The 56,767-nt window shown below is 72.4% G+C and carries 50 protein-coding genes (2 of these 50 cut by a window edge); 23 read left to right on the top strand and 27 right to left on the bottom strand.

The genetic code is table 11. The features are described 5' to 3' along the window. The 5 genes in view from J8M50_RS23440 to J8M50_RS23420 are tightly spaced (at most 5 nt apart) and all read right to left on the bottom strand, a layout consistent with a single transcriptional unit that may run on beyond the window. Positions 1 to 498: the beginning of a beta-ketoacyl-[acyl-carrier-protein] synthase family protein gene (locus J8M50_RS23440; protein ID WP_010355799.1), read on the bottom strand. Its footprint begins 825 nt before the window's first position; the window shows 498 of its 1,323 coding nt (coding positions 1–498); it begins with the start codon at positions 496 to 498; the stop codon falls past the left edge of the window. After that, positions 495 to 722: an acyl carrier protein gene (locus J8M50_RS23435; protein WP_010355797.1), complete on the bottom strand. Its 228-nt coding sequence runs from the start codon at positions 720 to 722 to the stop codon at positions 495 to 497. The genes J8M50_RS23440 and J8M50_RS23435 overlap by 4 nt, the downstream gene beginning before the upstream one ends. Further along, entirely contained in the window at positions 719 to 2,056 is a 1,338-nt protein-coding gene (locus J8M50_RS23430; RefSeq protein ID WP_040837158.1) for a cytochrome P450, read from the bottom strand. Before J8M50_RS23430 ends, J8M50_RS23435 begins: the two co-directional genes overlap by 4 nt. Before the next feature lie 5 nt (positions 2,057 to 2,061). Beyond that, positions 2,062 to 3,594: a drimenyl diphosphate synthase gene (locus tag J8M50_RS23425; protein ID WP_010355795.1), complete on the bottom strand. Its 1,533-nt coding sequence runs from the start codon at positions 3,592 to 3,594 to the stop codon at positions 2,062 to 2,064. Beyond that, a complete protein-coding gene (locus J8M50_RS23420; RefSeq protein ID WP_050987289.1) occupies positions 3,591 to 4,124 on the bottom strand; it encodes an NUDIX domain-containing protein in 534 nt (177 codons plus the stop codon). The genes J8M50_RS23425 and J8M50_RS23420 overlap by 4 nt, the downstream gene beginning before the upstream one ends. A gap of 57 nt (positions 4,125 to 4,181) precedes the next feature. Here J8M50_RS23420 and J8M50_RS23415 point away from each other — a divergent pair, with 57 nt between their 5' ends. The 4 genes from J8M50_RS23415 to J8M50_RS23400 all read left to right on the top strand — a co-directional run bounded on the left by J8M50_RS23415 (position 4,182) and on the right by J8M50_RS23400 (position 8,265). Then, on the top strand, positions 4,182 to 5,435 hold the full coding sequence (locus J8M50_RS23415) for a cytochrome P450 (protein ID WP_010355793.1): 1,254 nt from the start codon (positions 4,182 to 4,184) through the stop codon (positions 5,433 to 5,435). Positions 5,436 to 5,446: 11 nt separating this feature from the next. Next, the gene (locus tag J8M50_RS23410; protein WP_010355792.1) at positions 5,447 to 5,845 is read left to right on the top strand and encodes a hypothetical protein; all 399 of its coding nucleotides are present in this window, start codon (positions 5,447 to 5,449) and stop codon (positions 5,843 to 5,845) included. Positions 5,846 to 5,923: 78 nt separating this feature from the next. Further along, the gene (locus tag J8M50_RS23405; RefSeq protein ID WP_010355791.1) at positions 5,924 to 7,033 is read left to right on the top strand and encodes a PLP-dependent cysteine synthase family protein; all 1,110 of its coding nucleotides are present in this window, start codon (positions 5,924 to 5,926) and stop codon (positions 7,031 to 7,033) included. Next, complete coding sequence (locus J8M50_RS23400; RefSeq protein WP_010355790.1) at positions 7,030 to 8,265, top strand: MFS transporter; 1,236 nt, start codon at positions 7,030 to 7,032, stop codon at positions 8,263 to 8,265. Before J8M50_RS23405 ends, J8M50_RS23400 begins: the two co-directional genes overlap by 4 nt. Here J8M50_RS23400 and J8M50_RS23395 read toward each other — a convergent pair. Continuing rightward, positions 8,255 to 9,118, bottom strand: coding sequence for a LysR family transcriptional regulator (locus tag J8M50_RS23395; protein WP_223786251.1), 864 nt, complete (start codon positions 9,116 to 9,118; stop codon positions 8,255 to 8,257). The genes J8M50_RS23400 and J8M50_RS23395 overlap by 11 nt on opposite strands. 68 nt (positions 9,119 to 9,186) lie before the next feature. On the opposite strand from J8M50_RS23395, the gene J8M50_RS23390 reads away from it, so the two are divergent. Next, positions 9,187 to 10,104: an EamA family transporter gene (locus tag J8M50_RS23390; RefSeq protein WP_010355788.1), complete on the top strand. Its 918-nt coding sequence runs from the start codon at positions 9,187 to 9,189 to the stop codon at positions 10,102 to 10,104. Here J8M50_RS23390 and J8M50_RS23385 read toward each other — a convergent pair. Together J8M50_RS23385 and J8M50_RS23380 are read right to left on the bottom strand one after the other, a co-directional pair. Continuing rightward, positions 10,010 to 10,579, bottom strand: coding sequence for a DedA family protein (locus J8M50_RS23385; protein WP_010355787.1), 570 nt, complete (start codon positions 10,577 to 10,579; stop codon positions 10,010 to 10,012). The two genes, J8M50_RS23390 and J8M50_RS23385, sit on opposite strands and share 95 nt — an antisense overlap. Beyond that, entirely contained in the window at positions 10,576 to 11,208 is a 633-nt protein-coding gene (locus J8M50_RS23380; protein WP_010355786.1) for a class I SAM-dependent methyltransferase, read from the bottom strand. The genes J8M50_RS23385 and J8M50_RS23380 overlap by 4 nt, the downstream gene beginning before the upstream one ends. 109 nt (positions 11,209 to 11,317) lie before the next feature. On the opposite strand from J8M50_RS23380, the gene J8M50_RS23375 reads away from it, so the two are divergent. Continuing rightward, entirely contained in the window at positions 11,318 to 12,430 is a 1,113-nt protein-coding gene (locus J8M50_RS23375) for a sensor histidine kinase (RefSeq protein ID WP_370516638.1), read from the top strand. Then, positions 12,427 to 13,077: a response regulator gene (locus J8M50_RS23370; RefSeq protein WP_010355783.1), complete on the top strand. Its 651-nt coding sequence runs from the start codon at positions 12,427 to 12,429 to the stop codon at positions 13,075 to 13,077. Before J8M50_RS23375 ends, J8M50_RS23370 begins: the two co-directional genes overlap by 4 nt. Before the next feature lie 218 nt (positions 13,078 to 13,295). Here J8M50_RS23370 and tnpA read toward each other — a convergent pair whose 3' ends face one another. After that, complete coding sequence (gene tnpA, locus J8M50_RS23365) at positions 13,296 to 13,724, bottom strand: IS200/IS605 family transposase (protein WP_075661963.1); 429 nt, start codon at positions 13,722 to 13,724, stop codon at positions 13,296 to 13,298. A gap of 29 nt (positions 13,725 to 13,753) precedes the next feature. On the opposite strand from tnpA, the gene J8M50_RS23360 reads away from it, so the two are divergent. Further along, the gene (locus J8M50_RS23360; RefSeq protein WP_029184139.1) at positions 13,754 to 14,992 is read left to right on the top strand and encodes an RNA-guided endonuclease InsQ/TnpB family protein; all 1,239 of its coding nucleotides are present in this window, start codon (positions 13,754 to 13,756) and stop codon (positions 14,990 to 14,992) included. A 16-nt stretch (positions 14,993 to 15,008) separates the two neighbouring features. On the opposite strand, the gene J8M50_RS23355 is transcribed toward J8M50_RS23360, so the two are convergent. Genes J8M50_RS23355 through J8M50_RS23340 form a run of 4 tightly spaced genes read right to left on the bottom strand, consistent with a single transcriptional unit; the run spans position 15,009 to position 21,096 of the window. Then, positions 15,009 to 18,086 (bottom strand): family 78 glycoside hydrolase catalytic domain, encoded by a 3,078-nt coding sequence (locus J8M50_RS23355; protein WP_010355780.1) that lies wholly within the window; start codon positions 18,084 to 18,086, stop codon positions 15,009 to 15,011. A 39-nt stretch (positions 18,087 to 18,125) separates the two neighbouring features. Further along, a complete protein-coding gene (locus J8M50_RS23350; protein WP_010355778.1) occupies positions 18,126 to 19,376 on the bottom strand; it encodes an ABC transporter substrate-binding protein in 1,251 nt (416 codons plus the stop codon). A 23-nt stretch (positions 19,377 to 19,399) separates the two neighbouring features. After that, complete coding sequence (locus tag J8M50_RS23345) at positions 19,400 to 20,221, bottom strand: carbohydrate ABC transporter permease (protein ID WP_010355777.1); 822 nt, start codon at positions 20,219 to 20,221, stop codon at positions 19,400 to 19,402. Further along, complete coding sequence (locus J8M50_RS23340) at positions 20,218 to 21,096, bottom strand: carbohydrate ABC transporter permease (protein ID WP_010355776.1); 879 nt, start codon at positions 21,094 to 21,096, stop codon at positions 20,218 to 20,220. The genes J8M50_RS23345 and J8M50_RS23340 overlap by 4 nt, the downstream gene beginning before the upstream one ends. A 186-nt stretch (positions 21,097 to 21,282) precedes the next feature. Here J8M50_RS23340 and J8M50_RS23335 point away from each other — a divergent pair, with 186 nt between their 5' ends. Next, positions 21,283 to 22,329, top strand: a complete 1,047-nt coding sequence (locus tag J8M50_RS23335; RefSeq protein WP_010355775.1) for a LacI family DNA-binding transcriptional regulator — start codon at positions 21,283 to 21,285, stop codon at positions 22,327 to 22,329. 122 nt (positions 22,330 to 22,451) lie between these two features. Further along, positions 22,452 to 23,078 (top strand): NAD(P)-dependent oxidoreductase, encoded by a 627-nt coding sequence (locus tag J8M50_RS23330; protein WP_010355773.1) that lies wholly within the window; start codon positions 22,452 to 22,454, stop codon positions 23,076 to 23,078. 6 nt (positions 23,079 to 23,084) lie between these two features. On the opposite strand, the gene J8M50_RS23325 is transcribed toward J8M50_RS23330, so the two are convergent. The 11 genes from J8M50_RS23325 to J8M50_RS23275 form a co-directional block, all read right to left on the bottom strand. After that, positions 23,085 to 23,666, bottom strand: a complete 582-nt coding sequence (locus J8M50_RS23325; RefSeq protein WP_010355772.1) for a TetR/AcrR family transcriptional regulator — start codon at positions 23,664 to 23,666, stop codon at positions 23,085 to 23,087. A 70-nt stretch (positions 23,667 to 23,736) separates the two neighbouring features. Then, positions 23,737 to 24,537, bottom strand: coding sequence for an SDR family NAD(P)-dependent oxidoreductase (locus J8M50_RS23320; protein WP_075661961.1), 801 nt, complete (start codon positions 24,535 to 24,537; stop codon positions 23,737 to 23,739). Between the two features lie 522 nt (positions 24,538 to 25,059). Next, entirely contained in the window at positions 25,060 to 32,085 is a 7,026-nt protein-coding gene (locus tag J8M50_RS23315; protein ID WP_010360547.1) for a type I polyketide synthase, read from the bottom strand. A gap of 134 nt (positions 32,086 to 32,219) precedes the next feature. Then, on the bottom strand, positions 32,220 to 33,212 hold the full coding sequence (locus J8M50_RS23310; protein WP_010360546.1) for a class I SAM-dependent methyltransferase: 993 nt from the start codon (positions 33,210 to 33,212) through the stop codon (positions 32,220 to 32,222). Next, the gene (locus tag J8M50_RS23305) at positions 33,209 to 34,267 is read right to left on the bottom strand and encodes a pyridoxal phosphate-dependent aminotransferase (RefSeq protein ID WP_010360545.1); all 1,059 of its coding nucleotides are present in this window, start codon (positions 34,265 to 34,267) and stop codon (positions 33,209 to 33,211) included. Before J8M50_RS23305 ends, J8M50_RS23310 begins: the two co-directional genes overlap by 4 nt. Beyond that, on the bottom strand, positions 34,264 to 35,811 hold the full coding sequence (gene hutH / locus J8M50_RS23300) for a histidine ammonia-lyase (RefSeq protein ID WP_010360544.1): 1,548 nt from the start codon (positions 35,809 to 35,811) through the stop codon (positions 34,264 to 34,266). The genes J8M50_RS23305 and hutH overlap by 4 nt, the downstream gene beginning before the upstream one ends. Positions 35,812 to 36,200: 389 nt before the next feature. After that, positions 36,201 to 37,208, bottom strand: a complete 1,008-nt coding sequence (gene dmpG, locus J8M50_RS23295; protein ID WP_010360543.1) for a 4-hydroxy-2-oxovalerate aldolase — start codon at positions 37,206 to 37,208, stop codon at positions 36,201 to 36,203. Then, entirely contained in the window at positions 37,205 to 38,128 is a 924-nt protein-coding gene (locus J8M50_RS23290; RefSeq protein WP_010360542.1) for an acetaldehyde dehydrogenase (acetylating), read from the bottom strand. Before J8M50_RS23290 ends, dmpG begins: the two co-directional genes overlap by 4 nt. Continuing rightward, the gene (locus J8M50_RS23285; RefSeq protein WP_010360540.1) at positions 38,125 to 38,904 is read right to left on the bottom strand and encodes a 2-keto-4-pentenoate hydratase; all 780 of its coding nucleotides are present in this window, start codon (positions 38,902 to 38,904) and stop codon (positions 38,125 to 38,127) included. The genes J8M50_RS23290 and J8M50_RS23285 overlap by 4 nt, the downstream gene beginning before the upstream one ends. A 5-nt stretch (positions 38,905 to 38,909) precedes the next feature. Then, positions 38,910 to 39,848 (bottom strand): 3-carboxyethylcatechol 2,3-dioxygenase, encoded by a 939-nt coding sequence (locus J8M50_RS23280; RefSeq protein ID WP_010360538.1) that lies wholly within the window; start codon positions 39,846 to 39,848, stop codon positions 38,910 to 38,912. Positions 39,849 to 39,877: 29 nt separating this feature from the next. Continuing rightward, the gene (locus J8M50_RS23275; RefSeq protein WP_010360537.1) at positions 39,878 to 40,846 is read right to left on the bottom strand and encodes a zinc-binding dehydrogenase; all 969 of its coding nucleotides are present in this window, start codon (positions 40,844 to 40,846) and stop codon (positions 39,878 to 39,880) included. Between the two features lie 111 nt (positions 40,847 to 40,957). Between J8M50_RS23275 and J8M50_RS23270 the strand changes: the two genes are divergently transcribed. Then, a complete protein-coding gene (locus J8M50_RS23270; RefSeq protein WP_063870996.1) occupies positions 40,958 to 41,518 on the top strand; it encodes a helix-turn-helix domain-containing protein in 561 nt (186 codons plus the stop codon). 104 nt (positions 41,519 to 41,622) lie between these two features. Then, the gene (locus J8M50_RS23265) at positions 41,623 to 43,404 is read left to right on the top strand and encodes an eCIS core domain-containing protein (RefSeq protein ID WP_010355982.1); all 1,782 of its coding nucleotides are present in this window, start codon (positions 41,623 to 41,625) and stop codon (positions 43,402 to 43,404) included. 12 nt (positions 43,405 to 43,416) lie between these two features. Here the strand turns inward: J8M50_RS23265 and J8M50_RS23260 are convergent, their stop codons facing one another. Then, on the bottom strand, positions 43,417 to 44,205 hold the full coding sequence (locus tag J8M50_RS23260) for an IclR family transcriptional regulator (protein ID WP_010355983.1): 789 nt from the start codon (positions 44,203 to 44,205) through the stop codon (positions 43,417 to 43,419). 264 nt (positions 44,206 to 44,469) lie between these two features. Between J8M50_RS23260 and J8M50_RS23255 the strand changes: the two genes are divergently transcribed. The 11 genes from J8M50_RS23255 (at position 44,470) to J8M50_RS23205 (ending at position 55,250) form a co-directional block, all read left to right on the top strand. Then, entirely contained in the window at positions 44,470 to 45,783 is a 1,314-nt protein-coding gene (locus J8M50_RS23255) for an aromatic ring-hydroxylating dioxygenase subunit alpha (protein WP_010355984.1), read from the top strand. After that, positions 45,780 to 46,121 (top strand): bifunctional 3-phenylpropionate/cinnamic acid dioxygenase ferredoxin subunit, encoded by a 342-nt coding sequence (locus J8M50_RS23250; RefSeq protein ID WP_010355985.1) that lies wholly within the window; start codon positions 45,780 to 45,782, stop codon positions 46,119 to 46,121. Before J8M50_RS23255 ends, J8M50_RS23250 begins: the two co-directional genes overlap by 4 nt. Then, positions 46,118 to 47,287 (top strand): NAD(P)/FAD-dependent oxidoreductase, encoded by a 1,170-nt coding sequence (locus J8M50_RS23245; RefSeq protein ID WP_029184165.1) that lies wholly within the window; start codon positions 46,118 to 46,120, stop codon positions 47,285 to 47,287. The genes J8M50_RS23250 and J8M50_RS23245 overlap by 4 nt, the downstream gene beginning before the upstream one ends. A gap of 217 nt (positions 47,288 to 47,504) precedes the next feature. Continuing rightward, positions 47,505 to 48,074 carry a 3-phenylpropionate/cinnamic acid dioxygenase subunit beta gene (locus J8M50_RS23240; RefSeq protein ID WP_010355987.1) on the top strand — a complete coding sequence of 190 codons (570 nt, stop codon included), beginning with the start codon at positions 47,505 to 47,507 and terminating at the stop codon, positions 48,072 to 48,074. Between the two features lie 13 nt (positions 48,075 to 48,087). Then, positions 48,088 to 48,954: an alpha/beta fold hydrolase gene (locus J8M50_RS23235; protein ID WP_029184166.1), complete on the top strand. Its 867-nt coding sequence runs from the start codon at positions 48,088 to 48,090 to the stop codon at positions 48,952 to 48,954. A 3-nt stretch (positions 48,955 to 48,957) separates the two neighbouring features. Continuing rightward, positions 48,958 to 49,797 carry a 3-(cis-5,6-dihydroxycyclohexa-1,3-dien-1-yl)propanoate dehydrogenase gene (gene hcaB / locus J8M50_RS23230; protein WP_010355989.1) on the top strand — a complete coding sequence of 280 codons (840 nt, stop codon included), beginning with the start codon at positions 48,958 to 48,960 and terminating at the stop codon, positions 49,795 to 49,797. 114 nt (positions 49,798 to 49,911) lie between these two features. Further along, positions 49,912 to 51,489: an acyl-CoA synthetase gene (locus tag J8M50_RS23225; protein ID WP_010355990.1), complete on the top strand. Its 1,578-nt coding sequence runs from the start codon at positions 49,912 to 49,914 to the stop codon at positions 51,487 to 51,489. Next, positions 51,486 to 51,788: a GNAT family protein gene (locus tag J8M50_RS23220; protein WP_010355991.1), complete on the top strand. Its 303-nt coding sequence runs from the start codon at positions 51,486 to 51,488 to the stop codon at positions 51,786 to 51,788. The genes J8M50_RS23225 and J8M50_RS23220 overlap by 4 nt, the downstream gene beginning before the upstream one ends. A 149-nt stretch (positions 51,789 to 51,937) precedes the next feature. Further along, a complete protein-coding gene (locus tag J8M50_RS23215; RefSeq protein WP_010355992.1) occupies positions 51,938 to 54,157 on the top strand; it encodes an AbeC-like domain-containing protein in 2,220 nt (739 codons plus the stop codon). A gap of 10 nt (positions 54,158 to 54,167) precedes the next feature. Beyond that, positions 54,168 to 54,557, top strand: coding sequence for a hypothetical protein (locus J8M50_RS23210; RefSeq protein WP_010355993.1), 390 nt, complete (start codon positions 54,168 to 54,170; stop codon positions 54,555 to 54,557). 129 nt (positions 54,558 to 54,686) lie between these two features. Beyond that, the gene (locus J8M50_RS23205) at positions 54,687 to 55,250 is read left to right on the top strand and encodes a hypothetical protein (protein WP_010355994.1); all 564 of its coding nucleotides are present in this window, start codon (positions 54,687 to 54,689) and stop codon (positions 55,248 to 55,250) included. On the opposite strand, the gene J8M50_RS23200 is transcribed toward J8M50_RS23205, so the two are convergent. Both J8M50_RS23200 and J8M50_RS23195 read right to left on the bottom strand, forming a co-directional pair. Beyond that, entirely contained in the window at positions 55,247 to 55,741 is a 495-nt protein-coding gene (locus tag J8M50_RS23200; RefSeq protein ID WP_010355995.1) for a hypothetical protein, read from the bottom strand. The genes J8M50_RS23205 and J8M50_RS23200 overlap by 4 nt on opposite strands. Before the next feature lie 40 nt (positions 55,742 to 55,781). After that, on the bottom strand, positions 55,782 to 56,767 hold the 3' portion of the coding sequence (locus tag J8M50_RS23195) for a cryptochrome/photolyase family protein (protein ID WP_010355996.1). Its footprint extends 340 nt past the window's final position; only the last 986 of its 1,326 coding nucleotides appear in the window; its start codon lies beyond the right edge, outside the window; the stop codon is at positions 55,782 to 55,784.

Below are 56,767 nucleotides of genomic sequence, written 5' to 3'. Positions count from 1 at the left end.
GGCGAACGGCGACACCCGGTCCGCGCCTGCCGTGCGCAGCGTCTCGTGGTGGCTGTCGTAGGCGGTGACGCAGCCGGCGCCGGTGCCGACGAGGACGGCGGTGCGGTCGGGGTCGAGGGTGAACTCGGGGGTCTGGAGGGCGGTATGGCTCGGGGCGGCGCTCAACCCGGCGTCCGGGATGGCGATATGGCCCGGGGCCGCGCTCAACCCCGCACCCCGGACGGCAATATGCCCCGAGGCGGCGCTCAACCCCGCATCCCGAACCGCCTCGACAACCGCAAGGTGCGCGAACTGCGCGCTGCGGTCGAGCCGTCGGAAGCGTGCGGCACCCAGCCGCTCCGGCGCGAAAGGGGGAGCCGGACAGGTGAGGTACTCACGCCCGTCGACCTGTGTGAGCGTCGCGGCCGACAGCCCTTTCAGGACCCGTTCCCAGGTCGCGTCCGTCCCGTCCCCGGCCGGGGTGAACAGGCCGATGCCGGTGATCGCGAGGGCACTCACCGGGCCGCCTTCGCCGCACCGGCGAGCGCCAGCAGGTCCCCGATGGTCACGGTCTCCTGAAGCTCCCCGTCGGACACCTCCAGCCCATGCCCCTCGCGCAGCACCTCCGCGAGTTCGGCGAGCCCCAGCGAATCGAGCCCCACCTCTTCCCGGAGGGTGTCCTCATGAAGCTCGGCATCCGTGCCGAGGGCGGCGAGAACGGTCTTGAGTTCGTCGAGAGTCATGCGGTCACGTGGCTTTCTGTACGAGGGGTGAGGGTGACCCGGGAGTCCGTGAGGGTCAGCGAGAACGCGGCCACCGGCTTCGGCGGCACGGCGGCGCTCGCGCGCAGTTCCCAGCGGGCGGCGACGGAGGCGAGCACGATGGCCATCTCGGTCCAGGCGAAGGACTCGCCCAGGCACCCGTGCGCACCGAGCCCGAAGGGCAGGAAGGCGGGGCAGGCCCCTTCCGCGAAGGCGGCCCAGCGGTCGGGCCGGAACGCGGCGGGCTCGGGGAAGTGCCGGGGATCCCGCTGGAGGGCGTAGTAGGAGAACATCACCATCGTCCCGGCGGGAACGGCGATCCCGTCGCCGAGCAGGGTGTCCCGGGTGGCGGTACGGGAGATGAGGTAACCCGGCGGGTAGAGCCGCAGAACCTCGGTGAGAATCCGCCGGGTCAGCGGCAGATGGGGCAGATCGGCGGCGGTCGCCGGACGCCCCGCCAGCCTGCCGTCCACCTCCGCGTGGAGCGCGGCGCGGACCTCGGGATGGGCGGACAGTTCGTGGACGGCCCAGGTCAGGGTGCGGGAGACGGACTCGACGGCCGCGATGAGGAACGTCATGATCTCGTCGTGCACCTGCTGGTCCGGCAGCGGCTCCCCGGTGTCCGGGTCCCGGGCGGCCAGCAGGGCGCCGAGCAGATCGTCCTCGGGCGCGTCCCGGCGGCGGGCGACGAGGGACGTGACGAGCGCGGTCAGGTCCGACATCCCGCGCCGGAAACGCCGGTTGAGCGGCAGCGGGAGCCGGGCGAGGAGCCCGGTGGGGTCGGTGCCGTGGGTGCCGGCCCAGGCCATCAGGTCGGGCAGCGCGGCGACGACCAGGTCGAGTTCGCGTCCGGTGACGCCCGCACCGAGCAGGCAGCGGACGACGGTCTCGGTGGCGAGGTGGGTGAACTCCCGGTCCACGTCGAGCTGTTGGCCCGGCCGCCAGCGGGCGAGGCGCTGCTCGGTGAGGGCGCTCATGGCGTCGGCGTACCCGGGCATCCGGGACTGGGCGAGCACCGGCAGCATGATCTTGCGCTGCCGCCGGTGGAAGGGTCCGTCGGTGGCGAGGAGGCCGTTGCCGATGATGCGTTTCATCACCCGGAAGTGCGGGCTGAGGCCGAAGTCCCCGGCCCGCCGGGTGAGGAGTTCGCGCACGGGCCGGTGGTCGTTCAGCACGAGCACCCGCTGGCGTCCGAGCCGGATCCAGACCGCCGGCCCGTGGTCGCGCAGCTCTTCGAGGTACCCGAGGCGGTCGCGCAGCAGCCACGGCGCGTGCCCGGCCAGCGGCAGCCCGCCGGGAGCGGGAGAAACGTTCATGTCGGTCACCGTTCGAGGGCGTGGCCGAGGCCGAGCAGCACGCACACGTCGGCGAGCGCCGGGGTGTCGTACAGCAGGGGCCGGGGCCCGGCCTGGTCGGGTACGGAGGTGAAGCCGCCGTCGGGGCGCTGGCGGGCCACGAGGAAGTCGACGGCCCGGCCCAGGGCAGCTGAACGATTCGGCAGGTGGGCCAGCGCGATCGCCGCGTAGGCGGTGCTGATGGGGTCGCTCGGGTCCGCCTCGCGGTGCCCGAACCCGCCGTCGGCACGCTGTCCGGCGGTGAGGTGGCCGAGCGTCGAGCGGCGCAGCGCGTCGGCTCCCGCCCCGGTGCCGGGGTCTGCCGCGCGGCAGGCGAGGACGGTCCGGAAGGCCGCGTTGGTGGTGTTGCGGCTCCAGCTGCTCTCGGGCGGCAGGGTGAGCCGGTCGGGGTGGGCGAGGTGGTGCAGGGCGCCGGTGACGGCGTGGCGGCAACGGGGGCTGGGGGCCAGGGCGTTGACGGCGGCGGCGGTCATGGCCCGCTCGGAGGCGACGCCGTGGGCGAAGGTGGGGAACCCGCCGTCGTCGTTGCGCTGGGCGAGGAGGAAGTCCTCGGCCCGGCGGACGGTGCGCGCGTGCCGGGTGGGGGCGGTGGCGCGGAGGAACTCCAGGCAGTACGCGGTGTCGTCGGTGTCGCTCTGCCGTACGCCCCGGGTGAAGCCGAAGCCGCCGTCGTCGTGCTGGAGGGCGGCGAGCGCGTCGGCGGCGCCGGGGAGCGCGGGGTGGCGGGCCTGTCCGGCGGCGATGAGGGCGAGTCCGGCGAGGGCGGTGGTGAAGACGTCCATGCCGGTGATGAAGGGCAGTCCGCCGTCGGGGCGCAGGTGGCGCAGGGTGTCTTCGGTGCCGCGTACGGCTGCCGCGCGCCGGGTGGGGTGGTGGCGCAGGGCGAGGAGCGCGAGGAGGCGGGCGAGGTGGTTGCCCTCCCAGATCCGTCCGCCGTGGACGGTCTCTTCGAGGGTGGCCCACTCGGTGTCGCCGACCTGGTCGGGGCGTTTCCGGCCGTGGGCGGCGATCGCCTTGAGGGCGGTCATCTGGCGGACCAGCCAGGACTGTTCACCGGGGGCCGCGTACGCCTCCCAGGGAATCCGAGGGTAGGGGGCGGCGCCGAGGGCGGCGAGCAGAGTGTGGAACATGAGGCGTTTGCGGCCGGCCGTGAAGTGGGCGAAGCGGTCCAGTTCGGCGTCCGCCGCGTGGGCCGCCGTGACGCCGTCGTCCAGGGCGGCGCGGGCGACGGCGGTCTGGAGGGGGTCGGGCGGGGCGGTGTCCAGAGTGTGCTTGAGGTAGCGGGCGAGGCGGTCGTGGGCGGGGTGGCCGGGGAGGAGGTCCGCGACGAGGGCCAGCAGGAGGGCGGATTCCAGGACGCGGCTCTCGACGGGGGCGGGGAGTAATCCGTCGGCGCCGAAGAGGTTCCCGACCCGCAGGGCGAGGCGGTCACGGCAGCGGCGCTGCCGCGTGGTCGCGGGCAGGGGGGAGAGGGCGGCCGGGATGCCGGCGGTGATCATGTGTTCCTTCGGTCGGGGCCGGCTGTCACGAGCCCGGCGATACGTTCCAGCGCCGCGAGCCCCGTGGGGTTGAAGGGCTGCGGGGGCCGGGTGAGCAGGTCGGTGAGCGGTATCAGCGCGTGCCAGGCGATCTCCCCCTCCAGGGCGGCGAGTTGAGCGTCGGCGGGCAGGCGCCCGTGGTGGACGGCGAGCCAGCAGGGCCCGTCGGGCGAGTCGTGCCGTTCACGCCACACCTCGTACGGGTCGGCGGTGACCGCGAACTCCTCGGCCAGCTCCCGTACGGCGGCGGCGAGGTAGCTCTCCCCGGCGCGCACCGAGCCGCCCACGAGGACGTCGTGGTGGCCGGGCAGGATCCGGGCCGTGGCGGGGCGCCGGTAGACGAGGACGCGGCCGTGGCCGTCGTCCACGACGGTGGCCGCGATCCGGTGCAGCAGGCCGTCGGGCGCGAGGTGTCCGCGCGTCCCGGTGGCGAGGGGGCGGTCCGCGCCGTCGACCAGGTCAACTAGCTCACGGGCAACAGGATTTGTCACTCGGCGTATCGAATAGGATGCGTTGAGTAATGTCAAAGGCGGCCCCCGGAGCGTCCCGTGTCCGACAGCACTCTCATCGACCTCCTCCGCTCCGCGCAGCGCGCCGGGCCGGTGACCGGCCTCGAACTCGACGGGCAGCAGGTCGTGCTGGTCACCGGCGCCGAGCAGGTCCGCGCGCTGCTCGTGGACGGGTCGGCGCGGTTCACCAAGCGCTCGCACCGGGCGCGCGCCCTGCTCGGCGACGGCCTGATCTCCGCCTCGGGCGAGCCGTGGAAGCGCCAACGCCGCCGCCTCCAGGGCTACTTCACCGGCGTGGGGCTGCGCGCGTGCGCCCCGCACATCCGGGCTGCGGCCCGGCGGACGGCCGCCAGGTGGGCGGACCTGGCGGCCCGGGACGACGCGACCACGGACGTCGGCGAGGACATGCGGTTCTTCGCCCTGGACGCGATCTGGCGCGTCCTGACCGGCCGGGAACTCGACGAGGCGACCTCCCGCAGACTGGCCACGATCGACGACGTGGTCGCCGCCCTCCCGACCATGGGCACCGACCCGGACACGGACGCCCAACTCGCCCAGCAACTCGCCGGTATCGAGGAGGTCGCCCGCGAGGTCATCGCGGCGGCCCGCGAGACCCCCGGCGCCGCCCGGGGCATCCTGCACGACCTCCTCGACCCCGCCCTCGCCGACGCGTCCGGCCCCTACCCCGAGGACCTGGTCCGCGACGAACTGGTCACCCTGGTCGTCGCCGGGTACGAGACCACGGCGACCGCCCTGACCTGGCTGCACCTCCTCCTGGACGCCCACCCGCAGTGGCGCGCCTGGGCGCTGGCCGGCGGCGCGCCGGGCACCCCGCAGCGCCACCGTGCCCTCCAGGCGCTGATCTCGGAGACGCTGCGCCTGTACCCGCCGGTGTGGCTCCTCCCCCGGCACGCGGAGACGGGCGGCCCGCTCGGTGCGTACGCCGTCGAGCCCGGCACCCGCGTCCTGGCCTGCCCGTACCTCACCCAGCGCGACGCGGACCGCGTCCCCGATCCGGACGCCTTCGACCCGACGCGTTTCACGGGCGGCGAGCGGCCCGCGCACGACACGCACCTCCCGTTCGGGCTGGGCCCCCGGGTCTGTCTGGGCCGGCAGTTCGCGCTGCTGGAGATGGAGACGCTGCTGGCGGCGCTCCTCCCCCATCACGTCCCTGACTTCGGGGTTCCTGTCTCCGGCGCCGTCTTCGCGGCCACCCTCCGTCCGCGCGGTCCCCTCACGGCGGTGATCCGCTCGGCCGATACTGACAGGATCTTTACGCGCACTGACGGTTAAGGTTCGTGTCCATGCGGGCCGCATCGATCAGCCGGGACACCCGCTCCGCCTTACGGGCCGGAGCGGTGCTGGCGCTTGCGCTGATCACGCTCCTGCACGTCCTGTGCTGCGCCCACGGCCCCACGGCGGCCGAGCCGTTACGCACGGACACCCTCACCGTCGCGTCGTCCGTCGCGTGCGATCCCCACCGCACCGGCCACGGACCCCACGGCTCCTCGCACTGCGTGGACGCGGACGAACCGACCGTCCAGCCGACCCGCGACCACCCGACCGGCCCGCTCGCCCCGGTCACGGCCGTACCCGCCGTCCTCCACCCGGTGGCGACCCCCCTCCCGCACCTCTCCGGCGCGCCTCCCCCGCCCCTCCCGCCCGGCAACGACCGGGCCCGGCTCGGCGTGTGGCGGACCTGATCGGACCGGCGTCCGATCACGATCCGTCTCTTCCCCCGACCCACGGCCGGCAGTGCCCGGCCGCAGGAGAAGCACGCCATGACACATACCCCCCACGCTCCGGTGTCCCAGTTGCTGGCCGACGCCAAGCACCCCCTCAACACGCCCGCCGGACTGGTCGGCGACACGCCCGTCCTGTGGATCGGCGAGCCCTTCACGGCCGCCGGACGCGGCTTCTGGGCCAAGCTGGAGGGCCACAACCCCGGCGGCATCAAGGACCGCACCGCCCTGTACATGGTCCGCGCGGCCCGCGAACGCGGCCAGCTGCGGCCCGGCGCCCGCATCGTCGAGTCGACGTCAGGCACCCTCGGCCTCGGCCTGGTCCTGGCCGGCGCGACGTACGGCCACCCCGTCACCGTCGTCACCGACCCCGGCATGGAACCCCTCATGACCGGGCTCCTCACGGCGTACGGCGCCGAGGTCGACCTCGTCACCACCCCGCACCCGGAGGGCGGCTGGCAGGAGGCGCGGCGGCGCCGGGTCGAGGAGCACCTCGCGCGGGACCCGGAAGCCTGGTGCCCCGACCAGTACAACAACCCCGACAACGTGGCCGCGTACGCCCCGCTCGCCACCGAACTCGTCGCCCAGCTCGGCCGGATCGACACGCTGGTCGTCTCCGTCGGCACCGGCGGGCACTCCGCCGGGATCGCGTCCGTGCTGCGCGGCTGGTTCCCGCGCCTGAAGGTCGTCGGCGTCGACACGACCGGTTCGACGATCTTCGGGCAGCCCGCCGGGACGCGGCTGATGCGGGGGCTCGGCTCCAGCATCTACCCGCGCAACGTGGCGTACGACCTGTTCGACGAGGTCCACTGGGTCGCCGCCCCCGAGTCGGTGTGGGCGGCCCGCCACCTCGCCCGCAGCCACTACGCCACCGGCGGCTGGAGCGTCGGCGCGGTCGCGCTGGTCGCGCGCTGGCTGGCGCGGACGCTGCCCGCCGAGAACCGGATCGCCGCCGTCTTCCCGGACGGGCCGCAGCGGTACGTCGGGACGGTGTTCGACGACGAGTACTGCCGGAGCCACGACCTGATCGGGCGTTTGCCCGCCGACGACCCGGACGAGATCGCCGCGAGCCACGAGCGGACGGTCACCCGCTGGACCCGCTGCACGCACGTCGTCGACCCCCTCGCGGTGACCGGGGCGACCCGGTGAGGGGTCTGTGGCGGCAGACCCGCTCCTTCCCGCCGGCCGTCCGGCTGTTGATGGTCAACCAGTTCGCGATCAATCTCGCGTTCTACATGCTCATGCCCTACCTCGCCGCGCATCTCTCGGACGGGCTCGGGCTCGCCGCCTGGGCCGTCGGGCTGGTCCTCGGGGTGCGGAACTTCTCGCAGCAGGGGATGTTCCTGATCGGCGGGACGATCGCCGACCGGTTCGGGTACAAGGCGCCGATCATGGCGGGGTGTCTGCTGCGGACCGTCGGGTTCGGGCTGCTCGGCTGGGTGGACAGCCTGCCCGCGCTGATCGCCGCGTCGGCCGCGACCGGGTTCGCGGGGGCACTGTTCAACCCGGCGGTGCGCGCGTATCTCGCCGCCGAGTCGGGTGAGCGGCGCGTGGACGCGTTCGCGACGTTCAACGTGTACTACCAGGCGGGGATGTTGCTCGGTCCGCTGGTCGGACTCGCGCTGCTGGCCGCCGACTTCAAGCTGGTGTGTGCTCTCGCGGCGGCTATTTTCGCGGGGTTGAGCCTGCTCCAGTGGCGGGCGCTGCCCGTCCGTCGCGGGGTCGCTTCCCAGAGCGGCGAAAGTGTGCTCGCGCAGTGGCGGACGGTCGTCGCCAACCGGCCGTTCCTGCTGTTCTCCGCCGCGATGATCGGCTCGTACGTGCTGACGTTCCAGGTGTATCTGGCGTTGCCGCTCGCCGCCGAGGACGCGCTCGGGGAGCGGGGGACGGCGGTCACCAGCGGGCTGTTCGTGGTGTCCGCCGCCGTCGCCGTGGTGGGCCAACTGCGGCTCACCGGCTGGGCGAAGGGGCGGTGGCGTCCCGACGAGGCGCTCGTGCGGGGGCTCGCGGCGATGGGGGTGGCGTTCCTGCCGCTGGCGCTGCTCCCGCGCGGGTCGTCGTACGCCGTGCTCGTCGGGCTGGTGCTGGCCGTGGTGCTGCTCGCGGTGGGGTCGGCGGTCGTCTACCCCTTCGAGATGGACACGGTCGTCGCGCTCTCCGGGGAGCGGCTCGTGGCCACGCACTACGGGCTGTACAACACCGTCTCCGGGCTGGGCATCACCCTCGGCAACCTCGTCACGGGGGCGCTGTGGGACTTCGCCCGGCGGCACGACGCCCTGTGGCTGACGTGGGTGACGCTCACCGTGACGGGTCTGGCGTGCGCGGCCTCGGTCGCCGCGCTGGCCCGGGGCGGGCGGCTGCTGAAACCGGTCACGGTGTGACGCGGTAGAGCGCCGTCAGCAGCTCCACCACCTGCTGGGTGGCGGGATGCGGGTCGTCCCGCCACCAGGCGAGGCGTACGGCGATCGGCTCGGCGTCGCGTACCGGGGGGTACGCGACGCCGGGTCTCGGGTACTGGTGGGCCGTGGACTCGGCGGTCATGCCGATGCTGCGGCCCCCGGCGATCGCGGTCAGCCAGTCGTCGACGTCGTGCGTCTCCTCCACCGCCGGGCGCGCGCCGGGCGGCCACAGGTCCGGGGTCGTCGTCCCGGTCCTGCGGTCCACCACCAGCGTGTGTCCGGCTGCGGCGAGGTCCGCGAGGCGTACGGCGTCGTACGAGGCGAGGGGGTCGTCGGCGGGTACGGCGGCAACGCGGCGCTCCAGGCCGACGATCACCGAGTCGAGGCGGCGGTCCGTCAACGGGCGGCGTACGACGGCCAGTTCGCAGGTGCCCTCGGCGAGGCCGCCGGTCGCGGAGTTGTGGCGGATCAGGTGCAGGTCCGTGGCCGGGTGGGTCTCGGCCCAGCGGCGCTGGAAGAGCGGTGTGCACCTGCCGAGCGCCGACCAGGCGTAGCCGATACGCAGGCCGGCGTGGCCGGAGGCCGCCTCGTGGACCAGGGCGTCGACCTCGGCGAGGACGCGGCGGGCGTGCGCGAGGGCGCGGGTGCCCGCTGCCGTCGGGGTGACCTCGCGCGACGTACGCCTCAACAGCCGTACGCCCAGCGCCCGTTCGAGGGAGGCGAGGGCTCGGGAGACCGCTGCCTGGGAGACGCCTAGGGTGATCGCGGCGTCGGTGAAGGTGCCCTCGTCGACGATGGCGACGAGGCAGCGCAGGTGCCGTAGCTCCACATCCATGCGTGCAGCGTATAGATCTCGCGGTGGACGCATTGTGCGTATCCGGGCAGGCCAACGAGGCTTGTGTCATGTCCGTCACCAAGGATCGGTCCTTCGTCGCCGGGGTCGCCACGATGGTCGGGAGCGGTCTGTCGAATCAGACCGGTGCCGCGATCGGGTCCCTCGCGTTTCCCGTCATCGGCCCGGTGGGGGTCGTCGCGGTCCGGCAGTACGTCGCGGCGGCCGTCCTCGGTGCCGTCGCGCGGCCGGGGCTGCGGAGTCTGACCTGGTTCCAGTGGCGGCCCGTTCTCGCGCTCGCCGTGGTGTTCGGGACGATGAACCTCTCCCTCTACACCGCCATCGACCGCGTCGGCCTCGGGCTCGCGGTGACGCTGGAGTTCCTCGGCCCCCTCGCCATCGCCCTCGCGGGGGCGCGGCGGCGGATCGACGCGGGGTGCGCGGTCGTCGCGGCGGCGGGGGCGGTGACGCTGATGCGGCCCCGGCCGTCGACGGACTACCTCGGCATCGGGCTCGGGGTGCTCGCCGCGTGCTGCTGGGCCTCGTACATCCTGCTCAACCGGGCCGTCGGGGAACGGGTCCCCGGCGCCCGGGGGTCGGCCGCCGCCGCATTGGTCTCCGCCGTGCTGTTCCTGCCGGTCGGGGTGGTCGTCGCGCTGCGGCAGCCGCCGACGGTGAGCGCGCTGGGGTGCGCGGTCGCCGCCGGGGTGCTGTCCTCCGCCGTGCCCTATCTCGCCGACCTGATCACCCTGCGGCGGGTGCCCGCGCAGGCGTTCGGCCTGTTCATGAGCGTCAATCCGCTGCTCGCGGCCGTCGTGGGCCGGGTGGGGCTCGGGCAGCGGCTCGGGTGGCCGGAGTGGGCGGCCATCGGCGCCGTCGTGGGCGCCAACGCCGTCAGCATGATGACGCGGTCCGGCGCCGCCGCCACACCAGCGTCACGCCCAGCACGGTCAGCACCACGAGGGCCAGCGCGGGCCCGCCGAGGGTGAGCAGCCGTACGAGGGACTCCGCAGCCGCGTAGCCGACCCCGGCCTCGGCACCCGCCCACACGCACGCGGCGACCGCGCTGTACGGAGCGATCCGGCGGTACGGGAGGCCGGTCGCGCCCGCGAGGTACGGGGTGATCGTACGGAGCACCGGGAGGAACCGGCACAGGAGTACGGCCCTGCCGCCGAAGCGGGTCATCAGGGACTCGGCGCGGCGGCGGGCGGTCTGCGGGACGTTGCTCATCCGGGGGCCGAGGAAACGGCCCGTGCGGTGGGCGAGGAAGTCGCCGGTGACGACCGCGCCGGCCGCGACGGCGATGACGACGGGGAGGCTGAGGTGGCCGGTGCGGGACAGGGCACCGGCCGTCAGCATCAGGGTGAGGGTGGGGACGAACGCGCCGATCACCAGGACCGATTCGGCGAGGACGGCCAGGGCGAGCAGGGGGTAGGCCAGGGAGGGGGCGAGGTCGAGGTTCACCGCAGCGTCCCGTCCGTGCCCAGCGGGCTCCTGAGGTGCCACGCGTACGCCGGGGGCAGGTTCGCCCATACCGTCCAGCGGCCCACCGCGTACCGGCGCTGGTAGGCCGCCATCACCTCGTCCACCTCCGCGTGGCGGCGGGCCTCCGCGCGGGAGGCCGTGAGGGTGCGGACCCTGCGGGTGCCCAGGTAGGCGAAGTACGTCAACGTGCCGCCGGGGTGCAGGAGTTCGAGGAGGCGGGCCATGATCTTCTCGACGTCCCCCGGGGCGAAGTTGGTCAGGGGGAGGCCGGAGACGATGACGTCGTAGCGGGCGTCGGTGGCCAGGTCCTCGACGCGCTGCTCGTGGACGGTCGCCCGGGAGGCGAGGTCGCGGAGGCGGGCGGCGAAGCGGGGGTTGGCCTCGACGATGTCCAGGGTGCTGCCGCGCGGGAGGTCGGGGAGCAGGACCCGGGTCACCGCTCCGGTGCCCGCGCCGACCTCCAGGACCGCGAGGGGGCTCGGCGCCTGGGCGCGGACCGGTTCGGTCAGGGCGCGGGCGAGGGCCTTGCCGCTGGGGGCGATCGCTCCGGTGGTGCGCAGGTCGCGGGCCGCTTCACGGAGGAAGGCCCAGCGGTCGTGGTCGTTCATGGAATCGACGCTAGGAATCGGCGGCGGTCTTCGAATCGGTCGTTGTGCGACGCTCACCCCCGACTTTCGTAGGGGGTGCGGTGGGGCGGGCGCGCCTAGGATGGGCGGCGTGAGCGGGACAGGGAGCCGCAGGTGGACCACCGTCGGGCGGGTCGTCCTGGTGATCGGGTGCGCGGTGACGTCGCCGATCGGCACGGACCGGGCGTTCGTGATCCCGGTGACCGTGGCCGGGCTGGTGTGCGGAGCGGTGCTGCTCGTGCCCCGGCTGCGGTGGCCCGTCGCGCCGGTCGTCGTCTCGCTGGCCACGGCGTGGTGGGGGCTGCCGCTGATGCCGCTGCTGGTGGTCGCCGTGTTCGGGGTGGCCGTGGATCTGCGGTGGCGGGCGGCGCTGGGGTGCGTGGCGGTGGCGCTCGCCGGGAACCTGCTCAGTTACCGGGAGACCGCGCTGTGGACGAGCGCGACGTACGCCTCCGTGGTGCTGCTGCCCGGCCTCGCCGTCGTCGGCGGGCTGTGGCTCGGCAACCGGCGGCGGCTCCTCGACGCCCTCACCGCCGACCTCGGGCATCTGCGGGTCGCGGCGCGGCTCCGCGAGGACGCCGCCCGCGCGGCCGAACGGTCCCGGATCGCCGCCGAGATGCACGACGTCCTCGCCCACCGGCTCAGCCTCATCGCCCTGCACACCGGGGTCCTCACCACGAAGGGCGACCTGCCCGCGCCGGTGACCGAACGTCTCGCGCTGCTGCGGGAGACCTCCGTGGAGGCGCTCACCGATCTGCGCGAGGTGCTGGGCGCGCTGCGCGACACCGAGTCGCACGCGCTGCGGCCCCCGGTGCGGGACGTACGGGAGCTGGTCGAGGAGGCGCGGGGCGCCGGGCAGCAGGTCGTGCTCGTCTCCGACGGGACGCCCTCGCTGGCGCCGACCACGCACCGGCTGGCCGCGTACCGGCTCGTGCAGGAGGCGCTGACCAACGCCCGCAAGCACGCCGACGGGGCGCCCGTCACCGTACGCGTCTCCTACGACCCGCCGGACACGCTCGTCGAGGTCACCAACCCATCCGGCACCTCCCGTACGGACGCGGACGGTTCCGGCTACGGGCTGGTCGGCCTGCGTGAGCGGGTCGGCGCGCTCGGCGGCGAGTTCAGCGCCGGGCCCGCGGGCGCGGGCGTCTGGCGGCTCGCCGCGCGTCTCCCCCACCCCTCCGCCACCCCGGGACAGCCATGATCCGCGCCATGATCGTCGACGACGACGCCCTGGTCCGCCTCGGTCTCACCGACCTCCTGACCGGCGACCCCGGCATCACGGTCACCGCCCAGGCGGCCGACGGCCTCCAGGCGATCTCCCTGGCCACGGCCCACACCATCGACGTCGCCCTCGTCGACGTACGCATGCCGCGCATGGACGGCATCACCGCCACGACCCGCCTGCGCGCGCTCCCCCACGCCCCGAAGGTCATCATCCTGACCACCTTCGACCTCGACGAGTACGTCTACGACGCGCTCGCCGCCGGCGCGGACGGGTTCCTCCTCAAGGACACGGACCCGGCGGAGATCCTGCGGGCGGTGCACCTCGTCGCGGCGGGCTCGGCGATGCTGCACCCTGCGGCGGCGCGGAAGTTGATCGACCGCTACCACGCGAGCAGCGGCCCCCGCACGTCCGCCGCCCGCTCCCTGGTCGAACGCCTCACACCCCGCGAGCGCGATGTACTCGCGCTGCTGGCCGAGGGGGAGACCAACGCGGACATCGCCGGGCGGCTGAACATGCGGGAGAGCACGGTGAAGGCGCACGTCAGCCGGATTCTCACGGGGCTGGAGGTGACGAACCGGGTGCAGGCGGCGTTGGTGGCGCGGGATGCGGGACTGAGCGGTTGACGGACGGTTCGACGCGGTCGGGGTCCGCCGGGAAGCCGTGAGCGCCGGACACGGCCTCCCGGTGGACCGGTTCAGCGAGACTCTTGCGAGGAACCCCAGGCGTTGACGCCTGGGAGGAATCGCATCGTGTGGTGGCGGCGCGGAGCGTCGTAGTGTCCCGGGGTTCGGGTGCGGAGCGCCTGCGGGGCTGTCCGGCGGAGCCGGAGAGTGTCCCTGTCTCAGTCGGGGCGTTTCTGGTTCTCGATGTACTCCTCGACCACGGAGAGCGGTGCTCCGCCGGCGGAGGCGGCGAAGTAGGAGGGGGACCAGAAGTGGTCGCCCGACAGGAAACGGTGGATGTGATCGGGGAACTCCTGGCGCAGGCGGCGGGCCGAGACGCCCTTGAGTGAGCCGACCAGCCGGGAGAGGGCGATCTTGGGCGGGTAGTGCACCAGCAGGTGCACATGGTCCGGCTCACCGTTGAACTCGGTGAGTTCGGCGTCGAAGTCGGCGCAGACGTCCCGCATGACTTCTTCGCAGCGGGCGAGGAGGTCGTCGGTGAAGACTCCGCAGCGGTACTTCGGGGTGAAGACCAAGTGCGCGTGCAGGGTGTGAACGACGCTGCGTCCCCTGCGTATATCGGGGTTTGGTTCCCATCTCGGTGACACAGGTCAATGTTAGGCGCTAGCCTGGCCGGGTGAAAATGGTGGTGCAGGTGAAGCTGCTGCCGACGCCTGTGCAGGCGTCGGCACTTGAGGCCACCTTGCGTGCCTGCAACGAGGCGGCGACCTGGGCGTCCGAAGTGTCGTTCGTCAAGGACGTGAAGCGGAACTTCCCGCTGCGTGAGCACACCTACGCCGAGATCAAGCAGCGATGGGGGCTGGGCGCGCAGGCGGCCCAGCACGTCATCAAGAAGACCTGTGACGCCTACACCACCCTGAAGTCGAACCTGAGGGCCGGGAACCTGGGCAAGCCGTGGTCCAAGCGCTACCGGCGGGCGGTGGAGAAGCCGGTCGTCTTCCGCCCGGAGGGTGCGCAGCCCTATGACGACCGGATGCTGTCCTGGCAGATCCCGGACCGCACCGTTTCCATCTGGACCCTGTCGGGACGGGTGAAGGGCGTGGCGTTCACTGCTTCCCCGGAACACTTGGCCCGCCTGGCCCTGTACCGCAAGGGCGAGTCCGACCTGCTGTACCGGGACGGCATGTGGTTTCTGAACGCCACCTGTGAGATCCCCGAAGCCGTGCCGAACACCGCACCGGACGGCTTCCTCGGCATCGATCTGGGCATCGTGAACATCGCCACCACCTCGGACGGCCAGATCATGGCCGGGCGCGCCCTGAACCGGGGACGGCTGCGCGAGCGCACGCTGCGCACCAAGCTGCGGAAGAAGAACACCCCGTCCGCCAAGCGCCGGCTGAAGAAACGCGGGCGCAAGGAAGCGCGGCGGGCCAGGGACATCAACCACAAGATCGCGAAACATGTGGTGGCCGAGGCAGAACGCACCGGTCGCGGGATCGCCCTCGAAGAACTGACGGGCATCCGTGAACGGGTACGGCTTCGCAAGCCCCAACGGGCCACCCACTCCAGCTGGAGCTTCGCTCAGCTGGGGCAGTTCATCGCGTACAAAGCCCGTCGGGCGGGCGTGCCGGTGGTGTACGTCGATCCGGCGTACACCTCCCGCACCTGCGCCGAATGCGGCCACATCGACAAGGCGAACCGCGTCTCCCAGGCCTGGTTCGTATGCCGGTCCTGCGGATTCGTTGATCACGCGGATCGGAACAGCTCCCGCAACATCCGCCATCGGGCGGAAGAGTTGTGGCGACGCGGGGCGCAGTCAACCGCCCCAGACCCGCCCCCGAAACCGGGGCGCGGGACAGGACGCAAGCGCAGCACCACAACCAGTGGCGCCCGCTCTGCAAGCCCGTCGCTCTAGCGACGGGTCGTTGACGTCAGCGCAGGCGGGTGGTCACCCGGTAGCGGCCCGAGGTGAGGCGGTAGGAGGAGGTGCCGTTCTTGTGGGTGAGGAAGTGGGCGCCGTCCGCTTCGGAGAGGGGGGTGCGGCCTTCTTGGACTGCGTTGGGGGACAGTGCGGGGAGGTGGAGGGTGGCTTCCGTGTTGGGCGGGACCGCCGCCTCGTACGTGAGGGTGTCGCCCGTCGTCGTCCATGCGCTGTGGATCTCGCCGTACGGGGAGTCGTGGGTGGCCGCCACGTGGGTGATGCGGCCGGTGGGGTCGAGGTGGGGGGCGAGGGTGAAGCGGCGGAAGCCGGGGTGCGCCGGGTCGCGGGCTATGCCGGCCATGTACGCGTACATCCACTCCACGATCGCCCCGTACGCGTAGTGGTTGAAGGAGTTCATGGAGACGGGGCCGAAGCCGTCGGTGCGGGAGTAGGAGTTCCAGCGCTCCCAGACCGTGGTGGCGCCGCCTCGGACCGAGAACAGCCAGGAGGGCAGGGCGTCTTGGTGGAGGAGGGCGTAGGCGAGGTCGGAGCGGCCCTCGTCGCTGAGGACGGGGGCGAGGACGTTCACGCCCAAGAAGCCTACGGAGAGGGTGTTCTCGGCGTAGCGGACGCGGGCGCTGTCGGGGTGGGCGGCCTTGTACGCGGCGTCGTTGCGGATGTTGTCCGCCAAGTGGCCGACGAGGGTGCGGCGTTGGGCCTCGGTCTCGTAGAAGCCGAGTTTCAGCACCCACAGGAGCGCGCTCTGGGTGTTGTCCTCGGTCTTCTGGTTGGGGTCGGCGCCGGGTTCGATGGGGGACGCCGGTCCGAGACTGGACTTGACGACGACTGAACTGCCCTCGCCCGCAAGGTACTTGGTGATGAACGCCTGCCGGATGCGGGCGAACAGGTCGGCGTACGTGCGGCCTTCGGCGGCGCGGCCGATCGCGGGGGCCATCTGGGCCATGAGGTGGGCGACGTAGCCGTAGTAGACGTCGCTCATGAGCTGGGCGCTGGTCTTCTGGGGGGCGAGCCAGTCGCCGGTGAGGGAGCCCTGTCCGGCGTAGGTGTCGCCGGTCTGCTGCCGGATCCAGTCCAGGTAGCGGACCATGGCCGGCCAGTTGTCGCGGACGATCGTGTCGTCGCCGGTCATCTGCCAGACCGTCCAGGGCAGGACGACCCCGCAGTCGGCCCAACCGCTGCCGCCGCCGGGGAAGTTGTAGCGCCCGCCGGGGGCGACGCCGGTGAACTGGAGCTTGTCCTCGCCGTAGAGGGCGGCGGAGTCGACGACGGTGTCCTGGAACTGGGTGAGGAAGGCGCCCGCGTCGGCGTTGTAGAGCCCGGTGGTGGCGAAGACCTGGGTGTCGCCGGTCCAGCCGAGGCGTTCGTCGCGCTGGGGGCAGTCGGTGGGGACCCAGAGGTAGTTGCCACGCTGTCCCCAACGGACGTTGCTGATCAGCTGGTTGGTGTCGGCGTCGTCGGTGGTGATCGTGCCGGTCTCGCGGATCGCGGAGGTGGCGACCTTCCCGGTGAGCCCGGTGAGGGTGACCGTGTCGGAGGCGGTGACGGACACGTACCGGAAGCCGTAGAAGGTGAGCGAGTCCTGATGGGTCTCCCCGCTGCGCTCGCCCTTGAGGACGTACGTGCTGGTGGCCTTCGCGCTGCGGAGGTTGGCGCGGTAGACGGAGCCCTCGGGGCCGTCGGCGCCCGCGCTGTCGTCGTTGAGCATCTCCGCGAACCGGAACTCGACGCGGGCGCCCGCCGGTCCGCGCAGGGTGTAGCGGGCGACGCCGACCATGTTCTGGCCGAGGTCGTACACGGCGGTCTCGCCGGCGCCGATCGTGACGTGCGCGGTGGCGGCTCGGGCGGGGTCGGTGACCGTGCGGGCGGGGTCGACGACGATACGGCCCTTGCCCTCGCCGGTCACCCCGGTGTACACGGTGACCGACTGGGGACGGCGGTCCCAACGGGGCATCAGGCGCGCCGAGTCGGCGGGGTAGGCGAGCAACCGGGCGCCGGGGTACCGGGTTTCGTACGGGACCTGCTCGACGTCCCCCCAACCGCCCACAGGGTAGCCGGACTTGGTCCAGCCCGGCAGTTCCTGGCGGGCGTCGTAGGTCTCGCCGTCGTAGATGTCGTCGGCGCGCCAGGGGCCGGTGTCGGTGGCCTTCCAACCGGGGCCGGTGACAACGGACTCGGTGGTGCCGTCGGTGTAGCGGACGAGGAGTTTCGCCTTGAGGGCGAGGGGGTTGCCGTCCTTCGACCAGTAGGTGCTGCCGTCGGAGATGCGGCCGTTGTACCAGCCGTTGCCGAGGACGGCGGCGAGGGTCACCGTCCGCTCACCGGCGACGAGTCGGGTGACGTCGTAGGTCAGGTAGCTGGCGCGGACGTCGTAGTTGGTCCAGCCCGGGGGCAGGAGTTCACGGGTGGGGGTGCCGTCCTGGAGGACGGTGAGGGGGCGGCCGTTGACGTAGGCGTCGTAGACGCCGAGGGCGGCGACGTACAGGCGGGCCTCGCGGACCTTCGCTTTCAGGGGGACCTCGGTGCGCAGGAGGGGGGCGCCCGCGCTGTGGGGGGTCTTGCCCTTCATGCCGATCCACTGGGCGCCGTCCCAGCCGGTGACGCCGTCGGTGGACAGGAGGCCGGTCTCGAAGAAGGCGACGGGGGCGGTGCCGACGGTGCGGCCCTGGGTGTCCCAGACGGTGACGGTCCAGTGGTAGCGGGTCGAGGGGCGCAGGGCGGGGCCCGCGTAGCGGACGGCGACCGAGTCGGCCGAGGTGACGCGTCCGCTGTTCCAGACGTCGGCGCGGGTCGCGGTGAGGCGGTCGGGGGAGGTCGCGACGAGGATCTGGTAGGCGCCCTGGGCTCTGCCCCGGGCGGTGGAGCGGGTGCGCCAGCCGAAGCGGGGGGCGGTGGCGTCGGTGCCGAGGGGGTCGACGCGGTGTTCGACGGTGAGGCCGGTCACCTCGCCGTCCCGGGTGCGAGGGGCTGCCGCAGCGGGTGTCGCCGGTATCGCGCCGACGGCGACCGCTCCTGCGGTGGCGGCGAGGACGGTCCGGCGAGGGAGGCCCTGGTCGGGTCCATGGTTCACACCGTTTTCCTTACGTCGTAGGTGGGGGGGGTGGGGTGGTCAGCGGGCTGCCCGGTAGTCGTCGTCCATCTCCTTGAGGAGCTCGGCGGGGGTGGACTGGCCGCTGAAGATCTCCTGGAGGCCGCTGAGCATCGTCTGCTGGACCTTGGCGTCGGGCCAGAGCTGGTCCATGAAGGGGACGGTGCGGCCGGCGCCGATGAACGTGGAGAGTTCGGCGAGCGCGGGGTCGGCTTTACTGCCGGTGCCGGGGAGGGTGGGGAGGCTGCCCTGTTTGGCAGTGAAGAGGTTCATGCCCTCGGGGGACATGACGAAGTCGACGAACTTGAGGGCGAGTTGCTCGTGTTTCGTCTTGGCGTTCACGCCGTACCCGGCCCCTGCGGCGGCGGGGACGAGGGTCTGCTTCGGGTCGTCGGTGGCGGGGAGCGCCGTGAAGGTGAAGGTGCCCTGCGGGTTCTTGCCCTTGAGGAGGGCGATCACCCAGTTGCCCTGGACGAGGCCCAACGTCTTTCCGGTGGCGGCAAGTTGCTGGCTGGCCTCGTAGCTGGTGCCGAGGGGGTTCTTCTGGAAGCAGCCCGTCTTGCGCATCGTGAGGTACTTGTCGACGGCGGTGGTCCACTGCGAGGTCGCGAAGGTGGCCTGCCCCGCCTGCATCTTCCGGTCGAAGGCGCGGTCGGGGCCGTAGACGGTGGTGGCGACCAGGGCGTACTGGACGAGTTGGGTGACCCAGTTGTCCTGGAGGCCGAGCGCGAAGGCGGGGGTGCCCTTGGCCTGGGCGGCGCGACAGAACGCGAGGAGGCCGGTCCAGGTGTCGGGCGGGGTCAACCCGGCTCTGTCCAGGGCCTGTTGGTTGTAGATGGCGCCGATGCCGTTCTGGCCGAAGATCGCCGTGTACGTCTTGCCGTCGTCCTGGGCGACGCTCTTGATCGGGGCCGGCAGCTTGCCCGCCCAGGGCCGGTCGGAGAGGTCGCGGAGGTAGCCCGGCCGGGCGAGGACGTGGGTCGCGGCCGGGTTGCCGTTGCCGGGCCACACCGACATCACGTCGGGCGCGGTGCCCGAGGAGAGCTGGGTGCGGATCTGCTGCTGGTACTGGTCGGCGCCGCTGGTGGTGAAGCGGACGTCGACGCCGGGGTTGGCCTTCTCGAACGCCGCGACGACGTCCTCGACCGAGCCCTGGTCGACGGAGGCGAGGGTCAGGGTCCGCGCGCCTCCGCCCGAGCCGCCCGCGTTGGTGCCGCCGCTGCACGCGGTGAGCAGGATCAGGAGCGCTGCGGGCACAGCGTGTTTCTTCATGGCGTTTCTCCCTCGGAGAGGTCTCATCCCCGCAGCCCTCCGGCGAAGCCGTTGATGATGCTGCGCTGGAGGACGAAGTACACGGCGAGGACCGGCAGGACGCTGATCACCAGGGCCGCGAAGACGAGGTTCCAGTCGGTGACGTACTGGCCGACGAACCCGGCGATCGCGACCGGCATGGTCTGCCGGGAGCTGCCGCTGAGGTACAGCAGGGGGGTGAAGAAGTCGTTCCAGACCGCGACCGTGTTGAGGACCAGCGCGGTGACCGTGACGGGTTTGAGCATCGGCAGGACGACGTACCGGAAGCCCTTGAGCGGGGTGCAGCCGTCGATCAGCGCGGCGTCCTCGAAGTCCCGGGGCAGGGCGCGCAGGAACCCGGTGTAGAGGAAGACGGTGAACGGCACCTGGAGCCCCGCGTAGTAGAGGACCAGCGCCCACGGCGTGCCCAGCAGACCGAGGTCCCGCATCGTCTGGTACAGCGGCAGCGCGCCCAGCTGGAAGGGGAGGACGAGGCCGAGGAGGACCAGCAGATACGTGCCGCGCGACCAGCGGGCGGTGACGCGGGCCAGCGGGTAGGCGGCGAGCGAGGAGACGGCGAGGACGATCGCGACGCTGCACGCGGTGACGAGGACGCTGTTGCCCAACGCGCCGCCGAGCGCGCCCTGTTGCCAGGCCTGGCGGAAGTTGTCCAGCGTCGGGGAGGACGTCGGGGCGAGCGGCGAGGAGGTGTCGGAGGCGGGGCGTACGGCCAGGTTGACGAGGACGTAGATCGGGAACGCGACGAACAGCGCGGCGGCCGTCATGGCGAGTTCGAGGACGAGGGTGCGGGGCCGGTAGCGGGTCATGACGCGGACCTCTCGTTCCGGGCCAGGAGCGCGTACTGACCGGTGGAGACGACCGCCACGACGATCGTGAGGACGACGGCGAGGGCGATGCTGTAGCCGAACTCGCCGAGGGTGAAGGCGTCCTTGTAGATCAGCGTCGAGATGGTGTCGGTGGCGTGGCCGGGTCCGCCGCCGGTCAGCGCGTAGACCTGGTCGAAGAGCTTGATGCCGCCGATGACCGAGAGCATCAGGTTGATGGTGAGGGCGGGGGCGAGCAGCGGCCGGGTGACGGACCAGAACCGCCGGACCGGGCCCGCGCCGTCGAGCTGTGCGGCCTCGTGGATCTCCTGCGGTACGGACTGGAGTCCGGCGAGGAAGATGACCATCGAGTAGCCCGCGAACTGCCAGACGACGACGCCGACGACGGACCACAGGGCGAGGTCGGGGTCACCGAGCCAGTCCTGGCCCCCGCCGAGCGCGCTGTTGACCGCGCCGTCGGGGCCGAGGAGGTTGCGCCACAGGTAGGCGGTGACGATCGGGGTGATGACCGCCGGCGCGAACAGCAGGACGCGCAGGAGGTTGCGGGACTTGATCGCCGAGTTGACGCCGAGGGCGAGCAGCAGGCCCAGGCCGTTCTGGACGACGGTGACGGAGACGGCGATCAGGAGGGTGTGGCGGACGGCGGCGAGCGCGTCGGGGTCGTCGAGCATGTCCGCGAAGTTTCCGAGGCCGACGAAGGAGAAGCTCGGGTCGAGGCCGTCCCAGTCGGTGAAGGCGTAGTAGACGCCCCGGGCGCCGGGGACCAGCACGACGAAGGCGAACAGGAGCAGAGCGGGGAGGGCGAACCACCAGGGCGGGGTGGTTCTGGGGCGGGCTGTTCTGGGGCGGGTGGTCACGGCCCACCTCTTCCATGGAACGTTTCAATGAGCGGTTCGGCTCGGGGGCGGCTCGGTGCGGGTAGTGGAGTGGGTAACGTTTCCCAAGGGGTGTTGCCAGACCCTAAGGACCGAGGTGGGGGACGTCAAGACACTGCGCAGTACACTTCCGGGCAACGTTTCCCACTCCGACCGGAGGCCCCCGGGATGACCCCGTCCACGCCGCCCACCCCGCCGCGCCGCGTCACGATCGTCGACGTCGCACGGCACGCCCAGGTGTCGACGACGGCGGTGTCCAAGGTGCTGCGCAACGCGTACGGCGCGAGCCCCGAGATGCGGGCGCGGGTCCGGCGCGCCATCGAGGAGTTGGGGTATCGGCCGCTCGCCGCCGCGCGGGGGCTGCGGGGGCGGACGTACACGATCGGGGTCATGCTGCCCGACATCCGCAACCCCTTCTTCCCCGAGATCCTCGACGGGATCACCGGGCGCCTCGCGGACACCGACTACCAGGTGTTCCTGGGCCCCGGCTGCAACGACGAGGAGGCGGAGCGGCGGGTCACGGAGGCGATGGTCGACCGGGGCATGGACGGGCTGGTCCTCATCGCACCCGCCTCCTCGCGGACCCACCTCGAACAGCTCGCGTCCACCGTGCCGACGGTCGTCGTCGGGCGGCACGGGCACTCCGCCGCGTACGACACCGTCGTGGACGACGACGTCGCGGGCGCCGGGCTCGTCGTCGAGCATCTCGTGGGGCTCGGGCACCGCCGCATCGCCCATATCGAGCACCACGACACCGACCCGACGCGGCTCGCGGAGATGCCCAACTCGCAGCGGGCGGACGGGTATCGGCGGGCGATGCGGGACCGGGGGCTGGTGGACGACGTGGTGTCGACGAGCTACACACACCGGGGCGGGTACGAGGGGGCGCGGCAACTGCTGGCCCGACCTGAACGTCCCACGGCGATCTTCGCGGGCGCGGACATCGTCGCGATGGGCGCCCTGGAGGCCCTCGCCGAGGCCGGTCTCACCGCCCCCGGCGACATCTCGCTCGCCGGGTACGACAACACGGTGTTCGCGTCCCTCGCGCCCATCTCCCTGACCAGCGTCGACCAGGCCGGACGGGAGATCGGGGACAACGCGGCGCGGCTGCTGCTGGAGCGGATCGAGGACCGGGGGAAGGCTCCGGCGCAGGTGAAGCTGTCGCCGACGCTGGTGGTGCGGGGCAGTACGGGGGTTCCCTCGGCGGGCCGCTGAGACTTGATAAGCGGACAACAGTCCGGTACGTTTTCCGAGTACCGGACAATAGTCCGTTTACGTCCCGTGTCGCGTCCCCTCAGCGGTGAACCCGGGACTCCCCCTCACGGAAGGCCCCCGCCATGAACCTGCTCGTCCTCGGCGCCACCGGACCCACCGGCCGCCACCTCGTCGACCTCGCGCTCAAGAACGGCGACCAGGTCACCGCCCTGGCCCGCAGGCCGGAGGCGCTCGATGAACTCGCCGGTCGGATCACGGTGGTCGCGGGCGACGCGACCTCTCAGAGCGACGTCGCGAAAGCCATGGTCGGGCAGGACGTCGTCGTATCGGCCCTCGGCCGGAGCAGGTCCATCCGCGCCGACGGGCTGTTCACCCGCGCCACCGCCGCCGTGCTCGGCGCGGCCCACGAGACGGGGGTCACCCGGCTCGTGTGGCTGTCGTCGTTCGGCGTCGGCGCCACCTACCGGGCGGCGAGCACCACGCAGAAGGCCATCTACAGCACCCTCCTGCGCAACATCTACGCCGACAAGGACGCCGCCGAGCGGGCGCTGCGCTCCAGCGGGCTGAACTGGACGCTGGTCTACCCGACGATGCTCACCGACGGGCCCGCCAAGGGGACGTACCTCGCCGGCGAGCGCCTGCCGATGAAGGGCAATCCGACGATCAGCCGCGCGGACGTCGCCGACTTCCTGCACAAGGCGGCCCACTCCCCCGAGTGGATCCACCGCGACGCCGTCGTCACCGACTGACGGGTGTCACCGACTGACGGGCGCCCCCGTGCGCAGGCCGTCCATCACGACGTCCAGGAGCACGGCCGCCTGGGTCCGCCAGTCGCCGCCGGAGTCGAGCTGCCAGATCCCGGCGATGAGCAGGATGAAGTCGGCGAACGTCACGCCCGGTCTGATCGTGCCGGCCTCGTGGTTCGCCGTCAGCAGCGTGCCGACCGTCTCGGCCACGACCGCGTACCCCGGCTGGGCCTGGGCGTCCGCCGAGCCGACGATCCGGCTCATCGTGTCCGACAGGCCCGTCTTGGCGACGGCGAAGCGGGCGAGCTGGTCCAGCCACTCGCGCAACGCCTGGTCCGGGGGGAGGGTGGCGAGGAGGTGGGTCGCGGCGTCGGTGAGGAGGTGCACCTCGTGGCGGTAGACCTCCAGGACGAGGGCCTCGCGGTTGGGGAAGTTGCGGTAGAACGTGCCCTGTCCGACGCCGGCCTTCCTCGCGATCCGGCTCAGCGGGACGTCCGGCTCACGGGACAGCTCCGCGAGTGCGACCTCCAGGATCCGCTCCCGGTTGCGCTGCGCGTCCGCGCGGTGCGGGCCGTCGCTCCTGGGGTCCACGTCCCCCTCCTTCCCAGCTCGCGCCCGTGTTCCGGACACGCATCCGTTTAGGGTGCCACCTTAACGCCGGTCACGCGGGGTCCGTCGCCGCGACCAGGGCCGCGAGGTCGTCCTCGTACGTCAGGTAGCGGCCCGTCAGCGCGTCCGCCTCGCCGCCGATCAGGCGCAGGAGGTTGCCGAGCGCGTCGGGGAGCGCGGCGTAGCGGCCCGCCCTGCGCTGTGCCGCGAGCCAGGAGTCGACCCGGCGTTGCCAGGGGTTCTCGGTCTCCTCCGTGGGGGCGGCTCCGATGCCGACGTCCAGGAGGCCGGGGTGGTAGGCGAACGCGGCGATGTCGTGCGGGAGGAGTTCGATCGCCAGGTTCTCGGTGAGCTTGTTGACCGCCGCCTTCGACACCGAGTACGCGCTGACGTACGGCCAGCGGGTGTGCCCGGCGTGACTGGAGATCGTGACGACCCGGCCCCGGCCGCGCTCGATCATGCCGGGGATGACCGCGCGGCAGGCCGCGAGTGTGCCGCCGAGGTTGACGTCCATCACGCGCTGCCACAGCGCCGGGTCGCTCTCCCAGACGGGGCCCGTGGGGCCGGGGACACCGGCGTTGTTGACCAGCACGTCGATGCCGCCCAGCCGGTCGGTGGCGAGCTTCACCGCTGCGGCGAGCTCGGCGTCGTTGGTGACATCGGCGACGGCGGTGACGACGCGGGGCCCCTGCTCAAGCCCCGCTGCGGCAACGCCCTGCGACTCCGGGGTCCGCGTGGTGAGCACAAGGTCACCCCCGGCGGCGTGCACAGCCTCGGCAACGGCCCGCCCCAGGCCGCCGGCCGCGCCGGTGACAAGGACCCGTAGACCGGTCAGATCGGGGCTTTGCGACATCAGAACCTCCAGCACAAGCAAGTACGTTTCCGATAATCCGACCATGATCGGATCTGGTGGGGGTGGGTGGGGTGGCCTGGGGGGATGGGGGCGGCGGGGTGGATCGGGTCCGGCACGGGCGGTCCGGCACGGGCGGTCCGGCACGGGCGGTCCGGCACGGGCGGTCCGGCACGGGCGGTCCGGCACGGGCGGTCCGGCACGGGCGGTCCGGCACGGGCGGTCCGGCACGGGCGGTCCGGCACGGGCGGTCCGGCACGGGCGGTCCGGCACGGGCGGTCCGGCACGGGCGGTCCGGCACGGGCGGTCCGGCACGGGCGGTCCGGCACGGGCGGTCCGGCACGGGCGGTCCGGCACGGGCGGTCCGGCACGGGCGGTCCGGCACGGGCGGTCCGGCACGGGCGGTCCGGGCTGACCGCCCTTCCGCCCCCATCCCGCGCCGTCCCGGCCCACCACGTCCCCCGGCGTCCCCCGGCGTCCCGTTCCCATCCGCGCCGCCGGCCCGCCCCCCCCCAGCCCGCCGCTCTACACCTCAGCCTCCATCGCAGCCGTCAGCTCGCCGTCCAGGTGTTCCGCCAGCCCCCTCAGCGCCGAGTGGTCGAACACCAGCGTCGCCGGGAGGCGTAGGGCCGTCAGGGTGCTCAGCCTGTTGCGGAGTTCCACCGCTGTCAGGGAGTCGAGGCCAAACTCGTGCAGGCTGCGGTCCAGTGAGATCGCCTCCGCGTCCGCGTGGCCCAGCAACTCCGCCGCGATCGCTCGGACTTCGGTCAGCAACTGGGCCGCTCGCTCAGTTGGGGGCAGGTCCCGGAGGGCTACCGTCGGTGCGGTGGCCGGCCTCGCGGGCGCCAGCCCTCGCAGCAGGCCCGGCGCACCCCGCGTACGCAGCTTCGCGAGGTCGAACTTCGCCAGGGTCAGCGCCGCCTCGTCCTGGCGCAGTGCCTCGTCGAACAGGGCCAGGGCGAACGGCGTCGGCAGGGGCAGCGTGCCGTCCGGGAAGTCCCGGTCGCGGACCGCCGACGTCATGCCGGAGATCTCCTCCCAGAAGCTCCACGCCTGGGACTGGACCGGCAGCCCCTCGGCCCTGCGGTGTTCCGCGAAGGCGTCCAGGAACGCGTTGGCGGCGGCGTAGTTGCCCTGCCCCGGGCTGCCGAGGACCCCGGCGACCGAGGAGAACAGGACGAACGCGGCGAGGTCGGCGTCCTTGGTCAGCTCGTGGAGGTTGAGGACGCCGTCGACCTTGGGCCGCAGCACCTCTTCGACCTGGTCGGCGGTCATCCCGGTGACGACCCCGTCCGCGAGGACCCCGGCCGCGTGGACGATGCCGACGAGGGGGTGCGAGGCGGGTACGAGGCTCAGCGCACCGGCGAGCGCCTCCCGGTCGGCGGCGTCGCAAGCGGCCACGACGGCCGACGCCCCCAAGCCGCGCAGCTCCTCGACGAGGGCCTCCCCTCCCCCGCTACGGCTGGTCAGCAGCAGACTCCGTACCCCGTACTCGCTCACCAGATGCCGCGCGAGCAACGACCCGAGCGTCCCGGTCCCCCCGGTGATGAGGACGGTCCCCGCCGCCAGCGAAGGCCGCTCCCCCCGACCCGGCGCGACCCGCGCCAACTCCGGCCGCTGCAACCGCCCCGCATCGACCCGCACATGCGGCTCCCCAGCACCCACCGCATCCCCGATCCGCGCCGAGGACCGGGCGTCCCCGTCCGTCTCCACCACCACGAACCGCCCCGGATGCTCCGCCTGAGCCGACCGCACCAGCCCCCGAGCCGCCGCATGGGCGAGATCCCCGCTCTGGGTCACGACGGCGAGGGGAGCGTCCTGCTCCCCCTCCAGCCACTGCTGAAGCCGGGCCAGCGTGTCCAGCACGGCCTTCCGCACATCACCGGCCGGCGGCGCGAAAACGACCGGCTCGACGCCCGACTCCCCGACGGGCCCGGCGAGTTCGGCCCACCGCATCCGGTACACGGAGTCGGTGGGAACAGCCCCGGTCAGCTCCCGCAGCGCGACGGCCCGCATCCCGAGGGTCCCCCGGAACATCGGCTCCCCCGCGACGGTGAAGATGCTCACGCCGACGTCCGACGCCCCGCTCGGCACCAGGTGGACGTACGCCTCGGTCTCCTGCCGCTCCCCCGCCCACACATCACGCCAGACGAACGGCAACCGCACCTCCCCTTCGGCCGAGTCATCGGTGAACACGAGGGCGTGCAGAGCGGCGTCACCGAGAACGGGATGCAGCCCGACCCCGCCGAGCCCACCCGGCGACTCTTCCGGCAACCGGAGTTCCGCGAAGAGTTCCGCACCCCGCCGCCACACACGCCGTACCCCGCGGAAGGCGGGCCCGTACTCGTACCCCAGCGAGGTGAGCGCCGAGTAGTCCACGTGGACCTTCACCGCATCGGACGGCACCAGATCAGCGACCCCGGAAGGCTCAACTCCCCCTGCGCACAGGGTCCCTTGCGCATGCCGCCGCCACCGCGCACCCGCCTGGTCCGGCCGCGAGTACACCTCGACCGTACGCCGCTCGCCGTCCACGACGACCTGAAGCTCGGTCACTCCCTGCCGCGACAGCACCAGCGGCGCCTCGATGATCAGCTCGTCAATACCACCGCCTCCGGCCCGCAGCGCGAGGTCCAGCAGAGCGGTCCCCGGCAACAGGCACGTCCCGTTCACCGCGTGATCCGCCAGCCACGGCAGATCGACCGGCGAGATCCGGCTGGTCGCCACCGACTCCCCGCTGCGCGCGGACTCGACGACCGCCCCGAGCAACGGATGCCCGCTCCTCGTACGCGCCGCCCCACCGGTCGTCAGCCAGAACCGGCGCCGCCGGAACGGAGTGGTCGGCAACGGCAGGGCGACCGCCCGCCCGGCAGGGGGCGTGAGCCGCACTCCGTCCACGCCACGGACGTACAACTCCGCGGCGGAGGACAGGAACCGCGCAGGGCCGCCGTCGTCGCGCCGCAGGGTCCCGGTGACCACGGCGTTCACGCCGACGCCGTCCAGCGTCTCTTCGACGGCGGAGGTCAGCACGGGATGCCCGCTGGACTCGACGAAGACCCGGAACCCGTCCTCGGCGAGCCGCTCGACGGCAGGCTGGAACCGCACGGGTTCACGGAGGTTGCGGTACCAGTACTCGGCGTCCAGGGCACCGGAGCCGACCCACTCCAGGTCGACCGTGGAGTACATCGGCACCGAAGGCGTACCCGCCCGCACCGACCCCAACTGTTCCAGCAACTCTTCCCGCAGATCCTCCATCCGGGGCGAGTGCGAGGCGTACCCGATGCGCACGCGCCGCGCCCGCACCCCGTCGAGCGCGCACTCGGCGAGCAGCCCCTTGAGCGCGATCTCGTCCCCGGCGACGGCGGTCGCGGACGGCCCGTTGAGCCCGGCCACCCACAACTGGTCCGGCCACCGCTCCACCAGCCAGTCCACCTGCTCGCGCGGCGCCGGCACGGCGACCATCCCGGTGCCGCCGCCGAGCCCGGCGATGGCCTGCCCCCGCACGGCGACGACCCGCGCGGCCTCCTCCAGGTCGAGCGCCCCGGCGACGTACGCGGCGGCCACCTCCCCCACGGAGTGCCCGAGGACGGCATCGGGCTCGACCCCGTGGGCCCGCCACAGCGCGGCGAGCGACACCGTCACCGCGAACAGCGCGGGCTGCACGACGTCCACCCGGTCCAGCCGCTCGGGGTCGGCGAGCACCTCGGTGAGCGACCAGTCGACGTACGGCGCGAGGGCCCGCTCGCAGGCGAGGATCGACTCCGCGAACACGGACTCGCCCATGAGCCCGGCGGCCATGCCGACCCACTGGGAGCCGTGTCCGGGGAACACGAACACGACTTTCCCGTCCACGTCGGCCGTCCCGCTGACGACGTTCGCGGCGGACTTCCCGTAGGCCAACGCCCGTATGCCGGAGGCGAGTTCACCTCCGACGACGACGGCCCGGTGGGAGAAGCGACTGCGCCCGGCGAGGGCGTGCGCGAGGTCCCCCGGCGACGCGGTCTCGACGACCGGCAGCAGCCGGGCGGCCCAGTCCCGGAGGCGTTCGGGCGACTTGCCGGACAGGGTGAGGGCGACGACCTCCGACTCCGGGACGGCCTGCGGCGCGGGTTCCTGCGGCGGCTCCTCCAGGATCATGTGCGCGTTGGTGCCGCTGATCCCGAACGACGACACGGCGGCCCGTGCGGGCCGCCCCCGCTCCGGCCACGGCATGCTCTCGGTCAGCAGCCGCACGTCCCCCGCCGCCCAGTCGACATGCGGTGTCGGCGCGTCCACGTGCAGCGTCTTCGGCAGGGTCCGGTGCCGCATGGCCTGGACGACCTTGATAACTCCGCCGACCCCGGCGGCGGCCTGCGTGTGCCCGACGTTGGACTTGAGCGAGCCCAGCCACAGCGGCGCGCTGCGCCCCTGCCCGTACGTCGCGAGCAGCGCCCCGGCCTCGATGGGGTCCCCGAGGCGCGTCCCGGTGCCGTGCGCCTCGACGGCGTCGACGTCGTCCGGTCCGAGCCCGGCGTCCTGGAGGGCGAGCCGGATCACCTCGCGCTGGGCGGTGCCGCTGGGCGCGGTGAGCCCGTTGGAGGCGCCGTCCTGGTTGACGGCGGAGCCCCGGATCACGGCGAGCACGGGATGCCCGGCGCGGCGCGCGCTGGAGAGCCGCTCCAGTACGGCCATCCCGGCGCCCTCGGCCCACCCGGTGCCGTCGGCCCCGGCGGCGAACGGCTTGCACCGCCCGTCCTCGGCCAGCGCCCCCTGCTTGCTGAACTCCAGGAAGCCTTGCGGCGTTCCCATCACGGCGACCCCGCCGGCGAGCGCGAGGTCGCACTCCCCGCGCCGGATCGCCTGGGCGGCGAGGTGCATCGCGACCAGCGAGGACGAGCAGGCGGTGTCGACGGTGAGGGCGGGGCCGCGCAGCCCCAGCGTGTAGGCGATCCGCCCGGAGGCGACCCCGCCCTGCACGCCGGTGGCGAGGTAGCCCTCCAGCTCCCGGGGCACCCGCTCCATGTCGCTGATGTAGTCGTGGAGCATCAGCCCGGCGTACACGCCGACCCGTTCGCCCCGCAGTGCCGTCGGATCGACCCCGGCGCGCTCCAGCGCCTCCCAGGCGGTCTCCAGGAGCAGCCGGTGCTGCGGGTCGGTGGCAAGGGCCTCGCGCGGGGAGATCCCGAAGAACTCGGCGTCGAACTCGGCCGCGTCGTGCAGGAATCCGCCGCGCCGGGTGGCGGAGGTGGCGAAGAGCCGCTCCAGGTCCCAGCCCCGGTCGTCGGGGAAGCCGGAGATCGCGTCGGCCTCGTCGGCGACGAGCCGCCACAGCTCGTCGGGGGTGGTGACGCCGCCGGGGTAGCGGCAGGCGAGCCCGACGAGGACGACCGGATCGTCATCGGCCGCCGCGTGTACGGCAGTCGGGGCCAGGGTCTCGGTGGAGCCGGTGAGTTCACCGCGTACGTAGGCGGCGATGGCCCGTACCGAGGGGTGGTCGAAGACGAGGGTGGTGGGCAGGCGCAGGCCGACGGCGGCGGCGACCCGGTCACGCAGGCGGACGGCATCGGCGGAGGTGAGGCCGTACTCGCGCAGGGCGCGGTCGGGTTCGATGCCGACGGGGTCGCCCAGGACGTGGGTGACCTCGCGGGTGATGACGTCGACGAGGGAGGTGCCGGTCAGGTCCGCCTTTTCGGGGAGGCGTTCGGGGGCGGCGGACCGGACGGCGGTGACGAGGGTGGCACCGGGGTGCCCGAGGGCGACGTCGAGGGCGTCGAGGACGCGGCGGTCGGTGAGCCCGTCCGCGAGGACCAGGGTCGTCCCGGCGACGGTGACGGTGGTGCCGGTGACGGTGACCGCCAGGTCGTACTGGTCGCCGGTGACGCGCCGGGCTCCGTGCCCCTCGACCAGGTGCCCGGCGATGAGGTCGGCGAGCCGTCCGCCGGTCACGGTGACCTCGCGGCCGGCGAGGGACGGCAGCGGTTCGGTGCCCGACAGGGACGTCAACTCGCCGCCGGTACCGACGAGTTGGAGCCCTTCGTGGACGCCGGAGACGCCGAGGAGGCGGCCCGGCAGGTCGGGCAGCAGTCTGCGGATCACCTTCCCGGTGGCGGTCTTGGGCAGTTCGCGTACCGCCCGCACCTCCACCGGCACCTTGAAGTAGGCGAGTTCGCGGCGGCAGCGGGCGAACAGGTCGGCGCAGTCCACGCCGTCGGGCCCCGGTACCACCAGTGCGACCGGGACCTGCCCGAACTCCTCGTCCGGGACGCCGATGGCGGCGGCCTCGCGGACGCCGGGGACCTTGAAGAGGACGGCCTCGATCTCGGTGGGGTGGACGTTCTCGCCGCCCCGGATGATGACGTTGTTGCGGCGGCCGGTGATGTAGAGGTAGCCGTCGTCGTCGCGGCGGGCGAGGTCGCCGGTGTGGTACCAGCCGCCCTTGAGGGCCTCGGCGGTCGCGTCGGGCCGGTTGTGGTAACCCAGCATGACGTTGGGGGACTTGACCCAGATCTCGCCCTCGGCGCCGGTCGGCACGTCGGTGCCGGTCTCGGGGTCGACGACGCGCAGGTCGAGTCCGGGCAGCGGCAGCCCGCAGGAGCCGGGGCGCGGTTCGCCGCCCGGCCGCATGGTGGCCATCGGGCCGCTGGTCTCGGTGCAGCCGTAGTTGTCGGTGAGCCGCACGCCGAAGGCGGCCTCGAACGACGCGGCGAGCTGCGGGGTGGTGACCGCGCCGGCCACGAAGCAGACGCGCAGCGCGGGGAGTTGGAGCCCTTCGGTGCCGGCCGCGTGGACGAGGTTGTGGTACATGGTGGGCACGCCGACGAGGAAGCTGTAGGGGCGGGCGCGCAGTTCGTCGAGGACCTCGGCGGCGGAGAAGCCGGGCACCAGGTGCGCGGAGGCGCCGACGGCGGTCACGGCCATCACGCACAGGTTGTGGCCGAGGGAGTGGAACAGCGGCAGCGGCCACAGCATCGTGTCGTCCGGGGACAGTTCGATGATCGGCGTGTAGCAGGTGGTGACGTTCCACAGGACGGCGCGCAGCGTCGACAGGACGCCCTTGGGGAGGCCGGTGGTGCCGGAGGTGTAGAGCAGGAACGCGGGTTCGTCGAGGCCGAGGTCGTCGCGGGGCCCGGTGGCGGGGTCGCGGGTGACGAGGTCCTCGTACGACTCGTCGACGACGATCACGTGCCGCTCGCCCGGCGGCAGGGCCGTGCGGACCTGGGCGGCGTGGGCGGTGTCGGTGATGACGGCGAGGGCGTCGCTGTCGGTGAGGACGTGGGTGAGTTCGGCGTCGGAGGAGTGCGGGTTGACGGGGACGCCGACGCAGCCCGCCCGGTTGACGCCGAGGTAGCTCTCCACGATCTCCACGCGGTTGCCGAGGAGGATCGCGACCCGGGAGCCCCTGGGCAGGCCGAGCGCGGCGAGGTGGCCGCCGAGGCGCGCGGTGCGCAGGTCGAGGTCCGCGAAGGTGAGCGACGTACGGGTGTCGGAGAACGCGACCTTCGTACCGCGCGACTCGGCGTGTCCGCGCAGCAGTTCGGGCAGCGGTCGGACCAGGTCGCTGGGTGTCGCGGGCATCTGTGTCTCTTCTCGCGGTGCGGTCATGGTGTGGGTTCCCCTCGCTGTTTCGGCCACCACGATGTCATCGCCGGACCGACCGGGCCCGGCCGTGTCGACGGCGGCCGGGCCATGTCCATCGTGGGGCCCCGGGCTCAGGACCTCGGCGTCAGGTGGAAGATGCAGCTGTGGGGGATGTCCAGTCCGGTGCGGTCGTCGAGGTGCCACGGGGAGCGGGCGAAGGCGTCCTCCCACTCGGCGGTGTCGGGGATGTACTGGTCCATCAGGGCGTGGGTGTACTCGAAGCCGAGGGAGAAGACGGGCGCGGCGGGGTCGTTGCTGAGGTCGGAGCGGTAGGTGTCGCTGAGCAGCAGGCGCCGTACGTCGGGGAACGCCTCGCGCAGCCGGCCGAGGGAGGCGACGCAGTCCTCCAGGGGCCACAGGTCGTGGCCGAGGAAGAAGGAGAAGACGAGGTCGACGCCGGGGTGGCGGCCCTTCTCCAGGCGGGAGATGTCGCCGTGGACGATCTCGACGCGGTCGGAGAGTCCGGCGTCGGCGACGGCCTTGGTGGCGACCTCGATCGCGCCCGCGTCGATGTCGATGCCGACGAACCGCTTGCCGGGGTGGCGCAGGGCGAGCTGGATGATCCGGCGTCCGCTGCCGCAGCCGAGGTCGGCGGCGCAGGTGAAGTCGAGTCCTGCGGTGACGCTCTCGAAGACGGGGTCGACGTGGAAGTGGCCGTAGTCGCGGCCGGCGCGGGCGATGGCGGCGCCGTCGCGCAGCCGCATGGCGTCCTTGCCGCGTCCGGTGCGGGCGAGGTCGTCGGCCTGGGCGAGGATCGGGGCGTATCCCTTGACGAGCCACACGAAGTAGCCCTTGTTCTCCCAGAGTTCGGTGAAGCGGGGGCCGGGGACGAGGGTGACGCCGTCGCCGACGGTGGCGACCGCGTCGGCGCTCTCCAGGGCGTCCACGATGAGCCGCAGCGCGCGCGGGCTCAGGTCGTGTTCGCGGGCGAAGGCGTCGAGGGCGCAGGTGCGGTGCTCGTCGAGGACGTCGAGGAGGCCGAGTTCGGCGGCGGCGGTGACGGCGGAGGCGAGGACGGTGCCGTTGAACGCCTGGCGCATGGAGAGGGGGGCTGCGGTGGTCATCGGATGGCCTCCTGGGTGAGAGCGGCTTCGAGGCGGCGGACGAAGGTGAGGATCTCGGCGGGGGTGCCGACGGAGACGCGGATCCAGCCGGGCATGCCGAGGTCGGTGGTGTCGCGGACGAAGGTGTCGTCGGCGAGGAGCTGCCGGGTCACCTCGGGAGCGGTGCCCGGCAGGTGGAGGGTGACGAAGTTGGTCTGCGAGGGCAGGTGGGCGACGCCGAGGCGGTCCAGGCAGGCGCACAGGGTCATGCGAGCGGTGGCCGTACGGGTCCTGGTCTGCTCCAGGAACGCCTGGTCGGCCAGCGCCGCGCGGGCGGCGGCCTGGGCGAGCCGGTTGACGTGGAACGGCATCGCGTCCTGGACGGCGGCGGTGCGGGCGACGACGCCGGGGTCGCCGAGGAGGGCACCGACGCGCAGGGAGGCCAGGCCGTACGCCTTGGAGAAGGTCCGCAGGACGCTGACGTTGCCCTGTTCGCGGGCCCAGGGCAGGGCGGAGGTGAAGGAGTCGTCGGCGAACTCGGCGTACGCCTCGTCGAAGATCACGTGCGAGCCGGTGGCGCGGGCGGCGTCGCACAGGTCGTGCACGGCTCCCGCGTCCAGGACGGAGCCGGTGGGGTTGTGCGGGTTGCAGACGAAGACGAGGGCCGGGGCCTTCTTCATCTCCGCGATCAGGGCGGCCGGGTCGACGCGGTAGCGGTCGAGGGGCGTGCTGGTGACCGTGAGACCGATCGCCTCCAGGGACTTGGGGTAGCCCTGGAAGGTGGCCTCGGTGACGACGGCGCGCCCCAGGTCGCGCAGGGCGAGGGCCACCATGAGGACGACCTCGTCGAGGCCGTTGCCGACGACGATCCGGTCCGTGGCGGTGCGGTGGTGCGCGGCGAGGGCGTCGATGAGCGCGGTGTGGCTGGGGTCGGGGTAGCGGTTGACGCGCAGGAGTTCGGCGCGGGCCGCCTCCACGGCCCGGGGGCTCGCGCCCCACGGGTTCTCGCTGCGGTGCAGCAGGAGCGGGGCGGCCGTCGCGGTGTGGGCGGCGGGGGCCCGGGTCTGCGGGCTCACGCCAGCGCTCCCGCGACGGACTCGACGGCGGTGACGACGGCGCCGGAGGCGACCAGGGCGACGGCGTCCTCGATCTCCGGCGCCAGATAGCGGTCCGGTCCTGGGCCGGGTACGCCGCGGTCCCTGAGCAGCGTGACGACCGCCCCCGTCGCGGGGGACGGTTTCAGCGGGGCGCGCAGGTCCAGGGCGCGGGCGGCGGTGAGGATCTCCACGGCGACGACCCGGGTGAGGCCGTCGACGGCGCGGCGCAGCTTGCGGGCGGCGCCCCAGCCCATGGAGACGTGGTCCTCGACCATCGCGCTGGTCGGGATGGAGTCGACGGACGCGGGCGCCGCGAGCCGCTTCAGCTCGGAGACGATCGCGGCCTGCGTGTACTGGGCGATCATGTAGCCGCTGTCGACGCCGGGGTCGTCGGCGAGGAAGCCGGGCAGTCCGCTGCTGCGGGCGACGTCCAGGAACCGGTCCGTACGGCGTTCGCTGATCGAGGCGGCGTCCGCGATCGCGATGGCGAGGAAGTCGAGGACGTAACCGACGGGCGCGCCGTGGAAGTTGCCGTTGGAGCTGACGCGTCCGTCGTCGAGGACGGCCGGGCTGTCGACGGCGGCGGCGAGTTCCCGGCCGGCGACGGTCGCGGCGTGTTCGACGGTGTCGCGGACCGCGCCGTGGACCTGCGGGGTGCAGCGCAGGGAGTAGGCGTCCTGGACGCGGGTGCAGCCGGAGGCGGGGTCCCGGTGGGAGGCGAGGACGCCGGAGCCGTCGAGGAGGGCGACGATGTTGGCGCCCGCGAGGGACTGGCCCGGGTGGGGGCGCAGGGACAGCAGTTCGGGGGCGAAGGCGCGGTCGGTGCCGAGGAGTGCCTCGACGGACATGGCGGCGGCGATGTCCATCGTCTTCAGCAGGCGGTCCAGGTCGGTGAGAGCGAGGACGAGGTGGGCGAGCATGCCCTCGACGCCGTTGAGGAGGGACACGCCCTCCTTCTCGCGCAGGTCGACCGGGGTGAGTCCGGCGGCGGCGAGCGCGTCGGCGGCCGGCATGAGGGTGCCGGAGGCGTCGCGGACCTCGCCCTCGCCCATCAGGGCCAGCGCGCACTGGGCGAGCGGGGCGAGGTCGCCGGAGCAGCCGAGGGAGCCGTACTCGCGGATCACCGGGGTGATGCCGGCCGACAAGGCGGCGGCGAGGAGTTCGGCGGTGCCGGGGCGGATGCCGGTGTAGCCGGTGGCGAGCGTGGACAGGCGCAGCAGCATCGTGCCGCGGACGATCTCACGCTCGACCTCGGGGCCGGTGCCCGCCGCGTGCGAGCGGACCAGCGACTTCTGGAGCTGGGCGCGTTGCGCGGGCGGGATGCGCTCGGTGGCCAGGCCCCCGAAGCCGGTGGAGACGCCGTACACCGCGTCCGGTCCGACGAGGATCTCCTCGACCCGGGCGCGGCCCTTCTCCAGGGCCGACAGGGCGTCGTCGCCGAGGCGGACGCTCGCGCCCTCGCGGGCCACGGCGACGACGTCCGCGAAGGAGACCGGGCCGGTCCCGACGGTGACGGTCCTCATCGGGCCACCGCCCGCTCCGGTCGGGGTGAGGCCCACTCAGGGTGTCCGTTCACGACGTTCCTTCCTGTCGAACCGGTGTTGTGGGGGGACACCGCCGATGGGGGGCACGCGGGAGGGCCGCGTGTCGGCGGTGGTGGGCCCTGCCGCGCCGCGCGGGGGCGGGCGGGCCTGGTACTGGAGCCGGGCTACGGCTTCTCGCCCGTGGCGGGGGTCGACGACGTGGTGTGCGCGTCGGACATCACGTTCCGCATCAGATCTCCCGCCGCCTTTGGTCGGAGAACTCGTTACCGGGCTGCTCCCAGCAAAGACCTTGAACATTTGGCGGTCACGCGGTCGTGCCGCACTGTGGCACGGCGGTGGCGGAGCGTGGGCGCGTACGGGGTGGCCGATCAGCCCCGGGACAGGTCCAGGGCGATGTCCACGATCATGTCCTCCTGGCCGCCGACCAGGCCCCGCCGGCCGACCTCCAGGAGCAGGGTCCGGGCGTCGACCCCGTAGCGTCCGGCGGCGTTCTCCGCGTGCCGCAGGAAGGACGAGTAGGCGCCCGCGTAGCCGAGGGTGAGGGTCTCGCGGTCGACCTGGACCGGGCGGTCGCGCAGGGGCCGTACGAGGTCGTCGGCGGCGTCCTGGAGGGCGAACAGGTCGCAACCGTGCTTCCAGTCCTGCAAGTTGGCGACCGCCACGAACGCCTCGATGGGGCAGTTCCCGGCGCCCGCGCCCTGTCCGGCGAGGGAGGCGTCGACCCGGGTCACGCCCTCCTCGACGGCGACGATGCTGTTGGCGACGGAGAGGGAGAGGTTCTCGTGGGCGTGGATGCCGATCTGAGTGCTCTCGTCGAGTACGTCGCGGTAGGCGCGGACCCGGTCGCGGACGCCGTCCAGGGTGAGCCGGCCGCCGGAGTCGGTGACGTAGACGCACTGGGCGCCGTAGGACTCCATGAGCTTTGCCTGCGCGGCGAGTTGGGGCGCCTCGGCCATGTGGCTCATCATCAGGAACCCGGAGACGTCCATGCCCAGCTCGCGCGCCTTCGCGATGTGCTGGGCGGCGATGTCGGCCTCGGTGCAGTGCGTGGCGACGCGCACCGAGCGCACCCCGAGGGCGTGGGCCTGTTCGAGTTCGGCGATGGTGCCGATGCCGGGGAGGAGGAGCGTGGTGAGGACAGCGTTGTCGATCGCGTCGGCGGCGGCCTCGATCCACTCCCAGTCGGTGTGGCTGCCGGGCCCGTAGGTGAGGGAGCCGCCCGCGAGCCCGTCCCCGTGGGCGACCTCGATCGCGTCGACCCCGGCCGCGTCGAGGGCGCCCGCGATGCGGGCCACGTCGGCGGGCTCGATGCGGTGGCGGATGGCGTGCATGCCGTCCCGCAGGGTGACGTCCTGGATGTACAGCTCGGTGCTCATCGGCCGGCCTTCGCTATCGTCTCGGCGACGCGCAGGGCGGCCGACGTCATGATGTCCAGGTTCCCGGCGTACGCGGGCAGGTAGTGGGCGGCGCCCTCGACTTCGAGGAACACCGAGACGCGGGTGGTGACGGGCCCGGCGTCCTCGGGGAGGAGGGTGTGGACGGGTTCGTCGGGCGCGACCGGGGTGAACTGCACCTCCTGCTTGAGCCGGTAGCCGGGCACGTACTGCGCGACGCGCTCGGCCATCTCCTTCACGGACGCCCGGATCGCGTCGTGGTCGGCGTCGCCGGTCAGGCACAGCACCGTGTCCCGCATGATCATGGGCGGCTCGGCGGGGTTGAGGACGATGACCGCCTTGCCGCGCGCGGCCCCGCCGACCGTCTCGATCGCGCGCGAGGTCGTCTCGGTGAACTCGTCGATGTTGGCGCGGGTGCCGGGCCCGGCGGACTTCGACGCGATGGACGCGACGATCTCGCCGTAGTGGACCGGGGTCACGGCGGCCACGGCGGCGACCATCGGGATGGTGGCCTGTCCGCCGCAGGTGACCATGTTGACGTTGGCCGCGTCGAGTTGGTCCTCCAGGTTGACCGGGGGCACCACGAACGGGCCGATGGCGGCGGGCGTCAGGTCGATGAGTTTCTTGCCGTACGGCGCGAGCTTCTCCGCGTTGGCGAGGTGCGCCTTCGCCGATGTCGCGTCGAACACGATCTCGATCTCGTCGAACCCCGGCATCGCGATCAGCCCGTCCACGCCCTCGTGCGTGGTGGGCACCTTGAGGCGGGCGGCGCGGGCGAGGCCGTCGGAGGCCGGGTCGATGCCGACCATGGCGGCGACTTCCAGACTGTCCGACAGCCGCAGGATCTTGATCATCAGGTCGGTGCCGATGTTGCCCGAGCCGATGATGGCGACCTTGGTCATACGTCCCTCTTCTCCGAGAACACGGCCGACACCTCGCCCAACTCCCCCACCTCCGCGCGGATCCGGGTCCCCGGCGGCGCCGGCACCATCGGCCCGAGCGCCCCCGACAGCACGACCTGCCCGGCCCGCAGCGGCTCCCCGAACTCCAGCGCCGTACGCGCCAGCCACGCCAGCGCGTTCAGCGGGTCGCCCAGACACGCGGCGCCCGACCCCTCGGAGACGAGGACGTCGTCGGCGTACAGCCGCATCGGCGCGTCCCGGGGCTCGAACTCGTCGAGCGTGAGCCGGTGTTCGGCCAGCACGTACAGTCCGCTGGACGCGTTGTCGGCGACCGTGTCCGCGAGGGAGATGTCCCAGTCGGCGATCCGGCTGTCGACGATCTCCAGCGCGGCGACCGCGTAGGAGACGGCGTCGCGGACCCGCGCGGCGTCGGTGACGTCCGCCTTGAGGACGAACGCGATCTCCGCCTCCGCCTTGGGCTGGAGGAGCCGCTCCGAGGGCACCTCGGCCAGCGCGGAGACGTCCATGTCGGCGAAGAGGACACCGAAGTCGGGCTGGTCCACGCCCAGTTGGGCCTGGACGGCGGGCGAGGTCAGCCCGATCTTGCGCCCGACGACCACCGCACCCTCGGCGAGCCGCCGCCGGGTCAGCTCCTGCTGCACGGCGTACGCGGCGCCGAGGTCACCCGTGCCGATGAGGTCCCGCACGGGGGCGACGGGCCGGGCCTCCACCGTGGCTCTCGCCAGTCGTTCCGCAGCTTCCTGGACCGCAGTCACACCGCTCACCTTCCTTGCGCCGTCGCGACGGCGAACCCGGCGATCCACTCGGGGACCGGCTCGTAGAAACGGGACGTCATGTCGTAGCCCCCGGTCGCGGCGAGCGAGGCGAACGCCGCGATCCAGGCCCGCACCTCGTGCGCGGACCCCCCGCCCTCGGCAGCCATCCCGGCCACCGTCCAGGCGTCGAACGCGCTCAACTCCCCCTTCTCCAGGTGATCGAGGAGCCGGTTGTCCCACTCCGGGTTGATCGGCACCATCGCCGACGACCCGGCCGCGTAGTCCCGGCCCGCCTGCACGACGCGCTGCTCGCCCCGCTCGCGCTGTTCCGGTGTCGGGGGGCGGCCCTCGATGAGGGCGTCGGCGACGCGGGGCGGGGCGCCGTCGAGGACGGGGACCGGCGGGTCGTGGGAGAGGCCGCCGGACGCGAGGAACAGGACCCGCCGGTCGAGACCGGCCGCCGCCTCGCCGATCGCCGTGCCCAGGGCGCGGATACGGCTGACCGGGCCGAGGGGGGTGGCGACGCCGTTCACGAAGACCGGGACGACGGGGACGCGGTCGATACCATCGAAGAGGACTTCGAGGGGCTGGGCGAAACCGTGGTCGACGGTCATGCGGGCGGAGACGGTGAGGTCGATGCCCCGGTCCAGGACGCCCTGGGCGAGGGCCTTCGCTGCGGCCGTGTCGACCGAGAGGGGGCCCGCCTGGGTGCCGAAGTCGCCCACCGCGTGGGCCTCGGTGGCCAGGCAGAAGGGGGGCATCTCCTTGTAGAAGAAGCCGTTGTAGTGGTCGGGTGCGTAGAGCACGACGAGGTCGGGGGCGAAGTCCCGGATGAAGCGCCGTGCTTCCTCCACGGCCGTCTCGACGCGGACGAGGACGTCGGGGGACGGGTCGTTCTTCCCGATGAGCGGCGAGTGGGACAACCCCACGGCGGCAGCGGTCATGACAGTGGTTCCTCTTGACGGGGGATGCCTCAGGGGTGGACGACGAGCTTGCCGGTGAGTTCGCCGTCGATCATGAGCTGGAAGCCCTTGTGGATGTCCGAGAGCGGCAGCGCGCGGTCGATGACCGGCCGGGTCCCCGTCGCCTCCATCATCCGCAGCATCGCGACGAGTTCGGAGCGCGTGGCGCCGGTGGAGCCGAGGATGCGCTGCTGGAGGTAGAAGATCCGGCCGAGGTCGGCGGGGGGATTCGTCCCGCTCGTGGCGCCCGCGATGACGACCGTCCCGCCGGGCCGCAGCGCCTTGAGGGAGTGCGACCAGGTGGCCTCGCCGACGGTCTCGATGACGACGTCGACCCGTTCCGGGAGCCGTTCGCCGGTGCCGAGCGCCGCGCGGGCGCCCCAGGCGAGGGCCTCGGCGCGTTTGGCCTCGCTGCGGCTCGTGGCGTACACGACGGCCCCGGCGGCGACGGCGAGCCGGATCGCGGCGGAGGCGACCCCGCCGCCCGCGCCCTGCACGAGGACCCGGTCCCCCGCGGTGATGCGGGCCTGCGTGAACAGCATGCGGTAGGCGGTGGTCCAGGCGACGGGCAGGCAGGCGGCCTCGTCGAAGGAGAGCCAGGCCGGTTTCGGCACGAGGTTGCGGGTCGGGACGGTCAGGTACTCGGCGAAGGCCCCGTCGTGCCGCTCGGACAGCAGGGCCCGGTCCGGGTCGAGGGTCTCGTCGCCGCGCCCCGCGTCCGGGTCGCCGAGCACCGGGTGGACGATGACCTCGTTGCCGTCCTCGTCGTACCCGGCCGCGTCGCAGCCGAGGACGATCGGGAGCCGCTCCGGCGGGTGGCCCACGCCGCGCAGGGTCCACAGGTCGTGCATGTTGAGCGAGGAGGCCACGACGCGGACCCGGGACCAGCCGGGCGCGGGTTCGGGCACGGGGGCGTCGCGCAGGACCAGGCCCGACAGGGGGTCGGTGGCGCTCTGGGAGATGGCGGTTGCAGCTAGCACGTACTCACCGTGGACCGTACCGGGCGGTCGGCCCCAGTCGGTGTTCCGCTGGGCAGCACACGAGTCGCTCCAGCCGTCTGCCTGGTGGCGAGGCGTGTCTACAGTGGTCGCGTGTCCTCAGAGAACGCCATGGTGGCCCACAACATCCGGCTGCTCAGGGAGCGGCGCGGCCTCTCCCTGGCCGAGCTGGCGCGGCGGGCCGGGCTGGCGAAGCAGACGCTGTCGCGGCTGGAGCAGGGGTCGGGCAACCCGACGGTGGACACGCTGTTCGCGATCGCGGAGGCGCTGCGGGTGCCGGTGACCCGGCTGGTGGCGGAGCGGCGTCCGTCGGTCACCGTGCAGCGGGGCGACGAGGTGGAGTGGGAGTGCGGCGCCGGCTTCGAGTCGCGGGCGCTCGGCCTGGTGTACGGCTCGGGGGTCGTCGAGAACTACCTGCTGCGGGTCGGCCGGCGCGCGGGCGGGGCGTCCGAGGCGCACCCGGTGGGGACGCTGGAGCATCTGTACGTGGTGAGCGGGCGGGTGCGGGTGGGTCCGGCCGAGAACCCGGTGGAACTGTCGGCGGGCGACTCCGTCCGCTATCCCGGCGACCGGCCGCACGTGTACGAGTCGCTGGACGGCGAGAGCGTCGTCCACGTCGTGGTGAGCGTGCCGTACGGCGGTTCGCGGCGCTGAAGGAAGGGATCTTGCCCCATGTCTGCCCTCCTGGGCCTGGACCTGGGGTGATGGCGGCCGGTACGAAAGAGAGGCCCTTGTCTGAACGTTGGACGGAGACAGCCATGCACGCCCACGAGAGTCCGGACCGCAAGGCCGCCAAGCCGCCGCGCCGAGCGCAGGGACCGGACGTCGAGGCGGCGGACCCCCGGGTGCGGCTGCTCACGGCGAGCGTGCTCGGTGCGTTGCAGCGCAGCATCGGCAACGCGGCGGTGAGCCGGATGGTCTCCGGTGAGGGCGAGGAGGCTCCGGTCCAGCGGTCGTCGGCGCACAACGTGCTGCGCTCGTCCGGCAAGCCCCTCGACGAGCCGGTGCGGGCCGACATGGAGTCCCGCCTCGGCCACGACTTCTCGGACGTACGGCTGCACACCGGCGCGGCGGCTCAGCGCTCGGCGGCGGAACTCGGCGCGCGCGCCTGGACGTCGGGGAACCATGTCGTCATCGGCAAGGGCGGCGGGGACTCCCACACGCTGGCGCACGAGCTGACGCACGTCGTGCAGCAGCGGCAGGGGCCGGTCTCCGGTACGGACAACGGGTCGGGGCTGTCGGTCTCCGACCCGTCGGACCGGTTCGAGCGGGAGGCCGAGTCGACGGCCCGGCGGGTGATGTCCCGTCCGGCGGGTGAAGCGGCGTCGGCGCAGACCGCGCCCGCTCATCACGGGCACAGTCACGGGGCGTCCGTGCAGCGTATGGAGGGGTTCGAGACCGAGGTCGACAAGCGGGTCAGGGGCAGCGGCGGCGAGAAGCTGCCCGGTGACACGAATCTCGCGACCGGCTCGGAGGGTGCCTTCACGGTCGTCTCCGACAGCAGGTCGCTGGCCGACCGGTCCGGCTCGTACTCCAACATCGAGTTCGTCTCGGGCGCCGTCCAGGTGGTGGGGACGAAGAAGGACGCCGGTCCGGACGAACTCGACCGGATCGTCGACGAGATGAAGCGCGTCCGCGACGCCTTCTACAGCGCGGTCGACGGGACGCCGCTGGCGGACGCCGCCGTGGGCCTGGAACTCCTGCCGGACGCAGAGGGCGTGACGCTCAGCAGCCAGGGGTACGTGGAGACGGCCGGACAGCAGGGCCGGGGCGACGGGCTCTACGTCCAGTACACGATCGGTGTGCCGCTGGCCGGGATCCCGCTGGTGTTCGACCACTACCGGGAAGAGGCTCCGGCCGTCGCGGACGCGCCCCTGCCGCGTGCGCTGTTCCGGCTGAACCAGGCCAAGCCGTTCGCGGCGGCCGAACTGGAGAAGTTCGACAGTTCGGCGGCGGGGAAGAAGCGCAGCCGGGGCGAGTCCGAGACGGACTCCCTGAACGGTTTCCTCCAGCTCTACTTCACCCAGGTCGCCGCGATGGCCGACTACGTCGCGCAGCCGCAGGACCAGGGCCAGATCAAGAACCTGACGATCTTCCTGTCCCGTTCGAACCTCACCGACACCTACCGGCTGCTCCCCAAGGACGTGCAGACCTATCTGCGCGCCAACAACGAGGCCATCGTCGGCCGGCTCGCCGACTTCCAGGAGAAGACGGAGGTGGAGGGGGAGGCCCTGTCCTTCTACGACGAGAGCACCCGGCAGCTGAACGGGCTCGCCGAGGTCAGCCTGGAGACCTACGCGAAGTCGGCGCTGACGGGCAAGCCGCAGGTGTCCCAGCAGCAGGTGTTCGGCGGGATGAACGAGATCGCCCCGCACGACGTCGAGGGCACGAAGGTGATCCCGATGGAGATCCGCGCGATCGGCAACTACTTCAAGACCTGGGACGAGCTCAAGGCCGAACTCCGCAAGATCGCGGGCTGGGCGCAGGAGGGCTTCGAGCTGGACCAGGAACTCGGCGGCTCGGGCGCCAGCAAGCGCTGACGGCTCCCCCGGTCAGGCGGCGGGCCGTGCGCCGAGGACGCGGGCCGCCGCGTACGCCACCCTTCGCAACGCGGGGGCGTAGCGGGCGGGGTCGAAGCGGTGGTCGGCGCCGGCTACGGAGAGCGCGGCGACCGGTCGACCGCCGGGTCCCATGATGGGGACGGCTACGCAGGTCAGGCCCAGCGCGACCTCCTGGCGGTCGTAGGCGATGCCGTCGCGCCGGATGCGGCCGAGGTCGGCGCGCAGCAGGTCGGGGTCGGTGAGGGTGTACTCGGTGTGCGCGGGCAGTCCGGCCGCGACGGCTGCCTCGGCGGCGTCGTGGTCGAAGGCGAGGAGGGCCTTGCCGACGCCGGTGCAGTACGCGGGCAGGCGGGCGCCGATGCGGGAGGGTGAGCGGGTGACGCGGTGGCCGTGGATCTTGTTGACGTACACGATCTCGGTGCCGCGCAGGACCGCCAGGTGAACCGTTTCGTGGGTCAGCTCGTACAGGTCGGCGAGGTAGGGCAGGAGCCGTTCCTGGAGGAGCTGGGGGGTGGGGCCGTAGACGCGGTTGCCCATGTCGTAGAGCTGGGTGCCGAGGCGGTAGTTGCTGCCGACCCGCTCCACGAGTTCGTTGCGCTGGAGGATGCCGAGCAGCCGGAAGGCCGTGGACTTGGTGAGGCGGGCCCGGCGGGCCAGTTCGCTCACCCCGATGTCCCCGTCCTCCTCGGCGAGGGACTTCAGGAGCACCAGCGCCTTGTCGACCGCGGTCTGCTGGTCGGGCGCGGGCTCAGGATGGACGGCAAAGGACGGCACAGGCATGGGGGACTCCAGGGGAAGAAGCACCTGACGACCATTGAAGTGGACGCCCGTCCAACCTATGAGACACACGTGGCGGTTGTAAACGTCTTGTGCGGATGGCCGCAATCCGCGCCCCTCACACGGTAGTTGCCGCAGGCAGGGGCCTTTTTCACTGAGTGAAAAGGTGGGCCGCCGAAACGGTTCGCCACGGTGCTCCCGAAGCCGTGTGCCGCACCACGGAACGGCCGCTGGGCCGCCCGGAGCCCCGTGGCGTCTGCTGGGGTCATGCAGCAATACGACACCGCCCGGCGGCCGGGGGAAGCGGCCCTCGACGTCAGCGGGTACTTCGATCTCGACCGCGGACTCGTCGACCGCCGGATCTTCGCCGACCCCGCCGTGCACCGGCAGGAGCTGCGCCGCGTCTTCGCGCCGAGCTGGCTGTTCCTCGCGCACGAGAGCCAGTTCGTGAAGCCGGGCGACTTCTTCACGACGTACATGGGCGAGGACCCGGTGATCGTCGCGCTGGGCCGGGACCGGAAGCTGCGGGCGTTCCTCAACGCGTGCCGGCACCGCGGGATGCGGGTGTGCCGGGCGGACGCGGGCGCCACGAAGGCGTTCACGTGCAGCTACCACGGCTGGTCGTACGACATGTCCGGCAAGCTGGTCAACGTCCCCAACGAGGAGGACTACCCGGCCCACTTCGACCGCGAGCAGTGGGGGTTGGTGGAGGTCGCGCAGGTCGAGACGTACAAGGGGCTGGTGTTCGGGACGTGGAACCCCGAAGCGCCGCCGCTGGCCGAGGCGTTGGGCGGGATGACCTGGTACCTGGACGCGATGCTGGACCGCGATCCGGAGGGCACGGAGGTCGTCGGCGGGGTCCACAAGTGGGTGCTTGAGGGCAACTGGAAGCTCGCCGCCGAGCAGTTCGCGTCCGACTGGTACCACGTCAACATCTCGCACGCGTCCGCGCTGATGGTCATGTCGCCCACCGGCAAGGGCCCGAAGACGGAGATCGTGCAGACGCCGGGCCGCCAGTTCTCCGACCCGCTCGGGCACGGCGCGGGTTTCCCCACGCATCCGAAGAGCCGGTTCGACGACCGGGTCGTGCACGACTGGTACGACTACGACGCGCTGCGCGCCCGCCTCGGTGACACCCGCGTCGAGGGGCCGATGACGACCGGTCACGCGACGGTCTTCCCGAACTTCTCCTACCTCCCCGTCAACGGCTCCATCCGCGTCTGGCACCCCAAGGGCCCGGACAAGATGGAGGTCTGGGCCTGGACGGTCGTCGACAGGTCGATGCCGGACGAGGTGAAGGACGCCCAACGCCTGTACAACCTGCGGACGTTCGGGCCCACCGGGATCTTCGAGCAGGACGACGGCGAGAACTGGAGCGAGGTCCAGGCGACCGCGCACGGCTTCGTCTCCGGCGCCCTGACCCTCAACTACCAGATGGGCCTGGGACTTGAGTCGCAGGACGGTATCCACCCCGGTACGACGGGCCGCCTCTACAGCGACGGCGCCGCGCGCGGCTTCTACGCCCGCTGGCGCGACCTGATGAACACGCCCGCGTGGCACGAGCAGAAGGACACGCGATGAGCACGACGAGCACCGATATCCGCGTCGCCGAGGCAGGCGGCATCGAGGACGGCGAGGCGCTGCGGGTGCCCGCCGAGGAGACCGGCCACGGCGACGCGATCGCCGTCTTCCACGACGACGGCACGTACTACGCCCTCGACGACACCTGCACACACGGTCAGGCGTCGCTCTCCGAGGGCTGGATCGAGAACGGCGAGGTGGAGTGCCCGCTGCACAGCGCCCGCTTCTGCCTGCGCTCGGGCGAGCCGCAGTGCATGCCGGCGACGCTCGCGCAGCGCACGCACCGCGTCGAGGTGCGGGACGGCGGCATCTGGCTGCATGCCGGGGTCGACGCATGAAACGGATCGCCGTGGTCGGCGCTGGCCTCGCGGCCGTCTCCACCTGCGCGGCGCTGCGGGCGGAGGGGTACGACGGCCGACTCACCCTGTACTCCGCCGAGTCGGGGCTCCCGTACGACCGTCCCCCGCTGAGCAAGGACGTCCTCCTCGGCAAGGCCGGCCGTACGGACGTGCTGCTGCGACCGGCGTCCTGGTACGAGGCTCAGCGCGTCGACCTGCGCGAGGCGACGCCGGTCCGGGCGGTGCGTCCCGGCGAGGGGGCACTCGAACTCGCCGACGGGACGCGGGAGTTCGCCGACCGGGTCGTTCTCGCGACCGGCGGTACGCCGCGCACGCTGCCCGGCGCGCGGGTGCTGCGCGACTGGGAGGACGCGGAGCGTCTGCGCTCGCGGCTGCTGCCGGGGGCCAGGGTGGTGGTGATCGGAGCGGGGCTGATCGGGGCGGAAACGGCGGCTGCGGCACGGGCGTTGGGCTGCGAGGTGACGATCGTCGATCCGGTGCCGGTGCCGCTCGCGGCCGTGGTCGGGGACGCCGTCGCGGGCGCTCTGCACGCGCGGCACAGCGTCGAGGGCATCGCGGTCGTCACGGCGGGGGTGGACCATGTCTCGGACTCGGCCGTGGTGACAACGGACGGCCGCCGGATCGCCGCCGACACCGTCGTGGCCGGCATCGGCATCCGCCCAGCCACTCAACTCGCCTCCGATGCGGGCCTGTTGGTGGACAACGGCATCGTGGTGAACGCCGGCCAGGTCACCTCGCACCCTCACGTGTACGCCGTCGGCGACGTGGCCCGGCAGAACGGCCACACGATCCGGCACGAACACTGGGAGGCCGCCCAGCGGGACGGCGAGGCCGCAGCGCACGGCATCCTGGGCGGCCCCGTGCCCACTGCGGGCGCCCCCTGGTTCTGGTCCGACCGCCACGGTTCCCGCCTAGAAGCGGTAGGCACGATGACGAACGCCTCCCGAATCGTCCTGCGCGGCACGCCCGCCTCCGGCACCTTCACGGCGTTCGGCGTGCACGCCGGGCGCTTGGTCGCGGCGGCGGCGATCGACAGGGGCCGGGACATCAAGGCGGCGCGGCGGATCGTGGACCGGGGGATCGAGGTCGACGCCGGTCAACTGGCTGACGAGGGGTGCGACTTGAGGACGTTGCTGAGGGGGTGAGGCAACGCGCCGGAACACGGCGGCTTCCCGGCCACGGCGTCCGCCGTCCCCCGTCCGGCGGCGTCCACGCCCGGGACCTCGCCCCGCGCACTCCCGCTCCGGGCTCATACCTTCGCCCGCTCGCCCCACCCCCGTGCCACCCCTCGGCACACGCGCTCCCCGAACCATCTTCGCCGCGCTGGAATGACCCCCACGCGGCTCGCAGGAGGACCCCCCGATGAGCATTCACCCCCCGGAAGCCCCGGAGACCCCGGCTGCCCCGGCACACGTCTCCGACGCCGAGGTTCGCCTCCACGTCGAGGTCCAGCGGCTGTACGCCGTCGAGGCCCGTCTTCTCGACCAGCACCGCTACGCCGACTGGCTGGAGCTGTTCGCCGAGGATCTGCACTACTGGGCGCCGGTCCGTACCAACCGGCTGCGGCGTCAGCAGAGCATGGCCGACGGGGCGCCCGGTGAGGTCGCCGTCTTCGACGAGACCAAGGCCAGCCTGGCCTGGCGTATCCGTCGGTTCGACTCCGGCATGGCGTGGGCCGAGGATCCGCCGTCCCGTACCCGGCATCTCGTCACCAACGTCCTCGTCGAACCCGGCGAGGAGCCCGGCACCTACACGGCGACCTCGGACTTCCTCTGCTACCGCAACCGGCTCGAACGCGAGGTCGACCTGTACGCGGGCGGCCGTACGGACACCCTGCGCCGCACCGGCGACGGCGGACTGCTGATCGCCCGCCGCACGATCCTGCTCGACCAGAACGTCCTGCTCGCCAAGAACATCAGCACCTTCCTGTGAACCGGAGCCGCTCGTGACCACTGAAGACAGCACAGAGGTGAAGCTCGTCGAGCACACCGTGTCCACCTCGCTGGGGACCGTCGCGGTCAGCGAGGCGGGGGCGGGCCCGGCGCTGGTGATGCTGCACGGCGGTGGTCCCGGCGCGAGCGCGGTGGCCAACTACGCGCAGAACCTCCCGGCGTTGGCCGGCCGTTTCCGGGTGATCCTCCCCGACCAGCCCGGCTTCGGCGGCAGTTACCGCCCGACGGAGGCCGACCTCGACGCCCGCAGCATCACCGAGATCACCGTCGACGCCCTGCTCCAGACCCTGGACTCGCTCGGTGTGGACCGCTTCCACCTCCTCGGCAACAGCCTCGGCGGCGCCGCCGCGATAGCGACCGCCCTCGAAGTCCCGGACCGCGTCGAGAGGTTGGTGCTGATGGCGCCCGGCGGCGGCTGGCTCCCGTTCGGCCCCACGCCGACCGAGGGCCAGAAGGCGATGTTCCGCTACTACAACGGCGAGGGCCCGACGCTGAAGAAGATGCGGGACTTCATCGGCGTGATGACGGCCGAGCCGAAGCGCTGGACGGACACCGCGCAGGCCCGCTACGAGGCGTCCCTCGACGAGTCCCACATCGCCTTCTACCACCGCTACAACGCCGCGTTCGCGAAGCGCCACGGCATGGACCCGCTCTGGCAGCGCGTGCACAGGATCAAGGCGCCGACCCTCCTGCTGTGGGGCCGCGACGACCGCACGATCACCCTGGACGGCGCCCAGTTGATGCTGAAGCAGATCCGGGACGTCCAGCTGCACGTGTTCGGAGGCTGCGGCCACTGGGTCCAGCTGGAGCGGCAGGCCGAGTTCGAGCGGCTGGTCGCCGACTTCCTCGCGGAGGGCTGAGCGATGGGCTGGCTGGACAGCGACGTCGCCCTGATCACCGGCGGCGGTTCGGGCATCGGGCGCGCGGTGGCGCTGCGGTTCCTCGACGAGGGCGCGCGGGTCGCCGTCTTCGGACGCGACGAGGAGCAGTTGAAGGAGGTCGTCGAGGAGGCGGGCGACCTCGGGGAACGGATGCTGACCATCACCGGGGACGTCCGGGAGCCGGACGATCTGCACCGCGCGGTGCGGGCGACGGTGGAGCGGTTCGGGCGGCTCGACGTGCTCGTGCCGAACGCCGGGATCTGGGACTACCACCGCAGCCTGACCCGCCTGGACGGCAAGCAACTCTCCGATGCCTTCGACGAGTTGTTCGCGGTGAACGTCAAGGGGTACGCCCTCACCGTCGAGGCGGCCTGGCGTGAACTCGTCGCGAGCAACGGCTGCATCGTGATGACGCTGTCCAACGCGTCCTTCCACACCGACGGCGGCGGCTCCCTCTACACCGCCAGCAAGCACGCCTGCCTGGGCCTGCTGCGCCAGTTCGCCTACGAGCTGGCGCCGAAGGTCCGCGTCAACGGCGTCGCCGTCGGCGGGATGCGCACCCAGTTGCGCGGCCCGGAGAGCCTGGGCCTCCAGGGCCGTACACTGGCCGACTCCTTCGCCCGCAACGAGGCGTCCGGCGCCGAACAGCCACCGCTGATCCCGCTGTACGGCTCCAGCGTCGAGCCGGAGGACTTCACCGGCCCGTACGTCCTGCTCGCCTCCCGCGTCAACAGCTCCACCGTGACCGGCGCCGTGATCCCCGCCGACGGCGGCATCGCCGTACGCGGCTTCCGCAACGCGGCCGGCGGCGCCGGGCTGTAGAGACCCGGCCCGGAGGCGGGCCCGCAGCACCCCGCCGTCGCCCGCCGACAGGCACTCCCCCGTTTCCCGTACGACCCGTTCCCGCACGCCCCGCCCACCGAAGGAGCCGACGCCATGGTCGCCGTCGACATCAGTCCCGCCACGGCGCTCTGTCGCAGAGCCCAGTCACCGACCCCCGCCGCCCTCGTCTACGAGGGCCGCGAGATCTCCGCCGCCGAACTCAGCCGTACGGCGGCCGAGTTGGCGGCGGGGCTCGCCGAGCACGGGGTGCGGCGGGGTGACCGGGTCGCCTACCTGGGCCTCAACAGCGTGACCTTCTTCGAGACGTTCCTCGCGGCGGCGCACCTCGGCGCGGTGTTCGTGCCGGTGAACTTCCGGCTCGCGGCGGACGAGGTCCAGCACATCCTGGTCGACAGCGGGGCGCACACGCTGGTCGTGGAGGAGGGGCACCGGGAGGTCGTGGAGTCGGTCCTGGACGGCGTACCGGCCCGCCGCCACCTCCTCGTCGACACCGACCCGGCCTGCCCTCCGACGCCCGAACCCGCCGCCGTATGGACCCCGTTGTCGGAGCTGCTCGGCGCCGGGCGCCCGGCGCGGGAGCGGAGCGTGCTGCACGAGGGCGACCTCGCGATCCTGATGTACACGTCCGGGACGACCGGGCGCCCCAAGGGCGTGATGCTGACGCACGGCAACGTGTGGTGGAACGCCGTCAACGTGGACAGCGTCGTCGACACCCGCGCCGACGACATGAACCTCGCCGTCGCCCCGCTCTTCCACATCGGCGGCCTCAACGCCCTGACGCTGCGCACCCTGTTGCGGGGCGGCACGGTCGTCCTGCGCCGCGCCTTCGACCCCGCCCAGTGCCTGGCCGACCTGGTCGAACACCGGGCGACCAGCTTCTTCGGGGTCCCGGCGATGTACGCGGCCCTCACCCGCGTACCCGGCTTCGACCAGGCCGACCTCGGGGCGCTGCGCTCGGCGATCGTGGCGGGGGCGCCGGTGCCGCCGCAGCTCATCACGGAGTACGGCGAGCGGGGGGTGCTGCTCCAGCAGGCCTGGGGGCTGACCGAGACGGCGCCCTTCGCGACGTACCTCCCGGCGGGTCTTACGCTGGAGAAGACCGGTTCCGCGGGGACGCCGATGCCGTACACGGAGGTCTGTATCACCCATCCCGGTACGGGAGTTCGCGTCGACGAGGCCGATGCGCGCGGCGAGATCTGTGTGCGCGGGCCCAATGTGACGCCGGGGTACTGGAACGACCCGGACGCGACGCGGGCGGCGTTCGACGACGCGGGGTGGTTCCACACGGGGGACATCGCGCACCGGGACGCGGACGGGCACTACTACATCGTCGACCGCCTCAAGGACATGATCATCTCGGGCGGGGAGAACGTGTACCCGGCGGAGGTGGAGCGCGTCCTGCACTCCTACCCCGGCGTCCTGGAGGCGGCCGTCATCGGCGTCCCCGACCCGAAGTGGGGCGAGACCGTCCTCGCGGTCCTGACCTGCGCACCGGGGACGTCGCCGACGCTGGACGACGTACGCGATTTCACGGGCCGTCACCTCGCCCGCTACAAGCTGCCCACCCGCGTCCTCATCGCCGAGCAGCTCCCCCGCAACGCCAGCGGGAAGCTCGCCAAGGCCGAACTGCGGCGCTGGGTCGACAACACCAGGGAAAAGGCACGCTCTTGACGATCCATCAGATATCCCGGCATCCCGTGCGTGCCTGCTACCCCTACGGCGCTCACGATCTGCTGGTCGAACCTCCCTTCCCCAGTTCGCTTCCCGCTGTCTTCGCCGCCCACCCCCGCTGCCGCCGGCTCGTCGCCGCGCCCGCCGAGGACGACACCTCGGCTCAACTCGCCCTGGAGTCCGCCGGGTTCCGCCGGATCACCGAAGCCGACCTGCCCACCGGGACCGTCGTCCTGTACGTCGCCGAGCCGCCGGAGGTCATGGGGGTTTCGACGGCCCTGGACGACATGCCGCATTGAGGGGACTCGACGTAGGTTCTGCGGATTCGGGGTGCGCGGGGCGGGGGATGCCATAGAGTGCGGCCACTGTTTTCGGGGATGACGGGGGAACCCCAATGTCGGTGTCTCCAAGGCGAGTTACGGGTGGGTCGAAGTCTGGCCGCCTGATCATGCTGGTGCTGCTGGTCGGCGTGGGCGGCCCATGGATGCAGAGCCCGCTGAACGACTACTTCGTCGAGCACTATCACGAAGGCGGCTTCCAGAGGTGGCTCGCCATGGCGGCGTACGCGCCGTCGTGGCAGGTCGATCCCGACGACATCGGCGGCACGGGCTACCTGGTCTCCAACAACCTGCTGACCCTGCTGATGTTCCTGGGAATCCTGCTGCTCCCGGCGCGGCTGCCCGCGCGCCTGCCGGGCTGGCTGCGCTGCCTCGTCGGCAGTGTTCTGGCCGTGGAGCTGATGTACCTGGCCCTGTGGCTCGTGCCCGAACTGTTCGCCGCGAACTCTTCGGACAACAGGTTCAACGAGACGGTGCTGAAGGACTTCGCGCGCTCGGGCCTCATCTTCGGCCTCGCCGCAGGCATCGTCCTCGCACTGCTGACCAAGGGGTCACCCGGAACACGTACGGCCGTGTCCGCCAGGAGGGTGAGGGCGTTGTCGAGTCTGAGGACCAGACAGGGGGTCGGAGTGAGAAACGCCGTACCGATGAGCATGCCGCTGGGGCGGACGAAGGGTGACGTCACCCGGTATCTGTGCGCGGCGGCCTACACGGACGAGAACTTCGCCCGCCGGGTGGTCGACGAGGTCCTCGCGGACGAGGCGAGCGCGGTCGCGCCGTCGCCGGACGTGGACCTGGTCGCGGTGTCGCTGCACTGCCTGCACGCCGAGAAGCTGCGGCACGCGCGTGATCTGCGGCTGTCCGTGGCGTTCGGGGCCATCGCGCTGGTCGCGCCGCTGTGGCTGATCCCGGCCGGGATGTACCTGGGGCTCGTGCAGCGTCCGGTGCAGCCGAGTCTGTCGACGCGTGGCCGGCACCATCCCGACAGCAAGGTGCTGTGGGCGGCCGTGGTCTCGGCGGGGGTCATCGCGCTGGTCACCCTCTACTTCGCCGTCCTGCTGTCCTCGGCGCCGCTGCCGGGGTTCTTCGCCTGGCTGCTCGGCGCCTACGCCGGCGGCGTCCCGGCGGCGCTGGTGTCGTTCGGCGCGGCGGCGTCCGCGTACGCGATCGTCGTGCAGCACGAGACGCAGATCGACCAGCTGCTGCGCTCGACGATGACGCGCCAGACGTTCGGCAGCGCGCCGCCGCCCGCGCCGCCCCGCAAGGACTGGGTCACGCGGCGGCTCGCGGCGATCGGCGAGGCGCAGAACGGGAACGTGACGATCTACAGCGGGTACGCGCCCTGGATGGGGTACGCGGCGACCGTCTCCAAGTACCCGTTGACCGTACCGCTGTTGGCCGCCGACGACCCGACGGGTACGGGGCGTCCGCTGGAGACGACGCCGTTCACGGTGACCGAGCTGATCGCCCATGTGCGCCGCCGGATCCAGGCGACCGCCGGTGAGGAGGCGCTGGGGTCGCTGACGATCGAGGACCGGGTCTTCGTCAACGGGACGACGCTGACGGACGACGAGCGGTTCATGCGGGCCAACACGCTGGTGCCGGTGACGCGGCTGTCGGCGGAGGAGGTCGAGCAGATCATGCTGCGGCCGACCGGGCACGTCCGACACTATCTCGCGGTCCATGTGCCGCTGTGGGGCGGGGACGTCGTACCGAGTGTGCTGCTGCACTTCTCGACGGCCAGCCAGACGCTCCAACTGCACATCGACAACCACGTCATGAGCCCGGTGTTCGCCTCGTACCACGCGGTGGACCGGCTGCGCGGCGCCGGGCTCGGGGCCGACGCGCGGCGCGGGGTGCTGGTGAACGCCATCGGGCGGACGGGCGGCGCGCTGCTGGCGGCGCCGTCGCGGGCCCGGCACCACGCACAGTTCGAGAAGCTGCACTCGCGGCGGATGGACGACGAACTGAAGGCGATGGAGCAGGACCCCGGGTACGACTACGGGGCGCGGGTCAGCGTGCGGGAGATGGCGCTCGACCCGCAGTACCAGAACTACTTCCAGGTGCTGGACGCGGAGCGGGTCACCGCGCTGATCCAGCGTCATACCTTCGCGGCGATCCGGGAGTTCCTCGACGCGCACGGGTACGACACGACCGACTTCCGGGCGCAGCAGCAGACCATCCTCAACCAGGGTGTCATCCAGCAGGGCGGGACGAGCATCGTCGGCAACCAGGCGGTCGGGCCCAACGCGACCGCGCTGCAAGGCATTCCGAAGCAGCAGTCGGGCGGGGCGGCGGCGCCGAGTCCGGCGCGCGGCGCGGCCAAGTAGAGGGGGAAGCATGAGCGACGAAGGCCGTCAGGGCCCGGGGGTCAACCAGGGTGTCGTCCAGTACGGCGGCACGAGCAACGTCGGCAACCAGGCGATCGGTCCGGGCGCGACGGCGTACTCGGGCACGGTGTCCTTCCAGTCCTTCGACGCGGGGCGTACGGCGGAACTCCTCGCCCGCGTGGAGGAGTTGCTGGCGCTGCACCAGGCTCAGCTCACCGACCCGGAGTCCACGAGCCGGGAACTCAGGCGGCTGCGCGAGGAGTTGGCCGAGCCCGAGCCGGAACCCGGCGTCGTCCGGCGGGCGTTGACCCGCCTCAACGACTTCGTGCAGCCGGTGACACCGCTCGTGGTGGCGGTGGGCCAACTCGCGGCTTCGATGCAGGGGCTGCCGGGGTTCTGAACTCCGTTCCATGAAAGGGCCGTTCCCTGTGGGGCGGCCCTTTTCGGGATTCTCCGGACCTCCGGGCCGTCCTCGGTCTACGGTACGAGCACGAGGTGTCGCCCACCGTGACCGTCCGAGGAGGCTTCCGTGCCCGCGCCCTGCGATCCCGCGTACGCACCGATCGGTGACGTCAGCACCGCGCTCATGATGATCGACTCCCGGCTCAAGACGCTGTACTCGGGCCGGACCACCACGGATCCCGAGCAGCAGGAGCTGATCGACCAGTACACGGCGTCGATCTCCGCGCAGGGGGCGCGGGACGTCCTCGACGGGGCCTGCACGCTCATCTACATGTACATGAAGTGGCTGCGACTGGCGCACGCGGAACACGACCGGGACGTCATCGAGTACGTCGTACCGAGCCTCGTCGCCACCCTGCGCCAGATGACCCAGAACGTCCGCCCCGAAGCCATCCCCACCATGGTCGGCCTCGTCATCTCCTCCGCCATGGAACTCAGCCCCAGCCTGTGGCGCCAGCAGTACGGCCAGTGGACCCAGGCGGAGATGGTGGCCCTGGAGGCGACGGTGATGCTGCTGGCCGAACACATCAACCGGGTGACCGACGACCGCGACTTCGCCACCCGGCTGATCACGGACGCGTTGTCGCGGGCGGAGGAGGGGGAGTTGTACGAGGAGGAGGACGAGGATTAGCAGGTGTGCGCCATGTCCTTCGCGATCACGTTGTACAGGGTGGCGGTGTCCGGTGTGGTGGGATCGGGGACGACGAAGGTGTAGTCGACATCCTTGGGGTACTCCCCTACGACGACGGTGAGTTGGTCGGTGAGCGAGGCGTACGTTCGCAAGTCCCACTCCACCTCCGCCTCGGCGAGCATCTCCTTCAGCTCCCCGAACGTGACCTCCGAGGCGAGGTTCACCATCTCCCCCGGCTGCCCGGTCGGCACGTCCACCGTTCCGGTCCAGGTGCTCAGGGCGACCTGAAAGATCTCCCGGCAGCCGCAGACTTCGAGGCGTACGTCGCCATAGGCGAAGGTCCGGGGCCAAGTGCCCTTCGGATTGGGGAAGTAGTCGGCCTCCACCGGCGGTCCGAGTACCTCGGTGACGGCGTCCAGCCCGGCCCCTGGTCGCAGGACGCCGACGCCGCCCGTCGTCGCGTAATCCATCAGCACGTCTCCCATGTCCATGCCGGAAATGATCGCAGGCTTCTTCGAGGGCGCGGCGGAGTCAGTCGAGGGCGCGGGCCCGTCTGAAGCGTGCGAGGGCGAAAGGGAGGTCGACGATCGGGTTCGGGTAGTCGGCGGCCGGCGCACGGTCGAGGCCCTGGAGGCGCCAGGGTTCGTGTACCAACCGGCCCTTCGTATCGGCTAGTTCGGGGATCCAGCGGCGGATGTACGCCCCCTCGGGGTCGTATCGCTTTGCCTGAGTCACCGGGTTCAGGACCCTGTTGGGGCGGGAGTCCGTGCCGGTGCCTGCCGTCCATTGCCAGTTGAGTTGGTTGTTCGCCACGTCGCCGTCCACCAGGAGCGACAGGAAGTGTGCGGCGCCTACTCGCCAGTCGATGTACAGGGTTTTTGTGAGGAAGCTCGCCGTCAGCAGGCGTCCCCGGTTGTGCATCCAGCCCTCGGTCAGGAGTTGGCGCATCGCCGCGTCGACGATGGGGTATCCGGTGCGGCCCTCCTTCCATGCCGCGATGTCCTCCCGCGCGTCCTTCCCGGTCCGCCAACGGTCGTGTTTCGTACGGTAGTCGGCGTGCTCGGCGTCGGGTCGGGCGGCGAGGACCTGCCGGTGGAAGTCGCGCCACGCCACCTGCCGGAGGAACGCCTCGGCCCCCGGTCCGGGCACGGTCCGCGCCCGGTGGACCATTTCGACGGGCGAGAGCGTTCCGAAGTGCACGTGCGGGGAGAGCTTCGAGGTCGCGTCGCCCGCGAGATCGTCGTGCCGCTCCTCGTACGCGTTCACCCCCGTACGCAGCCAGTCCGCGAGCCGCGCCCGTCCGGCCGTCTCACCCCCCGGCCCCGCAGCCCGTGGCAGCGTCTCGGACGCGACCCCCTCGGGGACCCGCACCGTGCGCGGCGCGGCGAGCGGTTCGCGCAGCGGGGTGCGGGCCCAGTGCCGGTAGTACGGCGTGAACACGGCGAAGTGGTCCGACCCGGCGGGGAGTACGGCACCGGGGGCGACGGCCGCGTTCACCGCGTCGTGGACGTGCAGCC

It is taken from the genome of Streptomyces acidiscabies (genome assembly GCF_020010905.1).
In the GTDB taxonomy this organism is placed as follows: Bacteria; Actinomycetota; Actinomycetes; order Streptomycetales; family Streptomycetaceae; genus Streptomyces; species Streptomyces acidiscabies.
Note: the sequence above shows the minus strand (reverse complement) of the source record. Positions and strands in the feature narration are given on the sequence as shown.

What these genes read in the sequence shown, in the direction of transcription:
- J8M50_RS23435 (WP_010355797.1), bottom strand. Translation starts at nt 722, where the DNA reads ATGACTCTCGACGAACTCAAGACCGTTCTCGCCGCCCTCGGCACGGAT.
- J8M50_RS23430 (WP_040837158.1), bottom strand. Translation starts at nt 2,056, where the DNA reads ATGAACGTTTCTCCCGCTCCCGGCGGGCTGCCGCTGGCCGGGCACGCG.
- J8M50_RS23425 (WP_010355795.1), bottom strand. Translation starts at nt 3,594, where the DNA reads ATGATCACCGCCGGCATCCCGGCCGCCCTCTCCCCCCTGCCCGCGACC.
- J8M50_RS23410 (WP_010355792.1), top strand. Translation starts at nt 5,447, where the DNA reads ATGCGGGCCGCATCGATCAGCCGGGACACCCGCTCCGCCTTACGGGCC.
- J8M50_RS23405 (WP_010355791.1), top strand. Translation starts at nt 5,924, where the DNA reads ATGACACATACCCCCCACGCTCCGGTGTCCCAGTTGCTGGCCGACGCC.
- J8M50_RS23395 (WP_223786251.1), bottom strand. Translation starts at nt 9,118, where the DNA reads ATGGATGTGGAGCTACGGCACCTGCGCTGCCTCGTCGCCATCGTCGAC.
- J8M50_RS23390 (WP_010355788.1), top strand. Translation starts at nt 9,187, where the DNA reads ATGTCCGTCACCAAGGATCGGTCCTTCGTCGCCGGGGTCGCCACGATG.
- J8M50_RS23380 (WP_010355786.1), bottom strand. Translation starts at nt 11,208, where the DNA reads ATGAACGACCACGACCGCTGGGCCTTCCTCCGTGAAGCGGCCCGCGAC.
- J8M50_RS23370 (WP_010355783.1), top strand. Translation starts at nt 12,427, where the DNA reads ATGATCCGCGCCATGATCGTCGACGACGACGCCCTGGTCCGCCTCGGT.
- J8M50_RS23350 (WP_010355778.1), bottom strand. Translation starts at nt 19,376, where the DNA reads ATGAAGAAACACGCTGTGCCCGCAGCGCTCCTGATCCTGCTCACCGCG.
- J8M50_RS23345 (WP_010355777.1), bottom strand. Translation starts at nt 20,221, where the DNA reads ATGACCCGCTACCGGCCCCGCACCCTCGTCCTCGAACTCGCCATGACG.
- J8M50_RS23335 (WP_010355775.1), top strand. Translation starts at nt 21,283, where the DNA reads ATGACCCCGTCCACGCCGCCCACCCCGCCGCGCCGCGTCACGATCGTC.
- J8M50_RS23330 (WP_010355773.1), top strand. Translation starts at nt 22,452, where the DNA reads ATGAACCTGCTCGTCCTCGGCGCCACCGGACCCACCGGCCGCCACCTC.
- J8M50_RS23320 (WP_075661961.1), bottom strand. Translation starts at nt 24,537, where the DNA reads ATGTCGCAAAGCCCCGATCTGACCGGTCTACGGGTCCTTGTCACCGGC.
- J8M50_RS23315 (WP_010360547.1), bottom strand. Translation starts at nt 32,085, where the DNA reads ATGCCCGCGACACCCAGCGACCTGGTCCGACCGCTGCCCGAACTGCTG.
- J8M50_RS23310 (WP_010360546.1), bottom strand. Translation starts at nt 33,212, where the DNA reads ATGACCACCGCAGCCCCCCTCTCCATGCGCCAGGCGTTCAACGGCACC.
- hutH (WP_010360544.1), bottom strand. Translation starts at nt 35,811, where the DNA reads ATGAGGACCGTCACCGTCGGGACCGGCCCGGTCTCCTTCGCGGACGTC.
- dmpG (WP_010360543.1), bottom strand. Translation starts at nt 37,208, where the DNA reads ATGAGCACCGAGCTGTACATCCAGGACGTCACCCTGCGGGACGGCATG.
- J8M50_RS23290 (WP_010360542.1), bottom strand. Translation starts at nt 38,128, where the DNA reads ATGACCAAGGTCGCCATCATCGGCTCGGGCAACATCGGCACCGACCTG.
- J8M50_RS23280 (WP_010360538.1), bottom strand. Translation starts at nt 39,848, where the DNA reads ATGACCGCTGCCGCCGTGGGGTTGTCCCACTCGCCGCTCATCGGGAAG.
- J8M50_RS23265 (WP_010355982.1), top strand. Translation starts at nt 41,623, where the DNA reads ATGCACGCCCACGAGAGTCCGGACCGCAAGGCCGCCAAGCCGCCGCGC.
- J8M50_RS23260 (WP_010355983.1), bottom strand. Translation starts at nt 44,205, where the DNA reads ATGCCTGTGCCGTCCTTTGCCGTCCATCCTGAGCCCGCGCCCGACCAG.
- J8M50_RS23255 (WP_010355984.1), top strand. Translation starts at nt 44,470, where the DNA reads ATGCAGCAATACGACACCGCCCGGCGGCCGGGGGAAGCGGCCCTCGAC.
- J8M50_RS23250 (WP_010355985.1), top strand. Translation starts at nt 45,780, where the DNA reads ATGAGCACGACGAGCACCGATATCCGCGTCGCCGAGGCAGGCGGCATC.
- J8M50_RS23245 (WP_029184165.1), top strand. Translation starts at nt 46,118, where the DNA reads ATGAAACGGATCGCCGTGGTCGGCGCTGGCCTCGCGGCCGTCTCCACC.
- J8M50_RS23240 (WP_010355987.1), top strand. Translation starts at nt 47,505, where the DNA reads ATGAGCATTCACCCCCCGGAAGCCCCGGAGACCCCGGCTGCCCCGGCA.
- hcaB (WP_010355989.1), top strand. Translation starts at nt 48,958, where the DNA reads ATGGGCTGGCTGGACAGCGACGTCGCCCTGATCACCGGCGGCGGTTCG.
- J8M50_RS23225 (WP_010355990.1), top strand. Translation starts at nt 49,912, where the DNA reads ATGGTCGCCGTCGACATCAGTCCCGCCACGGCGCTCTGTCGCAGAGCC.
- J8M50_RS23215 (WP_010355992.1), top strand. Translation starts at nt 51,938, where the DNA reads ATGCTGGTGCTGCTGGTCGGCGTGGGCGGCCCATGGATGCAGAGCCCG.
- J8M50_RS23210 (WP_010355993.1), top strand. Translation starts at nt 54,168, where the DNA reads ATGAGCGACGAAGGCCGTCAGGGCCCGGGGGTCAACCAGGGTGTCGTC.
- J8M50_RS23200 (WP_010355995.1), bottom strand. Translation starts at nt 55,741, where the DNA reads ATGGACATGGGAGACGTGCTGATGGATTACGCGACGACGGGCGGCGTC.